The sequence below is a fragment of the Kitasatospora sp. NPDC088351 genome (genome assembly GCF_040685575.1).
In the GTDB taxonomy this organism is placed as follows: Bacteria; Actinomycetota; Actinomycetes; order Streptomycetales; family Streptomycetaceae; genus Kitasatospora.
Genome location: NZ_JBFBIL010000012.1, coordinates 55,595 through 111,886, shown reverse-complemented (window position 1 = coordinate 111,886; position 56,292 = coordinate 55,595). Strand labels below are relative to the sequence as shown.

Annotated in this window: 49 protein-coding genes and 3 tRNA genes (2 of these 52 only partly in view); 26 read left to right on the top strand and 26 right to left on the bottom strand. The window is 73.0% G+C overall.

Going from position 1 to position 56,292, the window contains the following annotated elements; genetic code table 11:
• On the top strand, window positions 1-1,175 hold the 3' portion of the coding sequence (locus tag AB0P06_RS12480; RefSeq protein WP_363607180.1) for an ADP-ribosylglycohydrolase family protein. 85 nt of this gene lie to the left of the window's left edge; the window shows 1,175 of its 1,260 coding nt (coding positions 86-1,260); the start codon falls outside the window, past its left edge; it ends in the stop codon at window positions 1,173-1,175.
• Window positions 1,176-1,178: 3 nt separating this feature from the next.
• On the opposite strand, the gene AB0P06_RS12475 is transcribed toward AB0P06_RS12480, so the two are convergent.
• Window positions 1,179-1,907 carry a GNAT family protein gene (locus AB0P06_RS12475; protein WP_363607178.1) on the bottom strand — a complete coding sequence of 243 codons (729 nt, stop codon included), beginning with the start codon at window positions 1,905-1,907 and terminating at the stop codon, window positions 1,179-1,181.
• Window positions 1,908-2,576: 669 nt separating this feature from the next.
• Between AB0P06_RS12475 and AB0P06_RS12470 the strand changes: the two genes are divergently transcribed.
• Window positions 2,577-3,521, top strand: a complete 945-nt coding sequence (locus AB0P06_RS12470) for a PAC2 family protein (protein ID WP_363607177.1) — start codon at window positions 2,577-2,579, stop codon at window positions 3,519-3,521.
• A gap of 179 nt (window positions 3,522-3,700) precedes the next feature.
• Window positions 3,701-4,696: an SGNH/GDSL hydrolase family protein gene (locus AB0P06_RS12465; RefSeq protein WP_363607175.1), complete on the top strand. Its 996-nt coding sequence runs from the start codon at window positions 3,701-3,703 to the stop codon at window positions 4,694-4,696.
• A gap of 93 nt (window positions 4,697-4,789) precedes the next feature.
• On the opposite strand, the gene AB0P06_RS12460 is transcribed toward AB0P06_RS12465, so the two are convergent.
• Window positions 4,790-5,215 (bottom strand): YjdF family protein, encoded by a 426-nt coding sequence (locus tag AB0P06_RS12460; protein WP_363607174.1) that lies wholly within the window; start codon window positions 5,213-5,215, stop codon window positions 4,790-4,792.
• 327 nt (window positions 5,216-5,542) lie between these two features.
• Between AB0P06_RS12460 and AB0P06_RS12455 the strand changes: the two genes are divergently transcribed.
• From AB0P06_RS12455 to AB0P06_RS12445, 3 genes are all read left to right on the top strand, one after another.
• Window positions 5,543-6,853, top strand: a complete 1,311-nt coding sequence (locus AB0P06_RS12455; protein ID WP_363607173.1) for a deoxyguanosinetriphosphate triphosphohydrolase — start codon at window positions 5,543-5,545, stop codon at window positions 6,851-6,853.
• A gap of 41 nt (window positions 6,854-6,894) precedes the next feature.
• Window positions 6,895-8,802: a DNA primase gene (gene dnaG, locus AB0P06_RS12450; RefSeq protein ID WP_363607171.1), complete on the top strand. Its 1,908-nt coding sequence runs from the start codon at window positions 6,895-6,897 to the stop codon at window positions 8,800-8,802.
• 200 nt (window positions 8,803-9,002) lie between these two features.
• Complete coding sequence (locus AB0P06_RS12445) at window positions 9,003-10,097, top strand: RNA polymerase sigma factor (protein WP_363607249.1); 1,095 nt, start codon at window positions 9,003-9,005, stop codon at window positions 10,095-10,097.
• On the opposite strand, the gene AB0P06_RS12440 is transcribed toward AB0P06_RS12445, so the two are convergent.
• The 4 genes from AB0P06_RS12440 to AB0P06_RS12425 form a co-directional block, all read right to left on the bottom strand.
• A complete protein-coding gene (locus AB0P06_RS12440) occupies window positions 10,094-10,273 on the bottom strand; it encodes a hypothetical protein (protein ID WP_363607169.1) in 180 nt (59 codons plus the stop codon). The genes AB0P06_RS12445 and AB0P06_RS12440 overlap by 4 nt on opposite strands.
• 66 nt (window positions 10,274-10,339) lie before the next feature.
• Complete coding sequence (locus AB0P06_RS12435) at window positions 10,340-11,743, bottom strand: glutamate decarboxylase (RefSeq protein WP_363607168.1); 1,404 nt, start codon at window positions 11,741-11,743, stop codon at window positions 10,340-10,342.
• 85 nt (window positions 11,744-11,828) lie between these two features.
• Window positions 11,829-13,259, bottom strand: a complete 1,431-nt coding sequence (locus AB0P06_RS12430) for an FGGY family carbohydrate kinase (RefSeq protein ID WP_363607166.1) — start codon at window positions 13,257-13,259, stop codon at window positions 11,829-11,831.
• A 118-nt stretch (window positions 13,260-13,377) separates the two neighbouring features.
• Window positions 13,378-13,671: a hypothetical protein gene (locus AB0P06_RS12425; protein ID WP_363607165.1), complete on the bottom strand. Its 294-nt coding sequence runs from the start codon at window positions 13,669-13,671 to the stop codon at window positions 13,378-13,380.
• 246 nt (window positions 13,672-13,917) lie between these two features.
• Between AB0P06_RS12425 and AB0P06_RS12420 the strand changes: the two genes are divergently transcribed.
• Together AB0P06_RS12420 and AB0P06_RS12415 are read left to right on the top strand one after the other, a co-directional pair.
• Window positions 13,918-13,990: transfer RNA gene (locus tag AB0P06_RS12420), tRNA-Asn, on the top strand.
• A gap of 61 nt (window positions 13,991-14,051) precedes the next feature.
• Window positions 14,052-14,124, top strand: a tRNA-Asn gene (locus tag AB0P06_RS12415).
• 123 nt (window positions 14,125-14,247) lie between these two features.
• Here AB0P06_RS12415 and AB0P06_RS12410 read toward each other — a convergent pair.
• Window positions 14,248-14,994, bottom strand: coding sequence for a trypsin-like peptidase domain-containing protein (locus AB0P06_RS12410; RefSeq protein WP_363607163.1), 747 nt, complete (start codon window positions 14,992-14,994; stop codon window positions 14,248-14,250).
• A gap of 117 nt (window positions 14,995-15,111) precedes the next feature.
• Window positions 15,112-15,957, bottom strand: coding sequence for a hypothetical protein (locus AB0P06_RS12405; protein ID WP_363607162.1), 846 nt, complete (start codon window positions 15,955-15,957; stop codon window positions 15,112-15,114).
• A 189-nt stretch (window positions 15,958-16,146) separates the two neighbouring features.
• On the opposite strand from AB0P06_RS12405, the gene AB0P06_RS12400 reads away from it, so the two are divergent.
• Window positions 16,147-16,220: transfer RNA gene (locus AB0P06_RS12400), tRNA-Ile, on the top strand.
• A 231-nt stretch (window positions 16,221-16,451) separates the two neighbouring features.
• Window positions 16,452-17,366, top strand: a complete 915-nt coding sequence (locus AB0P06_RS12395; protein WP_363607161.1) for a pyridoxal-phosphate dependent enzyme — start codon at window positions 16,452-16,454, stop codon at window positions 17,364-17,366.
• A gap of 43 nt (window positions 17,367-17,409) precedes the next feature.
• On the opposite strand, the gene AB0P06_RS12390 is transcribed toward AB0P06_RS12395, so the two are convergent.
• Both AB0P06_RS12390 and AB0P06_RS12385 read right to left on the bottom strand, forming a co-directional pair.
• Window positions 17,410-18,921, bottom strand: a complete 1,512-nt coding sequence (locus AB0P06_RS12390) for an LCP family protein (RefSeq protein WP_363607160.1) — start codon at window positions 18,919-18,921, stop codon at window positions 17,410-17,412.
• Window positions 18,922-19,091: 170 nt separating this feature from the next.
• Window positions 19,092-19,556: a MarR family transcriptional regulator gene (locus AB0P06_RS12385; RefSeq protein WP_363607159.1), complete on the bottom strand. Its 465-nt coding sequence runs from the start codon at window positions 19,554-19,556 to the stop codon at window positions 19,092-19,094.
• Between the two features lie 127 nt (window positions 19,557-19,683).
• Between AB0P06_RS12385 and AB0P06_RS12380 the strand changes: the two genes are divergently transcribed.
• Both AB0P06_RS12380 and AB0P06_RS12375 read left to right on the top strand, forming a co-directional pair.
• Window positions 19,684-20,709 (top strand): NADP-dependent oxidoreductase, encoded by a 1,026-nt coding sequence (locus tag AB0P06_RS12380; RefSeq protein WP_363607158.1) that lies wholly within the window; start codon window positions 19,684-19,686, stop codon window positions 20,707-20,709.
• A gap of 348 nt (window positions 20,710-21,057) precedes the next feature.
• Window positions 21,058-21,552: a DUF3145 domain-containing protein gene (locus tag AB0P06_RS12375; RefSeq protein ID WP_363607157.1), complete on the top strand. Its 495-nt coding sequence runs from the start codon at window positions 21,058-21,060 to the stop codon at window positions 21,550-21,552.
• Between the two features lie 132 nt (window positions 21,553-21,684).
• Here AB0P06_RS12375 and fabF read toward each other — a convergent pair whose 3' ends face one another.
• The 5 genes from fabF to AB0P06_RS12350 form a co-directional block, all read right to left on the bottom strand.
• The gene (gene fabF, locus AB0P06_RS12370) at window positions 21,685-22,950 is read right to left on the bottom strand and encodes a beta-ketoacyl-ACP synthase II (protein WP_363607156.1); all 1,266 of its coding nucleotides are present in this window, start codon (window positions 22,948-22,950) and stop codon (window positions 21,685-21,687) included.
• 158 nt (window positions 22,951-23,108) lie between these two features.
• Window positions 23,109-23,357, bottom strand: a complete 249-nt coding sequence (locus AB0P06_RS12365) for an acyl carrier protein (RefSeq protein ID WP_363607155.1) — start codon at window positions 23,355-23,357, stop codon at window positions 23,109-23,111.
• A gap of 81 nt (window positions 23,358-23,438) precedes the next feature.
• Window positions 23,439-24,473 (bottom strand): beta-ketoacyl-ACP synthase III, encoded by a 1,035-nt coding sequence (locus AB0P06_RS12360; protein ID WP_363607154.1) that lies wholly within the window; start codon window positions 24,471-24,473, stop codon window positions 23,439-23,441.
• Window positions 24,470-25,420, bottom strand: coding sequence for an ACP S-malonyltransferase (locus AB0P06_RS12355; protein WP_363607152.1), 951 nt, complete (start codon window positions 25,418-25,420; stop codon window positions 24,470-24,472). The genes AB0P06_RS12360 and AB0P06_RS12355 overlap by 4 nt, the downstream gene beginning before the upstream one ends.
• Before the next feature lie 90 nt (window positions 25,421-25,510).
• Window positions 25,511-26,707 carry a helix-turn-helix domain-containing protein gene (locus tag AB0P06_RS12350; protein WP_363607248.1) on the bottom strand — a complete coding sequence of 399 codons (1,197 nt, stop codon included), beginning with the start codon at window positions 26,705-26,707 and terminating at the stop codon, window positions 25,511-25,513.
• A 207-nt stretch (window positions 26,708-26,914) separates the two neighbouring features.
• Here AB0P06_RS12350 and AB0P06_RS12345 point away from each other — a divergent pair, with 207 nt between their 5' ends.
• The gene (locus AB0P06_RS12345; RefSeq protein ID WP_363607150.1) at window positions 26,915-27,691 is read left to right on the top strand and encodes a pirin family protein; all 777 of its coding nucleotides are present in this window, start codon (window positions 26,915-26,917) and stop codon (window positions 27,689-27,691) included.
• A gap of 47 nt (window positions 27,692-27,738) precedes the next feature.
• On the opposite strand, the gene AB0P06_RS12340 is transcribed toward AB0P06_RS12345, so the two are convergent.
• On the bottom strand, window positions 27,739-28,572 hold the full coding sequence (locus tag AB0P06_RS12340; protein ID WP_363607148.1) for a serine hydrolase domain-containing protein: 834 nt from the start codon (window positions 28,570-28,572) through the stop codon (window positions 27,739-27,741).
• 108 nt (window positions 28,573-28,680) lie between these two features.
• Between AB0P06_RS12340 and AB0P06_RS12335 the strand changes: the two genes are divergently transcribed.
• The 3 genes from AB0P06_RS12335 to AB0P06_RS12325 all read left to right on the top strand — a co-directional run bounded on the left by AB0P06_RS12335 (window position 28,681) and on the right by AB0P06_RS12325 (window position 31,373).
• The gene (locus AB0P06_RS12335) at window positions 28,681-29,172 is read left to right on the top strand and encodes a MerR family transcriptional regulator (RefSeq protein ID WP_363607146.1); all 492 of its coding nucleotides are present in this window, start codon (window positions 28,681-28,683) and stop codon (window positions 29,170-29,172) included.
• Window positions 29,169-30,182, top strand: coding sequence for an aldo/keto reductase (locus AB0P06_RS12330; RefSeq protein WP_363607144.1), 1,014 nt, complete (start codon window positions 29,169-29,171; stop codon window positions 30,180-30,182). The genes AB0P06_RS12335 and AB0P06_RS12330 overlap by 4 nt, the downstream gene beginning before the upstream one ends.
• A 120-nt stretch (window positions 30,183-30,302) precedes the next feature.
• A complete protein-coding gene (locus AB0P06_RS12325) occupies window positions 30,303-31,373 on the top strand; it encodes a WYL domain-containing protein (RefSeq protein ID WP_363607142.1) in 1,071 nt (356 codons plus the stop codon).
• Here the strand turns inward: AB0P06_RS12325 and AB0P06_RS12320 are convergent.
• From AB0P06_RS12320 to AB0P06_RS12290, 7 genes are all read right to left on the bottom strand, one after another.
• The gene (locus AB0P06_RS12320) at window positions 31,337-32,548 is read right to left on the bottom strand and encodes an alpha/beta hydrolase (protein WP_363607140.1); all 1,212 of its coding nucleotides are present in this window, start codon (window positions 32,546-32,548) and stop codon (window positions 31,337-31,339) included. The two genes, AB0P06_RS12325 and AB0P06_RS12320, sit on opposite strands and share 37 nt — an antisense overlap.
• Before the next feature lie 160 nt (window positions 32,549-32,708).
• Window positions 32,709-33,056, bottom strand: a complete 348-nt coding sequence (locus AB0P06_RS12315) for an MmcQ/YjbR family DNA-binding protein (protein WP_363607138.1) — start codon at window positions 33,054-33,056, stop codon at window positions 32,709-32,711.
• Between the two features lie 79 nt (window positions 33,057-33,135).
• Window positions 33,136-34,365, bottom strand: coding sequence for an acyltransferase (locus AB0P06_RS12310; protein ID WP_363607136.1), 1,230 nt, complete (start codon window positions 34,363-34,365; stop codon window positions 33,136-33,138).
• Between the two features lie 89 nt (window positions 34,366-34,454).
• Window positions 34,455-35,597: an alpha/beta hydrolase gene (locus tag AB0P06_RS12305; protein WP_363607134.1), complete on the bottom strand. Its 1,143-nt coding sequence runs from the start codon at window positions 35,595-35,597 to the stop codon at window positions 34,455-34,457.
• A 124-nt stretch (window positions 35,598-35,721) separates the two neighbouring features.
• Window positions 35,722-36,396, bottom strand: a complete 675-nt coding sequence (locus tag AB0P06_RS12300) for a response regulator transcription factor (protein WP_363607132.1) — start codon at window positions 36,394-36,396, stop codon at window positions 35,722-35,724.
• The gene (locus tag AB0P06_RS12295; protein WP_363607130.1) at window positions 36,393-37,694 is read right to left on the bottom strand and encodes a sensor histidine kinase; all 1,302 of its coding nucleotides are present in this window, start codon (window positions 37,692-37,694) and stop codon (window positions 36,393-36,395) included. Before AB0P06_RS12295 ends, AB0P06_RS12300 begins: the two co-directional genes overlap by 4 nt.
• Window positions 37,695-37,820: 126 nt before the next feature.
• A complete protein-coding gene (locus AB0P06_RS12290) occupies window positions 37,821-38,594 on the bottom strand; it encodes a TetR family transcriptional regulator (RefSeq protein ID WP_363607128.1) in 774 nt (257 codons plus the stop codon).
• A 217-nt stretch (window positions 38,595-38,811) separates the two neighbouring features.
• Here AB0P06_RS12290 and AB0P06_RS12285 point away from each other — a divergent pair, with 217 nt between their 5' ends.
• A complete protein-coding gene (locus AB0P06_RS12285) occupies window positions 38,812-40,416 on the top strand; it encodes an MFS transporter (protein ID WP_363607126.1) in 1,605 nt (534 codons plus the stop codon).
• A gap of 142 nt (window positions 40,417-40,558) precedes the next feature.
• Here the strand turns inward: AB0P06_RS12285 and aceE are convergent, their stop codons facing one another.
• Window positions 40,559-43,309, bottom strand: coding sequence for a pyruvate dehydrogenase (acetyl-transferring), homodimeric type (gene aceE, locus AB0P06_RS12280; protein ID WP_363607124.1), 2,751 nt, complete (start codon window positions 43,307-43,309; stop codon window positions 40,559-40,561).
• A 516-nt stretch (window positions 43,310-43,825) separates the two neighbouring features.
• Here aceE and AB0P06_RS12275 point away from each other — a divergent pair.
• The 5 genes from AB0P06_RS12275 to AB0P06_RS12255 all read left to right on the top strand — a co-directional run bounded on the left by AB0P06_RS12275 (window position 43,826) and on the right by AB0P06_RS12255 (window position 47,863).
• A complete protein-coding gene (locus AB0P06_RS12275; RefSeq protein WP_363607122.1) occupies window positions 43,826-44,260 on the top strand; it encodes a DUF3052 domain-containing protein in 435 nt (144 codons plus the stop codon).
• 326 nt (window positions 44,261-44,586) lie between these two features.
• Window positions 44,587-45,045: a peroxiredoxin gene (locus AB0P06_RS12270; RefSeq protein ID WP_363607120.1), complete on the top strand. Its 459-nt coding sequence runs from the start codon at window positions 44,587-44,589 to the stop codon at window positions 45,043-45,045.
• Between the two features lie 196 nt (window positions 45,046-45,241).
• Complete coding sequence (locus AB0P06_RS12265; RefSeq protein ID WP_363607118.1) at window positions 45,242-45,817, top strand: TerD family protein; 576 nt, start codon at window positions 45,242-45,244, stop codon at window positions 45,815-45,817.
• 208 nt (window positions 45,818-46,025) lie between these two features.
• Window positions 46,026-46,601, top strand: coding sequence for a TerD family protein (locus AB0P06_RS12260; protein ID WP_363607116.1), 576 nt, complete (start codon window positions 46,026-46,028; stop codon window positions 46,599-46,601).
• A 152-nt stretch (window positions 46,602-46,753) separates the two neighbouring features.
• Window positions 46,754-47,863, top strand: a complete 1,110-nt coding sequence (locus tag AB0P06_RS12255; RefSeq protein ID WP_363607114.1) for a DUF475 domain-containing protein — start codon at window positions 46,754-46,756, stop codon at window positions 47,861-47,863.
• Window positions 47,864-48,039: 176 nt separating this feature from the next.
• Here the strand turns inward: AB0P06_RS12255 and AB0P06_RS12250 are convergent, their stop codons facing one another.
• A complete protein-coding gene (locus tag AB0P06_RS12250; protein ID WP_363607113.1) occupies window positions 48,040-49,164 on the bottom strand; it encodes a DUF2637 domain-containing protein in 1,125 nt (374 codons plus the stop codon).
• 359 nt (window positions 49,165-49,523) lie between these two features.
• Between AB0P06_RS12250 and AB0P06_RS12245 the strand changes: the two genes are divergently transcribed.
• A complete protein-coding gene (locus AB0P06_RS12245) occupies window positions 49,524-50,264 on the top strand; it encodes a Tellurium resistance (protein ID WP_363607111.1) in 741 nt (246 codons plus the stop codon).
• Window positions 50,265-50,317: 53 nt separating this feature from the next.
• Here the strand turns inward: AB0P06_RS12245 and AB0P06_RS12240 are convergent, their stop codons facing one another.
• Entirely contained in the window at window positions 50,318-51,433 is a 1,116-nt protein-coding gene (locus AB0P06_RS12240) for a TerD family protein (protein ID WP_363607110.1), read from the bottom strand.
• Window positions 51,434-51,796: 363 nt separating this feature from the next.
• Between AB0P06_RS12240 and AB0P06_RS12235 the strand changes: the two genes are divergently transcribed.
• The 3 genes from AB0P06_RS12235 to AB0P06_RS12225 all read left to right on the top strand — a co-directional run.
• Window positions 51,797-53,113, top strand: coding sequence for an HpcH/HpaI aldolase/citrate lyase family protein (locus AB0P06_RS12235; RefSeq protein WP_363607109.1), 1,317 nt, complete (start codon window positions 51,797-51,799; stop codon window positions 53,111-53,113).
• A 130-nt stretch (window positions 53,114-53,243) separates the two neighbouring features.
• Window positions 53,244-55,754 carry a phosphoribosyltransferase gene (locus AB0P06_RS12230; protein WP_363607108.1) on the top strand — a complete coding sequence of 837 codons (2,511 nt, stop codon included), beginning with the start codon at window positions 53,244-53,246 and terminating at the stop codon, window positions 55,752-55,754.
• Window positions 55,755-55,759: 5 nt separating this feature from the next.
• Window positions 55,760-56,292 carry the 5' portion of an HAD family hydrolase gene (locus AB0P06_RS12225; RefSeq protein WP_363607106.1) on the top strand. It continues 313 nt past the right edge of the window, so the window shows 533 of its 846 coding nt (coding positions 1-533); it begins with the start codon at window positions 55,760-55,762; its stop codon lies beyond the right edge, outside the window.

Here is a 56,292-nt window from a genome sequence, read left to right as displayed (position 1 = left end):
TCTTCGTACCCGCCACCGCCGCGGCCCACTTCGCCGCCCGCACCGCCCCGCCCGGCCCCTGGCCGTGGACCGACGACACCGAGATGGCCTGCTCGGTGTCGGCGGCGCAGATCGAGCGCGGGCACATCGACACCTTCGACCTCACCCACGCCTTCGCCCGCCGCCACGACTTCGACCGCGGCTACGGCCCGGCCGCCAACCGCCTGCTCCGGCTGGTCCGGGAGGGCGGTGACGCCCGGCGACTGGCCGCCGAACTCTTCGACGGCCAGGGTTCGTACGGCAACGGCGCCGCGATGCGGGTCGCCCCGCTGGGCGCCGCCCACGCCGCCGACCCGGCCGCCGCGGTGCGGCCCGCCGCCGACACCGCCGTGATCACCCACACCCATCCGCAGGCCGTGGACGGCGCGATCGCGGTCGCCGTGGCCGCCGCCTGGGCGGTGCGGGCGCGGACCGAGCCCATGACGCCGGAGGGCTTCCTGACGGCCGTCGTCCGGCTCACCCCGCGGGGGGCCGTCCGGGACGGCCTGACCGAGGCGGTCGGGCTGCTGGCCGAGCCGGACCTCACGGTGGCCGCCCGGCTGCTCGGCAACGGCAGCCGGGTGAGCGCCGCCGACACCGTCCCGTACGCCCTCTGGTGCGCGGCCCGCCGGCTCGGCGACTACCCGGCGGCGGTCTGGGAGGCGGTGGGCGCGGGCGGGGACATGGACACCGTGGCCGCCATCACGGGCGGCGTGGTCGCCGCGCACACCGGCACCGCCGGCATCCCCGAGGCCTGGCTGGCGGCCCGGGAACCGCTGCCGGCCTGGGCCTCCCCGGCGCCGGGCGCCGTCTCCGGCGGCCCGGACGACACCGGGGCGGGGATGCGGCTCCCGCGCCCGCACCCCGTGCCGGAGGTGGTCTGGACGGACGAGCAGTGGGAGCGCATCCGGCAGGGCGGGCCGGTGGGCGCGCCGGACCACCGCTGGCACGTCCACACCCGGGAGGGCGTCGTCCGGCTCCGCCACCCCCGCGGCCACACCGTGTGGGAGGTGACGGTCGCCCCCGGCCGCGACGGCTGGCGGCCGGTCTCCGCGCTGGTGGAGGCCGGTCCGGACTGGTACGAGCCAGGCCCGGACGGCCAGGACCCCGACGGCCTCACCCGCGTCCTGCGGGCCGCCGCCACCGGCGAACGGTAGCCCTCAGGCGGTGATCAGGTGCCCGGTGCCGCCGCCGTGTCTAAGGCACTCCTGGTTGATCGCCGGATCCGGGGCGCTCGGGGAGGTGGCGGCGGCGATCCGCAGCTCGATGATGTCCCGGACGGCGGGCCACTCCGAGTCGAGGATCGAGTAGAACGCGGTCGACCGCACCACACCGTCCAGGCCGCGCGAGTGCGCCCGGCGGACGCCCTCGGACGTCGCGCCGAGGCGTTCGATCGCGGCGCGCGAGCGCAGGTTGCGGGCGTCGGCGCGCATCGAGATCCGCTGCACGCCCCACTCCTCGAAGGCGTACCGCAGCATCAGCAGCTTGGCCTCGGTGTTGATGCCGGTGCCCTGGGCGCGCGGCGAGAGCCAGGTGTTGCCGATCTCGGCGGCGTCCGGCACGGCCGTGGCCGGATCGCCGAACGGGACACCGGGGACCGGCGGCCAGACGACCGGGCCCTGCCAGTAGTCGAGTTCCAGGAACCGGGTGGAGCCGACCACCCGGCCGTCCGCGGCGTTGACCGTCGCGAACGGCAGCGACCGGCCCGCGGCCTGGTCGGCGAGCGCCCGCGCGATGTAGTCGCGGGCCGCTTCCAGACCGTGCGGGACGGGGGTGAAGGCGTAGGTCGTACGGTCCTCGGCGCCGGCCTGGGCGATGGCCTCGGCGTGATGCGCGGCGAGGGGCTCCAGCCGCACGGTGCGGCCGGTGAGGATGACAGGTACGGGCACGGAACCTTGGCCCTTCGGCGGTCGGAGGGCGCCTCCCGCACCGGGGTCGCGGCGCGGGTTGCGTGGACGGTCGCCCCGGCCCCGGAGTCCGTCCGCCGGTACCCGTGCAGGCCGGAGACCGGCGGAGCGGGGCGGGGGCGGCGGCCCGGAGGCGGGCAGCGCGGTGCCGGAACGGACACGGGTCGACGGACCGGTCCGGCGGGGATGAGCGAGGGGACAGTGTGCGTCCGCGAAATGGCCGAGGAGGAAACGAGTGCGCGAAGGGAAGCGGGCGGCCAGGTGAAGGCAAGATGCGTCGTGGGTGGCTGGCCGAGCACCGGGCCGGGACGTGATCGACGGCGTTACGGACGACGTGACGACGACGCGACGATGCGAGGCAGCGAGAGGACGATACCCGCCAGAAGGCGGTGCGTCACTTCGCGGTACACGAATGGGCGCGCGGGTCTGCCGGGCCCGCGCCGGAGAGGCGCTTTCAACGCCTGTGACCAGGGGATTCTCCACCAGGTGCGATCATGGTCGAGGCGGCCTTCCGGCGGGGCGCCGAGCGGTCGACGGAGGTGCCGCGCCGCGATGCCCGGCGGTCACGGGAATTCCGGCGGGGCCCGGCACGCTGCAGTCCAGGAGAAGCCGGTACGGGTGTGACGAGTAGAGGACGGGGTTGGGTGCGCGGTGCGTGATCCCCAGGCGCTGTACGAGCTGGATCAGCAGGGCGTGGCGGCCGTGGCCGACGCGATCACCGCGTTGGGCGACACCGGCGCCGGCCTGGTGCTGCTCCACCACTTCGAGGGCTTCATGGACGCCGGCGAGGCCGGCGGCCAGGTGGTGGCCCATCTGCTGGAGCAGGGATCGCCGCAGGTGGTCGCCCGCTTCGACCACGACCGTCTGGTGGACTACCGGGCCCGTCGCCCCGCGATGGTCTTCGACCGCGAGCACTGGTCCTCCTACGACCCGCCGGAGATTCTGCTCCAGCTCGTCCACGACGCGGCCGGCTCGCCGTTCCTGCTGCTCAGCGGGCCCGAGCCGGACGTCGAATGGGAGCGCTTCACCGCCGCCGTGCGCGAGCTGGTCGAGCGCTTCGAGGTCCGGCTGACGCTGGACTTCCACGGCATCCCGATGGGCGTGCCGCACACCCGCCCGGTGGGGCTGACGCCGCACGGCAACCGGCTGGACCTCGCGGCGGGCTACCCGCAGTGGTTCGAGCAGGCCCAGGTGCCCGGCAGCGCGCAGGCCCTGCTGGAGTACCGGCTCGCCGAGGCCGGGCACGACGTCCTGGGCTTCGCCGTGCACGTGCCGCACTACGTGGCGCGCTCGGAGTACCCGGCGGCCGCGGTGCTGGTCCTGGAGGCGGTGCAGTCGGCCACCGGCCTGGTGCTGCCGGGTACCCGGCTGCGCGAGCGGGTCGGTGAGGTCTACGCCGACATCGAGGAGCAGCTGGCCGGCGGGGACGGCGAGCTGCGCTCGGCGATCCGCGGCATGGAGGGCCAGTACGACGCCGTGGCGGGCGCGGAGAGCCGGGAGAGTCTGCTGGCCGAGCCCGCCGACCTCCCCTCGGCGGACGAGCTGGGCCGGCGCTTCGAGCAGTTCCTGGCCGAGCACGAGCGCGGGCCCGAGTAGGCCTTGAGCCCGGGCAGGTCGTGCGACGGCCGGAGGAATTCCCGTCCGGGCGGGAGCCATCCGGCGCCGTCGTTCGTTGGCCCTGAGGTGCCCGGGGGACGGGCCGCCGCACAGAGAGCGACGCCGGCTCCTACCCCCGGGGGGACTTCATGCCAACGCCCAGGAACATGCCCGCGAGCATGCCCACCAGCACGTACCGGACCGCGGCCGGCGCCCTGTCGGCCGTCCTGGCCGCGCTGGTGCTGGCCGGCTGCGCGGGCGGCGGATCGGACGGCGGCCCGGCCGCCGCGCCGGACGGTGCCCGCCCGGCGCGGGCCGGCGCGCCCCCGACACCCACCCCGACGCCCACCGGTCCGTACGTGGCGCTCGGCGACTCGTACACCGCGGGCCTGAAGGTCTCCCCGCAGGTGGGGGAGCCGAAGGGCTGCGCCCGCTCGGCGGCCAACTACCCGTCCCTGGTGGCGAAGGCGCTCGGGTTGGCGGACGGGCAGTTCCGGGACGTCAGTTGCAGCGGCGCCCGTACCGGTGACCTCACCGGCACCCAGCACACCGACAGCGGCTCGAACGCGCCGCAGCTGGACGCGCTCTCCCCGGCCACCCGGCTGGTCACGGTCGGGATCGGCGGCAACGACGCCGGGTTCATGGAGGTCGTCACCCAGTGCGCCAAGGAGAACCTGGTGGACGCGGTGAAGGGCCTGGTCGGCACCGACCGCGTCGGCGCGCCGTGCCGGGAGCACTACGCCTCCGCCGGCGGCGCCGCCGACCAGGTGCAGCGCAAGGTGGACACGGCCGGTGAACGGCTGGCCCAGGTCCTCCAGGAGATCAAGCGCCGCTCCCCGCAGGCCAGGGTGTACGTGGTCGGGTACCCGGCGCTGCTCCCGGCCGACCCGGCGAGCTGCGTACCGGTGCTCGGCAAGGCCGTCGCCGCCGCCGACCTGGCCTTCCTGACCGAGAAGCAGCAGCAGCTGAACGCGATGCTGAAGAGCCGGGCGGCCGGCGCCGGGGCGGTCTTCGTGGACGCGGCCGCCCCCTCGGCGGGCCACGACATGTGCGCGGGCGAGGCCACCCGCTGGGTGGAGCCGCCGTTCCCGGCGCCCGGTCTGGCCGCGATCCACCCCAACGCCAAGGGCGAGGAGGGTATCGCCGCCGCCGTGCTGAAGGCCGTCCGCGGCTGAGGCGCCGCGGCCCGTCACGTCCCGGCGCCCCGACCAGGGCCGCCCCGACCGGAGCCGCCCCGACCAGGGCCGCCGCGGCTCCGGGCCGCCCGGTCACCGCCCGCGGTGCCGCTCCCTGGCCCGGTGCCGGGCCGCCGCCCGCCGCTCCTCGGCCTCCTCGGCGGCCCGGCGCTTGGCCGCCGCCCGGTTGAGGTGCCCGGCATCCTGGTGGGCCCGCGCCAGCGCCTCCTCGGCGGCGGTGCTCAGCGGGCGGGCCGCCTGCTCCTTCGCGGCCTGCCGGGCGAGCCGCTTGGGGCTCACCCGGGGCTGCCGCGCCCGCCGTTCGACGGCCACCTCGGGCGCCGCCAGCGCGGCGTCCAGCAGCCGGCCGAAGTCCTGGCGGACGAACGCCAGCAGCTCCGCGTTGCCGGGCTCGCCCCCGAAGACATGACGGGCCGCGCGGACTCCGCCGGAGCCCGCGATCTCCAGCACCCCGACCCAGAACGGGTCGTCGAAGAACACGCTGAACGTGCTCGGCATGGTGCGTCCTCCCATGGTCGTGCCGTGTCCCGCGCGCGACCGCGCGACGGGAGGAACACGCCGGACACCCTGGGAGGGGAGATTACTGACCGCCGGCCGGTCCGACGGCGCCCGGACTACCGACCGGGGCTGTGTTTTCGCGCGTTCCCGCCGCCGATCGTACGAGCGGCCGTGGTACTCGCTCCAGCCGTTTTCCCGCGCGCCCCGGGCCCGTTCGGCCGGGCGTGCCCGGCACGTTCGCGTCCGCGAGCGTTCACCCCCCGGCCCGCGCCCCTTCACGCGCGGCACACTTCCGGTGTCGGGGCCGCGGCGTACCGTGTGGGGCATATGGACGACACCGCGTACCGCCTCACCGCCGCCCCGATCCCGTACGACCACGCCGCCGAGGCCCGTTGGGTGCCCGAACCGGACAAGCGCCCCGGCCGGACGGCGTTCCAGCGCGACCGCGCCCGGGTGCTCCACTCCGCGGCCCTGCGCCGGCTGGCCGGTACCACCCAGGTCGTCGCCCCGATGCGCAGTGACTTCCCCCGCACCCGGCTGACCCACTCGCTCGAATGCGCCCAGGTCGGGCGGGAGTTGGGCGCGGCCCTCGGCTGCGACCCGGACCTCGTGGAGACGGCCTGCCTGGCCCACGACATCGGCCACCCGCCGTTCGGCCACACCGGCGAGGAGGCGCTCGACCAGGCCGCCGAGGCCTGCGGCGGCTTCGAGGGCAACGCGCAGTCGCTGCGCATCCTCACCCGCCTCGAACCCAAGCGCTTCGCCCCGCAGGACGAACAGCCCGCCCGGCTCGCGCCCTGGCCCGGCCGCAGCGTCGGCCTCAACCTCACCCGCGCCGCGCTGGACGCCGCCACCAAGTACCCGTGGACCCGTGGCGCCCACCCCACCGACCCGGCCTCGCCGAAGTACGGGGTCTACGCCGACGACCTGCCGGTCTTCCGCTGGATGCGGGCCGGCTCCCCGGCCGGTCGCAAGTGCTTCGAGGCCACCGTCATGGACTGGGCCGACGACGTCGCCTACTCCACCCACGACGTCGAGGACGGCCTCCAGGCCGGCCACATCGACCCGGCCGTGCTGCGCGCCCCGGGCGAGCGGGCCGAGCTGTTCAAGGTGGCCGAGCGCTACGCCCGGGACGCCGGGCCCGAGGAGCTGTCCGCCGCCCTCGACCGGTTGCTCGCCCAGGAGTGGTGGCCGAACGCGTACGACGGCTCGGCCCGCGCCCGCGCCGGTCTGAAGGACCTCACCAGCCAGCTGATCGGCCGCTTCTGCCTCGCCGCCGAGCAGGCCACCCGCGCCCGCTACGGCCCCGGCCGGCTCAGCCGGTACGCGGCCGAGCTGGTGGTGCCGCGCGAGGTCCGGCTGGAGTGCGCGGTGCTCAAGGCGGTCGCCGTCCGGTTCGTGATGCAGCGCGACGAGCAGGCCCGGCTCCGGGCCCGCCAGCGGATCGTGATCGCCGAGCTGGCCGAGGTGCTGATCCGGCGCGCCCCCGAGGGACTGGATCCGGTGTTCGGCGCCCTCTACCGCGAGGCCGAGGACGACCGCGCCGCCCTCCGCGCCGTGATCGACCAGATCGCCACCCTCACCGACGCCTCCGCGCTGGCCCTGCACTCCCGCCTGGTCGACGGCGTCCGGGCGTGAGAGCCGTCGGGAACCGGCCGGGGTGGACGTAGACTTCCGGAGTGGCCGGGCGGATCAGGGACGAAGACGTACAGGCGGTGCGCAGCGCACTGCCGATCGACGTGGTGGTCGGCGACTACGTACAGCTGACCAACGGTGGCGGCGGCGAGTACAAGGGCGTCTGCCCCTTCCACGACGAGAAGTCCGCCTCCTTCTACGTCAACCCCGCCAAGGGCGTCTTCCACTGCTTCGGCTGCCAGGAGAACGGCGACACGATCGCCTTCCTGATGAAGATCGAGCACTTCACCTTCGCCGAGGCCGTCGAGCGGATGGCCGCCCAGGCGAACATCACGCTCCGCTACGAGGAGGGCGGCTACAGCCCCCGCCACCAGCAGGGCGAGCGCACCCGGCTGGTCGAGGCGCACAAGGTGGCCTCCGCCTTCTACCAGGAGCAGCTGGCCTCGCCGGAGGCGGAGATCGGCCGCCGCTTCCTCGCCGAACGCGGCTTCGACGAACAGGCCGCGCAGACCTTCGGCGTCGGCTACGCCCCGGCCGGCTGGGAGAACCTGGTGCGCTACCTGCGCGGCAAGGGCTTCAGCGACAAGGAGATCCTGCTCGGCGGCCTGGCCTCGCAGGGCCAGCGCGGCGGCCTGATCGACCGCTTCCGGGGCCGGCTGGTCTGGCCGATCCGCGACATCGCGGGTGAGACGGTCGGCTTCGGCGCCCGCCGTCTGCGCGAGGACGACAACGGGCCGAAGTACCTCAACACCCCCGAGACGCCGATCTACAAGAAGTCCCACGTGCTGTACGGGATCGACCTGGCGAAGAAGGAGATCGCCAAGTCGGGCCGGGCGGTGGTGGTCGAGGGCTACACCGATGTGATGGCCTGTCATCTCGCGGGCGTCACCACGGCGGTGGCCACCTGCGGCACCGCCTTCGCCGAGGACCACATCAAGATCATCCGCCGGCTGCTGATGGACACCTCGCAGTACCGCGGCGAGACGGTGTTCACCTTCGACGGCGACGCGGCCGGCCAGAAGGCGGCCCTGCGGGCCTTCGAGGACGACCAGAAGTTCGCCGCCAAGACCTCCATCGCGGTCAGCCCCGGTGGCATGGACCCGTGCGACCTGCGCCTGGCCAAGGGCGACGACGCGGTCCGCGAACTCATCGACAACCCGGTCCCGCTGTTCGAGTTCGCGCTGCGCTCGGCCGTCGCCCGGCACCGGGTGGAGACCCCCGAGGGCCGTTCGGCGGCGCTGGAGGAGGCCGCGCCGATCGTGGCCAAGATCAAGGACCGTTCGATCCAGCACGAGTACGCCGTCCGGCTGGCCGGCATGCTCGGCATCCTGGACGAGCCGTTCGTGATCCGCCGCGTCTCCCAGCTGGCCCGCTGGGACCGCGAGCGCCAGCAGAACCCGCGCGGCAACGGCCGGCCCCGCCGCCCCGAACCCGCGCAGCCCGTCCGCCCCGCCCGTCCGGTGTTCCGGCTCAACCCGCGCGACCCGGCCCAGTTCGTCGAGCGCGAGCTGCTCAAGCTGGCCCTCCAGCACCCGGACCTGGTCAGCCCGGCCTTCGACCACTACGCCGAGGACGAGTTCCCCACCCCGCCGTACACCGCCGTGCGCCGCGCCGTCGCCCAGGCCGGCGGCGCCGCGTACGGGGCCACCCTGGCCGACTTCACCAGTGTGGTGCGCGAGGCGGCCCCGGACGACCAGGTGCGCTCGCTGGTCACCGAGCTGACCGTGGAACCGGTGCGGTCGCGCCGCAAGGTGGACGCGGTCTACGCGGGGGAGTTCCTGGTCAAGCTGCGGATGCTGGCCGTGGACCGGCGGGTGGACGAGGTTCGCGCCCACCTCCAGCGGCTCGGTACCCGGGCCGCCGCCGAGGAGCTGCACGCGGTGCAGAGCGAGCTGTGGCAGCTCCAGCAGTACGGGCAGCAGCTCCGGAGCCGGGGCGCCGCGGCGCTGTAGGGCCGGGCGCCGCGGGCCGGGCCCGCCGCAGAAAGTCCGCGCACGAGTCTCGGCCACGGAGCGTGGCGTACCGCACACTGGAGGGCGTCCCACCTTCGTACAGCGCGGGTCCGCCAGAGTCGCGCCCGCCCCGGGGGGTGCCCGTGGAGCAAGGCCTTGCCGCCGCCGGACCGACCACCGCCGGACCGGCCACCGACCCGATCGCCCCCCACGACGACCACGGCCGGGCCGGGGCACCGCCTCCGGCCGGAGCCCGGGTGCCCGCGCAGGGCCACCCCGAGGACCCGGACCCGCCGGTGGACGCGGACCCCGGGCCCGTCCGCGGTCGTGACCTCGGCCCCGATCCCGACCGCGAGCCCGGCCGCACGCCCGCCGAGGCGACCGGCCCCGCGGCGGACCTGCTCCGCCAGTACCTGCGCGAGATCGGCCGGATCCGCCTGCTCAACGCCGAGGAGGAGGTGGAACTGGCCCGCCGGATCGAGGCCGGCCTGTTCGCCGAGGAGCGGCTGAACCGCGAGCCGCCGCCCCCCGAGCCGCTGGCCGCCGAGCTGGACACCCTGGTGCTGGCCGGACGGATCGCCAAACGCCGGCTGATCGAGGCCAATCTGCGGCTGGTGGTCTCGGTCGCCAAACGCCACGTCGGCCGCGGGCTGACCCTGCTGGACCTGGTCCAGGAGGGCAATCTGGGGCTGATCCGGGCGGTGGAGAAGTTCGACTACGCCCGGGGCTACAAGTTCTCCACCTATGCCACCTGGTGGATCCGCCAGGCGATGAGCCGGGCGCTGGCCGACCAGGCCCGGACGATCCGGGTCCCGGTGCACGTGGTCGAGCTGATCAACCGGGTGGTCCGGGTACAGCGCTCCCTGCTCCAGGAACGCGGGGCCGAGCCCGGCCCGGCCGACATCGCGGCCGTCCTGGAGCTCACCGGGGAGCGGGTGCGCGAGCTGCTCCGGCTGGCCCAGGAACCGATCTCGCTGCACACCCCGGTCGGCGAGGAGGACGATGTCGCGCTCGGCGACCTGATCGAGGACGCCGACGCCGCCTCTCCCGCCGAGTCCGCCACCTTCCTGCTGCTGCGCCAGCACCTGGACGCGGTGCTGGCCACCCTCGGCGAACGGGAGCGCCAGGTCGTCCAGCTCCGCTACGGCCTGGACGACGGCCGCCCCCGCACCCTGGAGGAGATCGGCGCGCTGTTCGGCGTGACGAGGGAACGGATCCGGCAGATCGAGTCCAAGACCCTGGTCAAGCTCCGCGACCACGCCTTCGCCGAACAGCTACGGGGCTACCTCGATTAGGACTGCCCGGCGGCGGTCACGGCGGCGCTCGGCTGCTCAGTGGCTACGGCGGCCGGCGGCGAGGCCGGGCCGATCGGGATCGGGGCGGAGGCGACCATGTGCGCCAGGTCGGAGACGGCCATCGTGCAGCCGTTGCCGGCCGGCTGGTGGCCGCAGACCTGGAAGGTGGCGACCACGTCCGCCCCGGAATCCCCCGGAGCCGTGAGGCGCCGTCAGAAGCCCCGCCGGGCACCGTCACCGGCTCAGTGGTGGAAGCCCGTCCTCGGTGGCACACCGAGCTCCCGGAGCGGGCCGGGCTGGCGCCGCAGCTCCGGCAGCAGCCGGCCGAGGTCGGCGAGCAGCAGGTCGGCCAGGTCCCTGGAGAAGCCGTTGCGGCAGACCACCCGCAGCACCGAGAGGTCCTGCAGGTTCTCCGGGAAGGTGTACGCGGGCACCTGCCAGCCGCGTTCACGCAGCCGCCGGGAGACGTCGAAGACGTCGAAGGGCACGTCCTCGGTGGTGGTGAAGGCGAAGACCGGCAGCTGGTCGCCGCGGGTCAGCAGCCGGAAGCCGCCGAGCGCCTCGATCCGCCCGGCCAGGTAGACCGCGACCTCGCGGCAGGCGCCCTGGACGGCCCGGAAGCCGTCCCGGCCGAGCCGCAGGAAGACGTAGTACTGCGCGACCACCTCGGCGCCGGGGCGGGAGAAGTTCAGGGCGAAGGTCGGCATCTCGCCGCCCAGGTAGTTGACCCGGAAGACCAGTTCCTCGGGCAGCGCCTCCTTGTCGCGCCACAGGGCCCAGCCGACGCCCGGGTAGACCAGGCCGTACTTGTGGCCGGAGGTGTTGATCGAGGCGACCCGGGGCAGCCGGAAGTCCCAGACCAGCTCGGGGTCGAGGAAGGGCGCGACCATGCCGCCGGAGGCGCCGTCCACGTGCACCGGGACGTCCAGACCGGTGCGCTGCTGGAGCTCGTCCAGGGCCGCGCAGATCTCCGCCACCGGCTCGTAGGAGCCGTCGAAGGTGGAGCCGAGCACGCCCACCACGCCGATGGTGTTCTCGTCGCAGAGCGCCACCGCCTGCTCGGGGCCGAGGTGGTAGCGCTCGCCCTCCATCGGCGCGAGGCGCGGCTCCACCTCCCAGAAGTTGCAGAACTTCTCCCAGCAGACCTGCACATTGACGCCCATGACCAGGTTGGGCCGGGCGCCGGCCGCGTAGCGCTCGGGGTTGCGGCGCATCCAGCGGCGCTTGAGGGCGAGGCCGGCCAGCATGCAGGCCTCGCTGGAGCCGGTGGTGGAGCAGCCGACCGTGCCGTCCGGGTCGGGGGCGTGCCAGAGGTCGGCGAGGATCGCCACGCAGCGCCGCTCCAGTTCGGCGGTCTGCGGGTACTCGTCCTTGTCGATCATGTTCTTGTCCAGGCACTCGGTCATCAGCCGGATGGCCTGGACCTCCATCGACGTGGTGACGAAGGTCGCCAGGTTGAGCCTGGCGTTGCCGTCGAGCAGCAGCTCGTCGTGGATCAGCTGGTAGGCCGTGTCGGCCGGCACCGGCCCGTCGCCCAGCCGGTGCAGCGGCGGTGCCAGCTCCATCGGGCCCAGCGGGTCGGCCGTGCCGACGAACGGACTGACGGTCAGCCGACGGTCGTCGCCGGCTCCCTTGTGCAGCGCCATGAGGTCGTGCCGCCCTTCACTGCGATGGCCGCGTGGCCTCCCACGCTGCCATCGGCCGGCGGGTGACGCATCTTCACCGGCCCGGCTACGCGGTCTCCGGGTGGATCTGCTCGCGGGCGGCCCGGTACTGCTGGCGCACCGCCGAGCCGACCGGGAGGTCCTGCTCGGGGTCGGGCGTGACGGTGACGGCCTCCGGCAGCTCCCAGCGCGGCGGCTGGGAGGTGCCCGCGAGCGCCCAGGCGGCCTGCCGGGCCGCGCCGCGGGCCGCGTGGGCCCCCGGCGGCGGGACCACGACGGGGATGCCGAACAGCATCGGAGCGATCCGGCGGACGGCCGGCAGCCGCCCGGCCGCGCCGAGCAGGAAGACCCGCTTCACCGCCACGCCCTGGGCGCGCAGCACGTCCAGCGCGTCCGCGATGTTGCAGAGCATGCCCTCGACGGCGGCCCGGGCCAGGTGCTGCGGGGTCATCGACTCGGTCCGCAGCCCGGTGAGCGTGCCGGCCGCGTGCGGCAGGGCGGGCGTCCGCTCGCCGTCCAGGTAGGGCAGCAGCACCACCCCGTACGCGCCGGGGGAGGACTGCAGGGCCAGCTCGCTCAGGCCCGCCAGGTCCTGGCCGAGCAGGGCGGCGGTGGAGCGGAGCACCTGGGCGGCGTTCAGGGTGGCGACCATCGGCAGGTGGCGGCCGGTGGCGTCGGCGAAGGACGAGACCAGCCCGGTGGCGTCCACCACGGCCTGCTCGTGCACCGCGAAGATCGTCCCGGAGCTGCCGAGCGAGACCACGGCGTCGCCCGGCCCGAGGCCGAGGCCGAGCGCGGCGGCCATGTTGTCCCCGGTGCCGGCCGAGATCAGCAGGCCCTCGGGGGTGTGCCCGGCGGGCTCGGCGGGGCCGAGCACATCGGGCAGCCGCAGCTCGTGACCGAGTGCCAGCTCCACCAGGTCCTGCCGGTACTCGCCGGTGATCGGAGACCAGTAGCCGGTGCCGGAGGCGTCTCCCCGGTCGGTGGTGCGCCGCTTGGGGTGGCCGAGCAGCTGCCAGACCAGCCAGTCGTGCGGCAGCAGCACCTCGGCCACCCGGCGGGCCGCGGCGGGCTCGAACTCCGCCAGCCAGCGCAGCTTGGCGATGGTGTACATGGGGCCGGGGACGGCGCCGATGGCGGCGGTCCACGCGGCCGGGCCGCCGAGCGCGTCCAGCAGGGCGGCCGCGGCGCCGCTGGAGCGCGGGTCGTTCCAGAGGATCGCGGGCCGCACCAGCACGCCGCCGGCGTCCAGGCCGATCATGCCGTGCTGCTGCGCGCTGACGCCGATCGCCCGGACGCCCTCCAGCAGGCCGCCGGCGGCCGCGTCGCCCAGCGAGTGCAGCCAGATCTGCGGGTCGGCCTCGCCGGGCCGGACGTCGGGGCCCTCCGGCACGGGGTGCGGCGCCTTGCCGGACCGCAGCACCGCGCCGGTCTCGGTGTCGCACGCGACGATCCGGGTGCGACTGGTCGAGCTGTCTATCCCCGCGACGATGGCCATGTCGAGATCATGCCTCAGCCCGGGCCCGGACGCGGTCGGCGCGGGCAAGTTTTGTCCGTCCGGTACCTCCGGCGTGGGGCCCGGGAGGGCCGGCCGTCACCAGGCCGTCACCGTCCCGTCACGGACGGAAGGTACCCCAGCTGTCGTCCTCGACCCGGGGGCGGTTGAAGTACGGCACCCGGTCGGCGACGGACTGCGGCAGCCGGTCGCCCACCTTGCCCGCGACGGCACCGGCCGCCTTCCCGGCCACCGCGCCGGCCTGGTGCTTCGCCTTGTCGGCCGCGCTCTGCACCTTGGGGTTCTGGGCGACCTGCCGGGTCACCTTGGCGATCTGCTCGTAGCGCTGGCGCCCGGCCCGCGAGCCCAGGACGTAGCCCGCTGCGAGCCCGACGATCAACGACAGCTTCCACATGATCGGATTCCACCCTCTCCTGGCGGCCTCTGCCGCATTGCCCTACCCGTCCGCCGGGGCGGCGAACCGTCCGCGCCCCCAGCATCCCCCGGGGTCCTTGTGGGGCGCGCGCGGGGCGCGCCGGGCAGGGGCCCGCCGGGGAGGCCGGGGAAAGCGATTGGCGGACCACCCCCCCGAGTGCGCTAATGTATGTCCCGCAGCGAGCGCCGAGGAACCCGGGAAGCCGGGCCCGAAGCGGAAGCTCGATCCCCCATAGCTCAATTGGCAGAGCAGCCGACTGTTAATCGGCAGGTTATTGGTTCGAGTCCAATTGGGGGAGCTCAGGTGGCAGGCCTCCGGGTCGGCCGTCCTGGCCGTGGTACGGCAGTGGTGTACCGCGATCCCGCATAGCTCAATTGGCAGAGCAGCCGGCTGTTAACCGGCAGGTTTTTGGTTCGAGTCCAAATGCGGGAGCTGCATCGGGTCCGCCCGGTGACTGCTCAGAGCGAAGGCCCCTCGGACGACCGGGGGGCCTTCGTGTTGCCCCGCCCCCCTGCCTCCTGTGTTTCACCTGCGGCCCCCGGCGGCCCGGCCGGTTCAGGCGGTGGCCTGCCGGTACAGCTCGGCGACCCGGTTGTCGAAGGCGATGCTGTACGAGGTGCCGGGGCTGTCGCCGCCCTCCTGGTAGCCGCCGATCACCCCGATCACCGCGCCCGCCGTGGTGACCCACGGGCTGCCGCTGGTGCCGTCCGTGTAGCCGCGGCAGTCGAACCGCTCCTGGGTCGGGCTCTGCGAACTGGTCAGGGCCGAGCAGGTGATCGGCTCGTCGCCGGTGTTGGGGTAGCCCGTCACCGAGACCGTGAGCCCGAAGCCCTGTCCGGTGCCCAGCGGATTGCCGCCGACCGTGTCCTCGATCTCCCGGCCGTCCACCGGCCGCACGGTGACGAACGCCACGTCGTACTCCGGGTCGTCGCCCTCGGCCCAGCGCGGATCGACGGTGACCGAGGCGACCGGCCAACTCCCATGGGGCGAGTACCCGTTGCGGTAGCCGGGAGTGAACACCAGGCCGTCCAGCAGGCCGATCCGGCGGCTCTGCACGCAGTGCGCGGCGGTCACCAGCAGATTGCGCCTCGGGCTGGTCACCACACTCGCGGTGCAGGCCCGGGGCCCCTGCGCGGTGCGGACCGAGAGGGTGCCGATCCGGTCGCCCGCCGGGGTCTGCGGCGCCACCTCGGCGGTTCGCGACTCCTCGCTCCCGCCGCAGGCGGTACCGGTGGCGAGCAGCAGGGCCGCCAGCGCGACCGTCCGTGCCGCGAGCACGGGCCGTACCGGGCGGGAGGCCATCGGGGTTCCGTCCTGTCCTCGGGGCGGGCACTGCGGGTCGTGCGTACCGCCGTTCGTGAGGAAGATCTACCAGTCCGCGCCCGGCGGCGCCACTGCCGACCCGTCCGGCCCCGGCGGCTATCCCGTGGCGCGGTCGTACAGGGCCTGGACGCGGTCCCCGAAGTAGCTGCTGTACGAGGTGTCCGGGCTGTCGCCGCCCTCCTGGTAGCCACCGATCACCCCGACCACGGTGCCGGTTCTGGTGGCCGGGTCGAAGTCGGTCACCCAGGGGCTGCCGCTGGTGCCGCCGGTGTAGTCGGGGCAGTCGATCCGCAGTTGGGTGGGGCTCTGCTCGACGGTGGTGTTGGCACAGGTGATCGGCACATCGCTGGTGCCGGGGTAGCCGGTGACCCGCACCGGCAGCCGGTGGCCGCGGTTGACGCCCAGCTTGTTCGCGCCGAGCACCTGCTGCACCTGCTGCCCGTTCTGTGACTGGACGACGGCGAAGGCGACGTCCACGTCCGGGTCGGCACCGTTCTTCCAGGCCTGGTCGACGGTGACGGCGAGCAGCGGCCAGACGCCGCTCGGGGTCCCGCCGTCCCGGTAGCCGGGCACGAACACCAGGTCGCCGCGCTGGCCGAGCCGGGGGTCCCAGACGCAGTGCGCGGCGGTGACGATCAGGTTGAGTCCGGCGCTGTCGACCACGCTGGCGGTGCAGAAGTGGTCGCCTTCGGCGTTGCGGGTGAAGACGGCGCCGACCAGCCCGTTGAGCACGGTGGGCTTGGCGGTGCGGGTGACACCGGTCTGCCGGCCGAGCGCGGCCCGCAGCCGCTGCCTGCTCCATCCGTGGGTGTCGGCGGACGCCGAGGGCGGGTGCGAACTCACCGTCGGTGTGCCGCCGCCGGGCCCCGCCGGGGTGGTGCAGCCCGCCGCGGCCAGCACCGTCACCACGACGCCCGCCGCCACCACCTCACGTACCGTCATCCGCCCAGGCTCCCCGCCTCGTGGTGCCCTCATCAACCGGTTGCTCCGCCCGGGGAGGCGCGAATCCGTGCGTGCCGATGTGCGCCCCCGGCGCGCACCAGGGGTGACCGACCGGCTATGCTGCCCGGGACGGCCATTCGGGGCTGTCTGCTGCTGCCGCGACCGGACCACTGGCGTGCACGGCGAACCGGGGCGGTAGCTCAGCCGGTTAGAGCAGGGGACTCATAATCCCTTGGTCGTGGGTTCGAGTCCCACCCGCCCCACTATCAGATGTAACAGATCATCTGACAAATGGTGTGGCTGACCTGCAGAAACATGCCACTCTCTGGATCTGACTGTAGAGCAGGACGGCTCGTTCCGGGGCCCGCCACGCCGAGATTCACCCGGATGGGAACGCCATGGGAACGGGCGGGGGCAGGAACGCCGACGCCCCGGCGGGGAACTCCTTTCGCAGCGCCGCCCGCCGTTCGCGCGCCCTTCCGTATCCTGGCCCGATGCTCGAACCCGCGCTGCTGCCGACCCCGCTGGTGGACTGTACCGACGGGGCGCTGGCGCGGGCCGGGGTGGAGCTGCGGCTCAAGCGGGACGACCTGCTGCACCCCACGGTGCCGGGCAACAAGTGGCGCAAGCTCGGGCCGAACCTGGCGGCGGCGGTCGAGCAGGGGCACACCCGGCTGCTGACCTTCGGCGGGGCCTACTCCACCCATCTGCGCGCGGTCGCGGTGGCCGCGGCGGCGCTGGGCCTGGAGAGCGTCGGACTGGTCCGGGGCGAGGAACTGGCCGGGGCGCCGCGCAACTGGTCGCTGCGGGCGGCCGAGGCGGCCGGCATGGAGCTGTCCTTCCTCTCCCGGGCCGTGTACCGGGAGACGGCGGGCCGCTGCGGGACGGACCCGGCGGTCGAGGCGGAGCTGCGGCGGCGGTGGGGCCCCTGCCTGGTGCTGCCGGAGGGCGGCTCGAACCCGCTGGCCGCGATCGGTGCGGCGGCCGTCCCCGCCGAGCTGCCCGGTCTCGGCGCGCGGGACGTGGTTTGCTGCCCGGTGGGGACCGGTGGCACCCTCGCCGGGATCGCGGCCGGCCTGCCGGCGGGCGCCCGGGCGCTGGGAGTGGCGGTGCTGCGCGGTGGCGCCGGCTATCTGGAGGGCGAGGTCGCCCGGCTGCACCGGGCCGCGTACGGACGCGAGTTCGGCAACTGGTGGATCGACCACGGCCACCACGGCGGCGGCTACGGCCGGGTGCCGGCCGCGCTGGAGGCCTTCGCCGACGGCTTCGAGCGGCGCCACGGCATCGCCCTGGAACGCCGCTACGTCGCCAAGCTCCTGGCCGCCCTGTACGACCTCGCCGCCGCCGGCGCCTTCCCGGCGGGTACCCGGCTGACCGCCGTGATCACCGGCCTGCCGGACCCGCGGTAGCCGCGCCCGGTCCCGCCCGGGCTCCCGCGCCGGTCCCGCGGCCTCAGCCGAAGGTCAGGTCGGCGCAGGGGTCGGTGTCGGCGCTGCGCGAGTTCTCGGCGATGCCGCTGGGGACACCGCCCGGCGTATCGCCCGGTGCGGAGGCGGCGGGAGTCGCGCCACCCGGGGCACCGTCGGGGGCACCGGCGGCGGCCGTCGGGTGGTAGTCGCGGCCCAGGGTCACGGTGATCCCCCCGGAGCCCGGCTCCTCGACCAGCCGCGCCTGCGGGAAGAGCGGCGTCAGCTGCTCGGCGGCGGCCTTCAGCGCGGGGTCGTACGCGATCTCGGTGTTCAGCCGGCCGCCCTTGGGGGCGTCCAGGGTGACGTTCTGGAAGCCCTTGGCGCGGATCGCCTCGGCGCCCTTCCCGGCCAGCCCGGGAGTGCCGACACCGTTGACCACCAGGACCGGTACGGCCGCCTGCTCGGGCGCCAGCGGGGTGGGCGTGGCGGTGGCCGCGGCGGAGGCGGACGGGGACGCGGTCGGGGAGCCGTTCACCTGGCCGGTGCTCTGCCCGTCCAGCGTGCGGTCCTCGCGCAGCAGCCGCCAGAGCGTGTCCACATCTGGGTGGACCAGGGCGACCCGGTTGCCGGCGAAGCGCCAGGGGGTGGTGACGAAGGTGATGTCGGCGAGCTTGATGTTCTGCAGCGACTGGGCGAAGTCCACCAGCTTCATCGCGGTGCCCAGGCTCTCGTCCACGGTGAGCGAGCGGGTGGCCGCGTCGGCCAGCGGGAGCAGGGTCGGCAGGGAGAAGCCGAGGCCCTGGATCTTCTTGATCATCGAGGAGAGGAAGGCCTGCTGGCGCTTCATCCGCCCGATGTCGGAGTTGTCGCCGAAGCCGTACCGGGCCCGCAGGTAGTCCACCGCGGGCTGCCCGGAGATCTTCTGCATGCCCTTCTTGAGCTTGATGTTGTGCGAGTTCACGTCGTTGGGGACGCAGACGTCCACGCCGTTGATCGCCTCGGTCATCGCGGCGACGCCCTTGAAGTCGACCACGATGGTGTGGTCGATCCGCAGGCCGGTCAGCGCCTCGACGGTGTTCTGCGTACAGGCCGGGTTCCCCTGGGGGAACTCGCCTATGGTGAACGCCGAGTTGAACATCTGGTTCGTCTTCGGCTCCGTCCACCTGCCGCTCTGCAGCTTGCAGGACGGGATGGTCACCAGGGTGTCCCGGGGTATGGAGACGCCGACGGCGTGCTTGTGGTCGGCGTATATGTGCAGCAGGATCGCGGTGTCGGAGTGGCCGACGCCCTCCTCGCCGCCGCCGAGGTCGGCGTTGCCGTCGTCCCGGGTGTCCGAGCCGAGCAGCAGGATGTTGACCGGCACCGAGGCGCCCGGTGTGACCGGGACGGGGGCCGGCGGCCGCTCGGTGGCGACGCCGCCCGCGTCGAAGGTGGTGATGTTGGTGTCCAGCCGGTGGTAGAACCAGGCACCGGCGCCCGCCACGGACAGCACCAGTACGGCCGCGAGGCCCACGGCGGTCCGTACGATGCGCCGCCTTCGCGGGCTGCTGCTCATCGTTTCCGGCCCCCGTCTTCCGTCTTCTCGTCTCGGCTTCCCGCGCCGCCTGCCGCCCTCCGGGCAGACCGGTGCCAAAGTCTCGAACATTAGACGTTTCGGCGAAGTGTTCGGTTACATCCGACAGGCGGCCAATTCGGCCGGATCCGCCGTAGGGGCTGTGATGCTTCTCACGCCCCCGGGCCGGAGGCCCCCGCGAGCATCCGGCGGAGCAGGTCGCGCAGGACGGTCCGCTCGTCCGCACCGAGGGCGGCGAGCGGTTCGCGGGCGAAGTTCAGCGACTCGCGCAGTTCCTCGGAGGCGGCCGCGCCGGTGTCGGTGGCGGCGACCAGCTTGACCCGGCGGTCCTGCCGGTCGGCCTCCCGGGTCACGAAGCCGCGCGACTCCAGGCGGTCGACGATGCCGGTGATGTTGGACGGCTCGCAGCTGAGCGTCTGCGCGATGTGGCGCATCGGCATCGGACCGCGCCGCAGCAGGGCGAGGACCTTGGCCTGCGCGCCGGTGAGCGAGCGGGCGGCGGCGGCCTCCTCGTACTCGCGGTGGAAGAGCGCGACCAGATTGGCCATCAGGTCGACGACCTCACGGGTGATCTCGTCGGGCTGCGGCATGGCGGTCCCGGCCTGCTGGGTGTCCATGGGGGACAGTCTACCGGAACAGTTGACAACATGAACCTTTCATGTCCATCGTTACTTCAGTCGCTCAACCTTTCAGGTCGAGCGGTAATCGCCCGGGGATCACCCGGAACCTCAAGGAGCACACCTGATGGCAGAGCAGGCAGCGCCCGCCACCGCCCGTGAATGGCACCTCACCGCCCGCCCGGAGGGCTGGCCGGTCCCGACGGACTTCGCGCTGGTCGAGGTGCCGGTCCGGGCCCCCGGCCCGGGCGAGATCCTGGTCCGTAACGCCTATCTCTCGGTCGACCCCTACATGCGCGGCCGGATGTCGTCGCGCAAGTCGTACGCGGAACCGTACGAACTGGACAAGCCGATGCTGGGTGGCGCGGTCGGCCGGGTCGTCGCCTCGCGGGCGGAGGGTTTCGCCGAGGGTGACCATGTCCTGCACTCTTTCGGCTGGCGCGAGTACGCGACGTTCGAGGCCAGGGCGTCGGTCAAGGTGGACCCGAACGCCGCGCCGCTCTCCACCTACCTGGGTGTGCTGGGCATGCCGGGTCTGACCGCCTACGCGGGTCTGACGCGGATTGCGGAGATCAAGGCCGGCGACGCGGTGTTCGTGTCCGGCGCCGCCGGCGCCGTGGGTGGCATCGTCGGCCAGATCGCCAGGCTGAAGGGTGCGGCGCGGGTGATCGGCTCCGCCGGCTCGGACGAGAAGGTCAAGCTCCTCGTGGAGGAGTACGGATTCGATGCCGCGTTCAACTACAAGAACGGTCCGGTCGCCGAGCAGCTTCAGGCGGCGGCTCCCGACGGCATCGACGTGTACTTCGACAATGTGGGCGGCGAGCACCTCGAAGCGGCGATCGACTCGATCAACCTGCACGGGCGCATCGCGGTGTGCGGCATGATCTCGCAGTACAACGCCACTGAGCCGACCCCGGCCCCCCGCAACCTCGCGCAGATCATCGCCAAGCGCTTCCGCATGGAGGGGCTGCTCGTGGGTGACCACTACGACCTTCAGCCGAAGTTCGTCGAGGAGGTCTCCGCGTGGGTGCGTTCGGGTGAGCTGAAGTACCGCGAGACGGTGACCCAGGGCATCGACAGTGCGGTCGACGCCTTCCTCGACCTGCTGCGCGGCGCCAACACCGGCAAGATGCTGGTCCGCCTGGACGGCTGACGCCGGATCACGACCGCGACCGCCCCGCCGCCCACCCGGGCGCGGGGCGGTTTGCGCACCGGGCGCGGAGAGCCGGGCCGCACTACCGCATTCCGGTCGGATCCGAAAGTGCGTCATCCATCGTGCAGGGCGGCGCGGTACGGTGGTCCCGCCTGGCGATGGGGCCGTTCGGGGGAGAGATCCGACCGGGGGGTGGACCTCGTTGAGGATTCGACTAGCATTGAGCGAAAGCCTGTCCGTTTTGCTCAAATTAGTGGCTTAATGTCGGCTAGCGTGGGTAACTGTGGATCAACTGCAGGCACGAGGCAGCTGGGGAAGGCGACCCTCGTCCACAGCCTGGAGGTCCCGGTGACGACACGTGGAGTCCTGTACATCCACTCCGCGCCCCGCGCGCTGTGCCCGCACGTCGAGTGGGCCGTAGCGGGGGTGCTTGGTGTGCGGGTGAGCCTGGACTGGATCCGCCAGCCGGCCTCGCCCGGACACTGGCGTGCCGAACTCTCCTGGAAGGGGGAGCCCGGCACGGCCTCGAAGCTCGCCTCCGCGCTGCGCGGCTGGCAGCTGATGCGGTACGAGGTGACCAGCGAGCCCTGCGCCACGGCGGAGGGCGAGCGGTACAGCAGCACGCCCACGCTCGGCATCTTCCACGCCGTCACGGGCATTCACGGCGACATCCTGATCCCCGAGGACAGGCTCCGCGCCGTACTGCTCCGCGCCCGCAGCGAGGGCGCCGACCTGGAGGCCGAGATCTCCCGGCTGCTCGGCAAGCCCTGGGACGACGAGTTGGAGCCCTTCCGGTACGCCGGCGAGGGCGCCCCGGTGCGCTGGCTGCACCAGGTGGTCTGAGCGACCGGTCCGCTCGGGCCCGAGCGGACCGGCGGACGCGAAAGGGGTCCGGCGCTCGCGATGAGCGCCGGACCCCTTCGTGTGGGCCGGGCCGGACCTCCGTCACGGAAGGCCGGGCCCGCCCCGAGGGCCTCAGACGGTGCGGAAGGCCAGCACCACGTTGTGGCCGCCGAAGCCGAACGAGTTGTTCAGCGCCGCGATCCGCCCCTCGGGCAGCCGGCGGGCCTCGTCGCGCACGATGTCCGCGTCCACGTCGTCGTCCAGCTCCTCGACGTTGATGGTCGGCGGGGCGATCCGGTTGTACAGGGCCAGCACGGTGGCGACGGTCTCGATACCGCCGGCGCCGCCCAGCAGGTGACCGGTCATCGACTTGGTGGCCGAGACGGCGATGTGGTCGAGGTGCTCGCCGAGCTCCTTGCGCAGCGCCTTCAGCTCGGCCGTGTCACCCTGCGGGGTCGAGGTGGCGTGCGCGTTCACGTGCACGATCTCGGCCTTGTCCAGCTGGTTGCGGTCGAACAGGTCGGCGAGCGCGCGGGCCACGCCGGCACCGGTGGGCTCGGGCTGGGCGATGTGGTGGGCGTCCGAGGACAGGCCCTGGCCCACGGCCTCGCAGTAGATCCGGGCGCCGCGTGCCTCGGCGTGCTCGATCGACTCCAGCACGACCACGCCCGCGCCCTCGCCGAGCACGAAGCCGTCCCGGCCCTTGTCGTACGGGCGGGAGGCGCGCTGCGGCTCGTCGTTGTTCTTGGACATCGCCATCATGTTGGCGAACGCGGCGATCGGCAGCGGGTGGATCGCGGCCTCGGTACCGCCGGCCACCACGACGTCGGCGCGGCCGGAACGGATCATCTCGATCGCGTAGCCGATCGCCTCGGCGCCGGAGGCACAGGCGGAGACGGGGGTGTGCACACCCGCGCGGGCGCCGACCTCCAGACCGACGTTGGCCGCCGGGGAGTTGGGCATCAGCATCGGGACGGTGTGCGGGGAGACCTTGCGGGAGCCCTTCTCCTTCAGCACGTCGTACTGGTCGAGCAGGGTGGTGACGCCGCCGATGCCGGAGGCGATCACGGCGCCCAGACGCTCGGGGGTGAGCTTGGAGGAGTCGTCGGTGGCCGGGGTCTCGTAGCCGGCGTCGGCCCACGCCTCACGGGCGGCGATCAGCGCGAACTGCGCCGAGCGGTCCAGCCGGCGGGCCAGCGGACGGGGCAGGATCTCGCCCGGTTCGACGGCGGTGCGCGCGGCGATCCGGACGGGCAGGTCGGCAGCCCACTCCTCGGTCAGAACCGCCACTCCGGAACGCCCGGCGACCAGGTTCTCCCAGGTGGTGGCGGCGTCGCCGCCCAGCGGCGTGAAGGCGCCGATACCCGTGACTACCACGGTACGGTTTTCAGCGGTCACTGGATCTTCTTCTCTCACGTTTGTGCGGCGTTCGGCGGCGCGCCGGGGGGTGGGACCCGGCCGGGGCGCCCAACAGGGCGTCCCGGCCGGAGAGTCGGCCGGCTCAGGGAGCCGGCCGACGGTCAGACGTCGTCGAGTGAATCGAACGCGTCGATCGCTCAGGCGTCGGCGTTGGTGAGGATGTAGTCCACCGCGTCGCCGACGGTCTTCAGGTTCTTGACCTCGTCGTCCGGGATCTTCACGTCGAAGCGCTCCTCGGCGGCCACGACGACCTCGACCATGGACAGCGAGTCGACGTCCAGGTCATCGGTGAAGGACTTGTCGAGCTCGACGTCCTCGGTCGGGATGCCGGCGATCTCGTTGACGATCTCAGCGAGACCTTCCAGGACCTCGTCCTTGGTAGCCATACTGGCTGCTCCTCTTCGGTGTTGAATGCGGCCGCCCGGCGGACGGACGCAGGCTTGCGGGATAAGTGGGGCGAAACGCGCCTAGGGGAGCGTAACGACTGCCGCGGCGTAGACCAGACCCGCCCCGAACCCGATGATCAGTGCGAGGTCGCCGCTGGAGGCTTCGCCGCTCTCCAGCATGCGCTCCATCGCCAGCGGGATGGAGGCCGCGGAGGTGTTGCCGGTCTCGGTGATGTCGCGGGCGACCGGCACCGTGTCGGGCAGCTTCAGCGCCTTGATCATGGCGTCCGTGATGCGCATGTTGGCCTGGTGCGGAATGAACGCGCCGAGCTGGTCGGCGGTGATCCCGGCGGCGTCCAGCGCCTGCTGGGCCACCTTGGCCATCTCCCAGACCGCCCAGCGGAAGACCGTCTGACCCTCCATCCGCAGGGCCGGCCACTTGGTCTCCGGGCCCGCGCCGTTGACGGCGTCCTCCTTGGCGAAGGCGGTGTCCCAGGCCTGGGTCTGCGTGATGACGTCCTTCTGGGAGCCGTCCGAGCCCCAGATGACCTTGCCGATGCCGGGAGTGTCGGACGGGCCGACGACCGCCGCGCCCGCGCCGTCACCGAAGATGAACGCGGTCGAGCGGTCCGACTGGTCGGTCAGGTCGCTGAGCCGCTCGACGCCGATCACCAGGACGTACTCGGCGCTGCCGCCGCGGATCATGCCGTCGGCCAGGCTCAGGCCGTAGCCGAAGCCGGCGCAGGCGGCCGAGATGTCGAAGGCCGGGGCGGTGCCGCAGCCGAGCCGCTCGGCGATCTCGGTGGCGATCGCGGGGGTCTGCTTGAGGTGCGAGACCGTCGCGACGATCACGCCGCCGATCTGGTCCGGGGTGAGTCCGGCCTGGGCGATCGCCTTGCCGGAGGCCTGCACCGACATCTCGGCGACGCTCTCGTCCGGACCGGCCCAGCGGCGCTCGGCGATCCCGCTCCGGGTGCGGATCCACTCGTCCGAGGAGTCGATCCAGTTCAGCACCTCGGCGTTCGGGATCACCCGGACCGGGCGGTAGCCGCCGACACCGAGGATGCGCGAGTACTGCGCGCCGATGGCCGGGCGGATCTGAGGGGCGCTTCTCATGCCTCGTTCTCCTGGTCCTGACCGCCGTGCTCCGCGACCAGCTCACGGGCCTTGTCGAGGTCGGCGGGCGTCTTCAGGGCAAGCGTCGCCACACCCTTGAGGTTGCGCTTGACCAGTCCGGTGAGGGTGCCCGCCGGGGCGAGCTCGATGACGGCGGTCGCGCCCAGCTCCCGCAGGGTCTCCATGCACAGGTCCCAGCGGACCGGGTTGGAGACCTGCGACACCAGGCGGTCCAGCACGTCGGTACCGGACGACACGACCGCGCCGTCCCGGTTGGAGAGGTAGGTGACCTTCGGGTCGGCGACCGACAGGGTCGGGGCCAGCTTCGCCAGGCGCTCGACGCCCGGCGCCATGTGCTCGGTGTGGAACGCGCCGGCGACCTTGAGCGCGATCAGCCGGGCACCGGCCGGCGGGTCGGCCTTCAGGGCCTCCAGCTGGGCCAGCGTGCCGGCGGCGACGATCTGGCCGCCGCCGTTGTTGTTGGCCGGGGTCAGGCCGTGCTCGGCGAGCTTGGCCGCGACGGCCTCCGGCTCGCCGCCGAGGACGGCGATCATGCCGGTCTCGGTGGCCGCGGCGGCCTCGGCCATCGCCAGGCTGCGCTCACGGACGAAGGTGAGCGCGTCGTGCGCGGTGAGCACCCCGGCACCGGCGGCGGCGGTGATCTCACCGACGCTGTGGCCGGCCACGGCGCCGACCAGCGTCCGGGCGCTGTCCTCGTCCGGGAACAGTGCGCGGGCGGTCACCAGGCCGGCCGCGACCAGCAGCGGCTGGGCGACGGCGGTGTCCTTGATTTCCTCGGCGGACGCCTCGGTTCCGGCGTGCACCAGGTCGAGCCCGGCGACCTCCGACCAGCCGCGCAGGCGGTCGGCGACACCGTCGACCTCCAGCCAGGGGCTGAGGAAACCGGGGGACTGGGCACCCTGTCCAGGGGCGACGATTACGAGCACGGTTCAACCCTCTCTCGCCAGGCGCCCGGGGGCGGGTAGGCGACGGTAACGAAGAAAAGCATCCGGGATTGTCAGTTCCCTACATCGCGGTCAATTGTGCTCTCCGGCCGCGGCGAGTCGTCCCAGCGCCAGTGCGATGCGCAGCGTGAACGCCGAACGTACGTCGGAGGGAGCGTAGCCCGTGACGTCTGTCACACGTCGCAGCCGGTAGCGCACCGTGTTGGGATGGACGAAGAGCATCCGGGCGGCACCCTCCAAAGAGGAGGCCTGCTCCAGGTAGACACTCAGGGTCTCCAGGAGTGCCGAGCCCGCCTCGTCCAGCGGTGTGTAGATCTCCTCCACCAGCTGGCGGCGGGCCGCCTGGTCTCCGGCGAGCGCGCGTTCGGGCAGCAGGTCGTCGGCCAGCACCGGGCGCGGGGCGTCCGGCCAGGCGGCGCAGGCCCGCAGGCCGGCGGCGGCGGCGTGGGCCGAGCGGGTCGCCGACAGCAGGTCGGGCACGGTCGGGCCGACCACCACCGGGCCCGCCGCGAACTGGCCGATCAGCGCCCTGGCCGCGTGCACCGGCTCCTTGTCGCCGCCGACCACCACCACCAGGCGCTTGCCCAGCACCCCGGTCAGCACATGCAGCTTGGCGTACCGGGCGGCCCGGCGGATCGCCTCGACCACCAGCTCGCTGTCCCCGTCCGGGGCGCTGCCCATCACCACCCGGACCTGGCTCGGCTGGCCCCAGCCGAGCGCGGCGGCCCGGGAGAGGACTCCCTCGTCGGCGTCACCGGAGAGCAGCGAGTTGACGACCAGTGCCTCCAGCCGGGCGTCCCAGGCGCCGCGTGCCTCGGCCGCCTGGGCGTAGACCTGGGCGGTGGCGAAGGCGATCTCCCGGGCGTACACCAGGACGGACTCGCGCATGTCCGCCTCGTCACCGGGGGCGGCCACCTCCTCGATGGCCTCCTCCATCACCTCGATCGTGGTGCGGATCAGCTCCACGGTCTGGCGCAGCGTGATCGCCCTCGTCAACTCGCGCGGTGCGGTGCCGAAGACGTCGGTGGAGATGGCCTGCGGGGCGTCGGGGTGGCGGTACCACTCGGTGAAGGCGGCGATCCCGGCCTGGGCGACCAGGCCGATCCAGGAGCGGTGCTCCGGCGGCATCCGCCGGTACCAGCCGAGCTGGTCGTCCATCCGCGCGATCGCGGCCGTGGCCAGCTTGCCCGAGGATTTCTCCAGCCGCTTCAGCGTCGCGACCCGGCGCTCGGCGCGCTCGGCGGCGAGTCTGCGTTCCTGTACGGTCAGGCGCGGCGCCGCCCGGCCGGGCCGGTCCCGGCCGGCCCCGGACGTCGGGCTCTTCCCGTTCTTGTCGGGCTTGGCGTTCGGATCGCTCTTGGAGTTCGCGGAAGCGGCTGGCACAAGGACAAGACTGCCTCACCGGAGTGGCTGCTCGTGCACGCCCCCCGCCGGAGGGCCACGGTGGCGGCCGTCACACCCGCTACCGTGGAGGCCGTGACCGACGCCCCCGCCCGCCCCCGCGCCGACCTGCGCCGCACCGCCGAGCGCCACCTCTCGATCCCGGCCGAGGGCATCGAGACCAGACACGCGTTCTCCTTCTCGGGCCACTACGACCCGAAGAACACCCACTTCGGCGCGCTGCTGGCCTGCAACGAGGAACTGCTCGCCCCCGGCGCGGGTTTCGACGAGCACAAGCACCGGGACACCGAGATCCTCACCTGGGTGCTGGAGGGCGCGCTCGCCCACCGGGACTCCCGCGGTCACAGCGGGGTGGTCCGCCCCGGCATGATCCAGCACCTGAGCGCGGGCTCCGGTGTCACCCACACCGAACGCAACGTCGGCGGCGCCCGGGGGCCGGTCCGCTTCATCCAGATGTGGCTCCAGCCGGACGTCTTCGACGCGCCCCCGGTGTACGGGCTGCGCCGGGTGGAACCGGCGGACGGCGGGTTGACGCTGCTCGCCTCCGGCCTCGAACGGGACGCCGGGACGGACGCCCTGCCGCTGCGCCGTTCCGACGCCGCGCTCTGGCTGGCCACCGCGGGGCCCTGGCAGCCGCTGCCCGAACTCCCGGCCGCCGCATGGCGGTACGCCCATCTGACGGCCGGTTCGCTCGGCTACCGCACCGTGCCGGGCCCGCAGGGCGGCGGCCGGTCGATGGTGCCCGGCGACAGCGTCCGGATCACCGGCGGCGCCTTCGCGGACCCGACGGCCGGGGAGACCGGCGCCGAGCTGCTGCTCTGGGAGATGCACTCGCCGGTCTCGTACGGCTGAGCGGGGCCCGCGGTGGGCGGCCGGTGCGGCGCGCCCACCGGGCTTGCTCAGCCGCGCAGTTCGGCCAGGACGGCGTCGCTGAGGAGCGGCCAGGACTCGGCGGCCCACGGGCCGAAGTCCCGGTCGGTGAGCGCGACGCAGGCCACGCCCGCCTCGGGGTCGGTCCAGAGGAAGGTGCCGGACTGGCCGAAGTGGCCGAAGGTGGCGGGCGAGTTGGCGGTGCCCGTCCAGTGTGGCGCCTTGCCGTCCCGGATCTCGAAGCCGAGGCCCCAGTCGTTCGGGCGGCGGTGGCCGAAGCCGGGCAGGACACCGCTGGTGCCCGGGAAGGCGACCTCGCGGGTGGCCGTGCGTACGGTGGACGGGTCCAGCAGCTTGGGCGCCTGCAACTCGGCCGCGAACAGCGCGAGATCGCCCACGGTGGAGAGACCGCCGGCTCCGGCGGGGGACTTGTGCGCGGTGTTGATCAGCGTCGAGCGCATGCCGAGCGGCTCGAACACCGCCTCGGCGGCGTACCGGCCGAACTCGATGCCGGACGCCTGGGTCAGGGTCTGTGCCAGCACGTCGAAGCCGGCGTTGGAGTAGAGCCGGCGGTTGCCCGGCTCGGCCATCACCCGCTGTTCGTCGAAGGCCAGCCCCGAGGTGTGCGCCAGCAGGTGGCGGACGGTCGAACCCGCGGGCCCGGCCGGGTCGTCCAGCTCGAAGACGCCCTCCTCGACCGCGACCAGGACGGCGTACGAGGTGAGCAGCTTGGTCACCGACGCCAGCGGGAACAGGTGCTGCTGCGGGCCGTGTCCGGCGAGCACCGCGCCGTCCGCGCCCCGTACCACCGCCGCCGCGGCGTTGGGCACCGGCCAGTTCTCGATCATCCGCAAGCTCTCCATGGGCCCGACTCTAACCGGGTGGTCCGAGCACCCGCGTGGGAGGCTTGCTTGGAGTGCACTCCAACTCGCTAGCGTCGTAGACACCGCTCACCACTGGGGGTTCCGATCATGGCAACGCTCGCGCCGATCGAGGTCGACCCGCGCACCTGTTCCGACGTGTTCAACCAGCCGGTCGGCGACCCGGACCGCACCCCGCGGCACAGCATCAGCGAGGTCGCGGCGGCCAGCGGACTGACCGCCCACACCCTGCGCTGGTACGAGCGGATCGGTCTGCTCGACCCGGTCGACCGCTCCGCCTCCGGCCAGCGCCGCTACTGCGACGCCGACCTGCACCGGCTGGCCTTCCTGGGCCGGCTGCGGCTGACCGGAATGACGGTGGCCGACATGCTCCGGTACGTCGAACTGGCCCGCCAGGGCGAGCGGACCTTCGAGGGACGGCGCGACCTGCTGGTCGCCCACCGCGAGGAGGTCCGGCAGCGCATCGCCGACCTGCACGCGACCCTCGCCGTGCTCGACTACAAGATCGATCTCTATGCCGGGAAGATCGCCGACCGCGGCGAACCGGCCCGCCGCCAGCAGAGGAAGAAGCAGAGCGCATGACTCTCCCCACCCTCCCCACCACCCAGCTGGGCACCGACGGTCCGTCTGTGGGCGTCCAGGGCCTCGGCTGCATGGGCATGAGCGAGTTCTACGGCCCGACCGACACCGCGGAGGCGCTCGCCACCCTGGACGCCGCCCTGGAGGCGGGCGTCACCCTCTTCGACACCGCCGACGCCTACGGCTTCGGCCGGAACGAGGAGTTGATCGGTCCGTTCGTCCGCGCCAACCGCGACCGGGTGGTGGTCGCCACCAAGTTCGCCATCGAGCGCAAGGAGGACGACCCGGCCCACCGGGGCATCCGCAACGACCCGGCGTACATCCGGGCCGCCGCGGACGCCTCGCTGCGCAGGCTCGGCGTGGACGTGATCGACCTCTACTACATGCACCGCCGCGACCCGGACGTGCCGCTCACCGAGTCGGTGGGCGCGATGGCCGAGCTGGTCCGGGCGGGCAAGGTGCGTCACCTCGGCCTCTCCGAGGTGACCGGCGCCGAACTGCGCGAGGCGTACGCGGTGCACCCGATCGCGGCCCTGCAGTCGGAGTGGTCGGTCTTCGCCCGGGACGTCGAGCGCTCGGCGGTGCCGGCCGCGGCCGAGCTGGGCGTCGCCTTCGTGCCGTACTCGCCGCTCGGCCGGGGCTTCCTGACCGGTTCGTTCGCCGCCGCCGAGGAACTGGCGGCGGACGACGTGCGCCGCACCCAGCCCCGGTACAGCGGGGCGAACGCGGCCGCCAACACCGCGCTGCTGGAGCCGATCCGGGAGATCGCGGCGGCGCGCGGGATCACCGCCGCCCAGGTGGCGCTCGCCTGGGTGCACCAGCGCGCCGAGGTGCACGGCCTGGCCGTGGTGCCGATCCCCGGCACCCGCAAGCGCAGCCGGCTCGCCGAGAACACCGCCGCGGCGACGCTGCGGCTCACCGCGGAGGAACTGGCCGCGCTGGAGCCGGTCGCGGCGAAGGTGGCCGGCGACCGCTACCCGAACATGGCCTTCACCTCGGTCGGCCGCGAGTAGCCGCGCGCCCGGTGCGGGCGCCGGCGGTCCGGTGCGGGGGCCGGCCGGTCCGGCCCCCGCACCGGCAATCTCCCGGTAAAAGCTGACAACCGGCGTCAGGGTTTCTGGGATCCTCGTGCCATGAAGGCCGACCGCCTGCTCTCCATCCTGCTGCTGCTCCAGACCCGCGGCCGGGTGCCCGCCACCGAACTGGCCGAGCGCCTGGAGGTGTCGGTCCGCACCATCTACCGCGACGTCGAGGCGCTCTCGGCGGCCGGCGTCCCCGTCTACACCGAACGCGGTCGGCACGGCGGGATCAACCTGCTGCCCGGCTACCGCACCGACGTCAGCGGGCTCACCGCCGACGAGGCCCGCGCCCTGTTCGTGCTCTCCGCCCAGGGCGCGCACAGCGACCTCGGGCTGGACGGCGCGCTCGGCTCGGCGCTGCGCAAGGTGATGGCCGCGCTGCCGGCCCCGCACCGCCCGGCCGCCGAGCGGATCAGCGAGCGCGTCCTGGTGGACCCGGCCCGCTGGCTCCAGGCGGGCGTGCCCGCCGGACCGGACCTCGGCGAGCTGCAGTACGCCGTCTTCGCCGACCGCCGGCTGCGGCTGCGCTACCGGCACAGCGGCACCTCGGGGCCCGCCGAGTACACCGTCGACCCGTACGGCCTGGTGAGCAAGGCGGCCGTCTGGTACCTGGTGGCCGATCTGCGCGGTGAGCCCCGGCTGTTCCGGGCCGACCGGGTGCTGGCCGCCGAGACCGCCGAGGAGCCGGTGCGCCGCCGTCCCGGTCTCGGTCTGGGCGAGGTCTGGGCGGTGCTGCGCGAGCAGGTCGAACGGCTGCCCAAGGAGGTGTCGGTCAAGGTCCGGGTGCGGCGCGCCCGGCTGGACATGTTCATCCGCCTCCACGGGACCAGGCTCACCGCGCCGCCGCCCGAGTGGGGTACCGGGCCCGCCGACGAGTGGGTCGAGCTCGCCCTGGGCTTCCAGTCGCTGCCGGCCGTCCGCTCGCTGCTCTCCTTCGGCGGGGACGCCGAGGTGCTCTCACCGCCCGCCGCCCGGCGGGAGATGGCCAGGGTCGCCGCCGAGGCCGCCCGGCTCTACCCGGACCGCGGGGCGGCCCCCGGCCGGGGCAGGGCGTCCGACCGGCCGCAGTCCGCCAGGGAGCGGAGGGTTCAGGCCCCGGCCGTCGGGCGGACCACCTCGTCGTAGTGGCCGAGCGAGATGGCCGCGAAGTTGTGCAGGCTGTCGGTGCCCTCGGTGAAGTAGCCGTTGTGGCCGGAGGCCCGGGCGGAGGAGATCTCCTCGGCGCCGAAGCCGGCCGAGGTCGGGTCGGCGCCGTGGCCGAGCCCGCCGACCTCCAGGTACGGCACGTTGCCGATCCAGTCGCTGCCGTTGCGGGTGGCCCAGACGTGCACGCCGGCGCCCAGTTCGGAGGTGGTCTGCACTCCCATGCCGGGGCTGCCGAACACCACCAGGTCGGTGACCCCGGAGGTGTCGGACGGCGAGGCGGCCGCCCGCGGGATGTCGGGGGCGGCGTTGCCGCAGACCACCGAGCCGTAGGAGTGGCAGAGCAGCGACGGCGGGGCGTCCGGCCGGGTGGTCTCCTTCAGCCCGGCGAGCAGCCGTTCCAGCCGGGGCGCGGCGACGTCGGCGAGCCGCGAGGTGACGGCGTCCGGACCGAGTCCGGAGGGGGTGACGTAGCCGGTCCAGGCGATCACCGCGGTCCGGGTGCGGGGCGACTGCCGCCGCTCCTCGGCGTACAGCGCGCGGGCCATCCCGGCGGGGGAGCGCAGCGGTTCGGCGGTCTGGTCGAAGTGGCCGAGGTCGGCGTCCGAGCCGGGGACCAGGACGGAGATCCGGTCGGCGTCCGCGAGATCGCCCCAGACCTCGGTGACCAGGCCGCGGCCGCGCGGGTCGAAGGCGAGGACCTGGCGGTCGGGGGCCAGCAGGTGCTCGATGTCGTTGGCGCGGGAGACGGCCAGCGCGCGCAGGTCGGAGTCGAGCTTCCGGTTGTTGGCGCGGTCCCGGGCGTGGTCCCGCTCGGCGGCGAGGGCGATCCGGTTGGCGCGGTAGCGCAGCTCCACCGGGGCGCCGTCGAAGTTGCCGACGACCAGCGGGTAGTCCTGGATCAGCCGGTCCAGTTCGGTGGGGGCGAGCGACGTGAAGAACTCGGCGGCGGCGGCCGGGGTGGTGGTGGCCGGGTCGGGCAGACCGCGGCCGAAGGAGTGGTCCTCGACCCAGGCGGCGCTGCCGGCCGGAGGCGTGGAGATCGCCAACTGCTCGGTGGACGCGGCGGCCTGGGCCGCCGCCGCACCGGCGTCGGCGAGCACGGCGCAACCCGCGAAGGCGCCGATCAGTACACGCTTCCACCGCCGACGGCGCATCGCGTCAACTCCCTAGGGGCCCGTCACCGTTCCGCGGGCGGGGGCCCGGAGGGTGCTACGACTGCCAACTTCCCTTCGCAAGCCTAGGGCGCCCGGAGGAGTGATGGACCCGCCCTAAACTGTGTTTAGCATCACATGAACCGCCGGTGTCCGGGCGGCGTCACCGGGCCGCCTCCGCGTCGAACTCCTTGACGAGCCGCTTCGGTGCGGTGCGCCGCCAGGCGTCGGTCAGCAGGTCGCGCAGCTCGTCCGGGTCGACCAGGTCGAGCCGGACGCCCACCCAGCCGTGCCGCCCGACGTACTGGGGGAAGGAGAACACCTCGGGCTCGGCGGCGAGCAGCTCGGCCTGGTCCTCCCGGGAGGCCTTCACGCTGACCGTCCCGCCGTCCGGCGAGCCCATCGCGAAGATCTTCGAGTGGACCCGCAGCGTCTCGATCTCCCAGGTCGGCTCCTGGACGGCCTGCGGCAGGGCCAGCGCCATCGCGCGGAACTCATCGAACGTCACCATGGCGGCAGGGTAGGGCAGCGGACCGACACCGCGCCCCGGAACGCACGGCGTTCCGGGGCGGCGGCCGCTCCGGCGCTGGTCAGACCAGACCCAGCGCGTACGCGGCGAAGAGCGCCGCCGCGGCCCCGGCCACGGCCTTCCAGGCGCGGGAGAACGCCGTCCAGGGCCCGTCGAACCGGCGGGTGAACCACCCGATCGTCACCAGGACGGCGCCGAACAGCGGGAGCAGCGCCAGCCGGGCGGCCACCCAGCCCAGAGTCGACGGTGCGGTGGTCAGCCCCGGCACCGCGCCCAGGGCCGCCGCACCGGGCACCGCGACGGCGAGCATCGCGCTCTGGTGCCAGCAGAAGATCGTCATCGCCGAGAGGTTGACGGCCACCACCGGCAGCCAGAGCAGCGGCCGGCGACCCAGCAGCCGGCCGAGCCGCTCGCGCAGCAGGACCGCCGCGCCGCACTGCACCGCCGCCAGCGCCAGGACCAGCAGGGACGGCGGGTGCGAGTTGGTCCGCTCGGCGCCGGGCACGCCGACCATGCTGGCCGGGTAGTGGAAGACCAGCAGCAGTACGGCGAACAGCGCACCGCCGCCGAGCAGCAGCAGCCGCGCGGCCGGGCGGCGCAGCCGGCCCTGCGCCCAGAGCACGCCCAGCTGGTAGCCGAAGAGCCAGCCCGGCAGCACGTTCACCAGCTCCACCCAGGACGGCACCGCGTCCGCCCAGGGCCCGTACCGCCCCAGGTCGACCAGGGCGACGACGGCCACCAGCGCGCCCGCCGACCAGCCGCGCAGCCGGCGCCCGGCCGCCACACAGAGCGGGGTGAGCGCGGTCAGCCCCAGGTAGACGCCGATGTACCAGAGCGGCTGCACCACCAGCACCGAGCCGGTCCGGACGGTGTCGCCCGGCGCTCCGAGCCGCTCCAGCAGCGGGATCAGCAGTGCCCAGACGGCCGTCACCCCGAGCACCGGGCGCAGCAGCCGCACCGCCCGGCCGCGCAGCCAGCCCGGGTACGTCACGCCCTTGGCGCGGGCCCGCTCCAGCGAGTGGACCGAGGAGTGGCCGCCGACCAGGAAGAACACACCGAGCATCTGGAGCACCCAGCTGAGCGGGGCGAAGAAGCCGAGCGAGCCGAGCGGGCTGGCGTTGTGCAGCGCGCCGTCGGGGGAGAGGGTGAAGCCGCCGAGCATCCAGTGGCCGACCGGGACGGCGAGCAGGGCGAGGGCGCGCAGCCCGTCCAGGGCGCGGTCGCGGGTCTCGGGGGTGCGGGCGTCGACCTGGTGGGCGGCGCGGCGCAGGGCGGTGAGCGGGTGGGCCATGGCGGTGCTCCTCACGGTGGCACGGGCGGGACGGGCGGGACGGGCGGGACGGGCGGGACGGGCGGGACGGGCGGGACGGGCGCGGGTGGTCAGCGGCCGAGGGCGATGTCGGCGAAGGCCGCGAGGGAGGCGGTGCCGGGCGCGAAGTACCCGGTGTGGCCGTGCGAGCCGGTGGCGGGCAGCGGGCGGGCGCCGAAGGCGGGGCCGGTCGGGTCGGCGCCGTGGCCGAGGCCCAGGACGGAGACGAACGGCACGTTGCCGATCCAGTCGGAGCCGTTGCGGGCGGTGGCCCAGAGCGGGACCTCCGGGTCGAGACCGGCGGCCGAGCCGACGCCCATCCCGGGCGAGCCGAGCACCACCACCCCCGAGGACTGCGCGGGCCCCGGCCGGGCCAGCCCGCAGACCACCGAGCCGTAGCTGTGGCAGAACACCGTGGCGGGCGCGTCGGGCCCGGTGGTGACGGCGAGTCCGTCGAGCAGCCGGGCCAGCCGCTTCGCCCCGGCGTGGGCCAGCTTCTCGGTGGCGGCGTCCGGGCCCACGCCGACCGGGGTGGTGTAGCCGGCCCAGGCGATCACGGCGGTCCGCCGGCCGGTCGCGTCGTGGAGCGCGCGGGCCATCCCGGCCGGGGTGCCGTACGGGTCGGTGGCGCGGTCGAAGCTCAGCAGGTCGATGTCGGAGCCGGGCACGACGACGGCCGTCCGGCGGGCGGTGGCCAGGTCGCCGTAGACCTCGGCGACCTGGCCGCGGCCGCGCGGGTCGAAGGCGAGGATCTGCCGGCCGCCGTCGAGCAGGGTGCGGTAGCGCTCGGCGCGGGCGCGGGCGGCGGCGTGGTCCTGCGGGGTGCGCGCCGGGTCGGTGGCGCGGGCCAGTTCGCGGCCACGCTCCTCGGTCAGGGCCAGCGCGTTGGCCCGGTAGCGCAGTTGGACGGGAGCGCCGTCCAGGTTGCCGACCACCAGCGGGTGGCGGACGGCCAGCGCGTCCCGCCGGGCCGGCGTGAGGCCGGCGAAGAAGGCGGCCACCTCGGCGGGCGTGGCGGTGGCCGGGTCGGGCAGGCGGATCCCGAGGGTGGTGTCCGCCACCCAGGCGGTGCTGCCCGGTGGCGGTCCGGTGAGGGCGTGCTGGGTGTCGGCGGCCCAGCCGCCCGAGCCCAGTACGGCGGCCAGGGCCACCGCGGCGGCGGTGAGCGCCCGGCGCAGACGTGTGGACCTGTTCTGGGGGCGCTGCTGCCGCATGTCCCTTGTCTCCCTTGTCCGTTCGGTCTCGACGGAGAGGAAGGTAGGAATGCGGCGGCCCCGCGGGCGTCACACCGCGGGGCCAACTCCCGGGTACTACCCGGGTATCACGAGGGGGGAAGTGCTACTGACCAGGTGTCACCAGGCCGGACTCGTAGGCGAGCACCACGGCCTGGGCGCGGTCGCGCAGGTCGAGCTTGGCGAGGATGCGGCCGATGTGGGTCTTGACGGTCTGTTCGGCGAGCACCAGCCGGGCGGCTATCTCCTGGTTGGAGAGGCCGCGCGCGATCAGCTCCAGCACCTCGGTCTCGCGCGGGGTCAGGCCGTTGAGCCGCAGCTTGGGGTCGCGGCGCCTGGCGGGCCTGGTCCGGGCGAAGTCCTCGATCAGCCGGCGGGTCACCGACGGGGCGAGCAGCGCCTCGCCGGCCGCGACCACCCGGACGGCGGCGATCAGGTCGGCCGGGGGCGCGTCCTTGAGCAGGAAGCCGCTGGCCCCGGCGCGCAAGGCCTCGTACACGTAGTCGTCCACGTCGAAGGTGGTCAGCATCAGCACCTTGGGGCGGTGCGCGCCGGGCACGGCCGGGTCGAGCAGCCGCCGGGCCGCCTCCAGGCCGTCCATGACGGGCATCCGGACGTCCATCAGGACCACGTCCGGATGGGTGCGGCCGGTGACCTCCAGGGCCTGCGCGCCGTCCGCCGCGTCGCCCACCACATCGATGTCGCTCTGGGCGTTGAGCAGGGCGGCGAAGCCGGCCCGCACCATCGCCTGGTCGTCGACGATGATCACGCGGATGGTCATGCGGATGTCTCCAGGGGGGTGTCGAACGGCAGGACGGCGGCCACCTTGAAGCCGCCGTCGGGCAGCGGGCCGGTGTCCAGCCTGCCATCCAGCAGGCGGACGCGTTCCCGCATGCCGACCAGACCGTGGCCGGTGCCCTCGGCCGAGGCCTCCAGGGACTCGACGCGCTCGGGCGGGGCGCCGTTCACCACGGTGACCAGCAGCGCGGGGCCGTCCACGGCCAGCGAGACCCAGACCCGCGCGCCGGGGGCGTGCCGGACGACGTTGGCCAGCGCCTCCTGGACGATCCGGTACACGGAGAGTCCGACGGCCTGCGGCAGGGCGTCGTCGAGTTCGGGCGCCACGGACAGTTCGGCCGGCACCCCGGCCCGGGCGACCGTCTCGACCAGCTGGGCCAGCTGCCCCACCCCGGGCTGCGGCACCTTCTCGGTGGTGGACTCCTCGCTGCGCAGCACACCCAGCAGCCGCCGCATCTCGGCCAGCGACTCACGGGCGGTGCCGGCGATGGCGGTGAACTCCTCGGCGGCGTCGTCCGGGACTCCGGTGATCCGGTAGGGGGCGCTGGCGGCCTGGACGGCGATCACCGACATGTGGTGGGCGACCACGTCGTGCAGCTCGCGGGCGATCCGGGCGCGCTCCTCCAGCAGGGTGCGCCGCTCGCGTTCGGCCTCGCTGATGTGCTCCTGCTCGGTGAGCAGCCGCTGGGCCTCGGCCCGCTCCCGCAGGGCTCCGCCGAGCAGCAGGACCGCGCCGGTCAGGACCACCGCGAGCATGCTGTTGTCGCTGCCGACCTCGGCCGTGGCGCCGGCCAGGGAGAGCGCGAGACTGGCGGCGGCGGTGGCCAGCCAGACGGAGAGCAGGGTGCGGCGCGGCTCGCGGAGGGCGAGCGGGAGCATCAGCAGCAGATAGCCGACCATGCTGGTGGCCGGCCAGGGCCAGGCGGAGGAGGTCCCCCGCCCGGTGGTCAGGATCAGCAGGGACGTCAGCAGGTTGGTGCCGCCGATGACCCACCAGGCGGCCAGCGGGCGGCTCGGCGTCAGCAGCAGCGGTGCCGTCTGCGCGATGGCGAGGCCCGCGGCGAGCCCGGTCGCGAGCTTGTAGTCGTGCGCGAGGACGTTGATCGAGTTGGGCAGCAGGGAGGTGAAGGCGGCCAGTGCGAGGACGTAGGGGAGGTAACGGACCCACCGGCTGGAGGCGTTGGCCAGCATCGGGGTGCGGTCGGCGGACGGTCGGGCGAGCGGCGCGAGCAGGGCCCGCAGCGGGTCGCTCCGGGCCGGTCCGGGGGGCGGGTCGATCATCCCGCCAGGGTAGGCGGGCCGGGCGCCGCCGTCGTCCGACCGGGGGCCGGGATCCCGGGTAGTACCCCGGTATGACCCGGTGCCCCGGGTGCGACCGGACGGCGGCCCGCCCTGGTCCGCCGGTCCTCAGTGCCGCCAGTCGCCGGCCAGGGCGGGGCCGAGCTGGTCGAAATGACGCTCGATCAGAGTGATCATGGCCTCCGGGCCGCACTTCTCCTGGTCGTCGCACCAGGACAGGTGGGCGGAGCGCAGCACGCTGCCGAAGACGGCGGCCAGTACGGTCGGACGCAGGTCCTCGGCCGGATCCAGCCCTTCGCGTTCGGCGATCACCGTGACCACGATCCGCTCCTGCTGCGTGATCCGGCGCAGGTGCGCGGCGAGCAGGGTGGGGGTCTCCTCGATCAGCCGCACCAGCTCCAGCGCGCTGGTGATCGAGCCCGGTCCGCCGAGGTCGCCGGAGCCCAGGTCGCGCCAGGACTGGACGATCGCGGCGCGCAGGGCCTGGAGCGGGTTCTCCTCGGCCGGGCGGCGGCGCAGGCACTCGATGAAGTAGTCCTCGGCGTCGGCCATCACGGCGAGCGCGACCTCGTCCTTGTTGGCGAAGTACCGGAAGAAGGTGCGCTGCGAGACGTCGACGACGGCGGCGATCTCGTCCACGGTCGTCCCGGCGAAGCCCTGGGTGAGGAAGAGCCCGTGGGCGGCGTGCACCAGGGCGTCCCGGGTGCGTTGCTTCTTGCGCTCGCGCAGCCCGGGCGGTCGGCCGGAGGCGCGGTCGGCCGGGTGGTCCGGTGTGCGGTCGGGCGTGTGGTCGGCGGCCGGATCGGGTGTCGCGCCGGGGGCCGTGCCGTCGGCGGTTCTGCCGTCCGGGGCGGTGGCGGGGGGCGAGGTCTGAGCGGCCATGGCGGGGGCCTTCCGGGCGGTGGTGCGGGAGGGGTGTGATCACAACCTTAGCGCTCTGACAAATGTCAGCTGAAGTCAGAAGTCACCATTTGCCGAATGTCAGTGGCTGACATAATCTGCCGGAAGTGGCGTCCGTCGGGCCGGGTGACTCGTGGGGACGGGTGGGCCGGGGCGCCACGACCACGTTTGTTCTCTGCCATGCCCCGGAGGGCCCCAGATGAGCCAGTCCGCCGTCAAGAACGCCCAGCCGGGCGTGGAGCCGCCACACCGGCCCCCGTCCGGGAACCGGCTGAAGGGACACCCCTGGCTGACCCTGCTGACCGTCGCCGTCGGCGTCATGATGGTGGCCCTCGACGGCACGATCGTCGCGATCGCCAACCCGGTCATCCAGGCCGACCTGAAGGCCGCGCCCTCCGAGATCCAGTGGGTGACCAGCGGTTATCTGCTGGCGCTGGCGGTCTTCCTGATCACCGCGGGGAAGATCGGTGACCGGTTCGGCCACAAGAACACCTTCCTGGTCGGCGCGGTCGGCTTCGCCGCCACCTCGGCCGCGATCGGCTTCGCCACCAACATCCAGACGGTGATCGCCTGCCGGGTGCTCCAGGGCCTGTTCGGCGCGCTGCTCCAGCCGGCCGCGCTCGGCCTGCTGCGCGGGGCCTTCCCGGCCGAGAAGCTCAACATGGCGATCGGCATCTGGGGCGGGGTGATCGGAGCCTCCACCGCGGCCGGCCCGATCGTCGGCGGTCTGCTGGTCGAGCACGTCAACTGGGAGTCGGTGTTCTTCATCAACATCCCGGTCGGCCTGATCGCGCTGGCCCTCGGCGTCTGGATCCTCCAGGACGTGCGGGCCGAGAAGGCCGCCAAGTCCTTCGACCTGCCCGGCATCGCGCTGCTCTCGGTGGCGATGTTCGCCCTGGTCTTCGGCATCATCAAGGCGCCCGAGTGGGGCTGGGGCAACGCCTCCACGCTGCTGCTCCTGGGCGGCGCGGTGGTCCTGATGGTGGCTTTCGCGCTCTGGCAGCGGGTGGCCCGCGAGCCGCTGATCCCGCTCGGCCTGTTCCGCTCGGTGCCGCTGTCGGCGGGCACCCTGCTGATGGTGCTGATGGCGTTCGCCTTCTTCGGCGCGATCTTCTTCGTGACCTTCTACCTGCAGAACGTCCACGGGATGTCGCCGGTCTCGGCCGGCGTCCACCTGCTGCCGATGACCGCCATGATGATCGTCGGATCACCGGTGGCCGGCCTGGCCATCGGCAAGCTCGGCCCGCGGATCCCGATCGTGGCCGGCATGCTGGTCACCACCACCGCCATGTTCGGGATGTCCACCCTGGACGCGGGCTCCGGCACCGGCGTGATGTCGCTCTGGTTCGTGCTGATGGGCCTGGGCATCAGCCCGGTCATGGTCGGTGCCACCGAGGTGATCGTCGGCAACGCCCCGCTGGAGCTGTCCGGCGTGGCCGGCGGCCTCCAGCAGGCCGCGATGCAGGTCGGCGGCAGCCTGGGCACCGCCGTGCTGGGCGCGCTGATGGCCGCCAGGGTCACCGACGTGCTGCCCGGCAACTGGGCCAGGGCCGGCCTGCCGCCGGTCGAGCCCGCGCAGACCGAGGGCCTCAACCAGGCCGCCCAGCTCGGCATCGCCCCGCCCGCCCCGGCCGGCACCCCGCAGCAGGCGGTGGACGCGATGGCCGGCGCGGTGCACGACTCCTTCGTCAGCGGGATGTCGCTCGCCTTCGCGGTGGCCTCCGTGGTGGCCTTCGCCGCCGCCCTGCTCGGCCTGCTCACCCGCCGCGGCACCACCGACGCGGGCCCGGCCGTCCACATCTGACCGGCCCCGCGCGACGGCGGCCCCGGACTCCGCGGAGTCCGGGGCCGCCGTGCGTCCGAACCGAAGACCGTTCGAGTGCCGCACATGCCGAAGGGCCGGACCTCCGTCGAGGAGGTCCGGCCCTTCGGTGTCCGACTGCGGATCAGGCGTCGCCGCCGGCGGCGCCCGGGTCGGCCGCCGCCACGTCCAGCAGCTGGTAGCGGTCGATCGCGTCCTTCAGGGCGCTGCGGTCGACCTTGCCCTGCTTGGCGAGCTCGGTGAGCACGCTCAGGACGACCGACTGCGCGTCGATGTGGAAGAAGCGACGGGCCGCGCCACGGGTGTCGGCGAAGCCGAAGCCGTCGGCGCCCAGCGACTGGTACTGGCCCGGCACCCAGCGGGAGATCTGGTCCGGCACCGCGCGCATCCAGTCGGAGACGGCGACGAACGGGCCCTCGGCGCCCTGGAGCTTCTGCGTCACGTAGGGGACGCGCTGCGTCTCCTCCGGGTGCAGCAGGTTGAACTCCTCGGCCTCCACCGCGTCGCGGCGCAGCTCGTTCCAGGAGGTCGCGGACCAGACGTCGGCCTTGACGTTCCACTCCTCGGCGAGGATGCGCTGGGCCTCCAGGGCCCACGGCACCGCCACACCGGAGGCGAGGATCTGCGCCGGGATCTGGCCGGCGGTGGCCGGCGCGTACCGGTGCAGACCCTTGAGGATGCCCTCGACGTCGACGTTCTCCGGCTCGGCCGGCATCTTGATCGGCTCGTTGTAGACGGTCATGTAGTAGAACACGTCTTCGCCGTGCGGGTGCTGCTCGCTGGAGCCGTACATCCGCCGCAGACCGTCCTGGACGATGTGCGCGATCTCGAAGCCGTACGCGGGGTCGTACGCGACGACGCCCGGGTTGGTCGAGGCCAGCAGGTGCGAGTGGCCGTCGGCGTGCTGCAGGCCCTCACCGGTCAGCGTGGTGCGGCCGGCGGTGGCGCCGATCACGAAGCCGCGGGCCAGCTGGTCGGCCATCTGCCAGAACTGGTCGCCGGTGCGCTGGAACCCGAACATCGAGTAGAAGACGTACACCGGGATCAGCGGCTCGCCGTGGGTGGCGTAGGACGAGCCGGCGGCGATCAGCGAGGCGGTGCAGCCGGCCTCGGAGATGCCGTCGTGCAGCATCTGGCCGGTCGGCGACTCCTTGTACGCCAGCAGCAGATCGCGGTCGACCGACTCGTAGGTCTGGCCGAGCGGGTTGTAGATCTTCGCCGACGGGAACAGCGAGTCCATGCCGAAGGTGCGGTACTCGTCGGGCGCGATCGGCACGAAGCGGTTGCCGATGCCCTTGTCCCGCATCAGGTCCTTGAGCACCCGGACGAACGCCATGGTGGTGGCGATGGTCTGGTTGCCGGAACCCTTCTTGACCGCCTTGTACGCGTCGTCGCCCGGCAGCTCCAGCTGGCGCGGCCGCACCTTGCGGGTCGGCACGTAGCCGCCCAGCTCCCTGCGGCGGTCGTGCATGTACTGGATCTCCTCCGAGTCACGGCCCGGGTGGTAGTAGGGCGGGTAGCCCTCCTCCAGCTGCTTGTCCGTGATCGGGATGTGCAGGCGGTCGCGGAAGCGCTTCAGGTCCTCGACCGTGAGCTTCTTCATCTGGTGCGTCGCGTTGCGGCCCTCGAAGTTGGGGCCCAGCGTCCAGCCCTTGACGGTCTGGGCGAGGATGACCGTCGGCTGGCCCTTGTGCTCGCGGGCCGCCTTGAACGCCGCGTACACCTTGGCGTGGTCGTGGCCGCCGCGACCCAGGTGCTGGATCTGCTGGTCGGTCATGTTCTCGACCATCTTGCGCAGGCGCAGGTCGCTGCCGAAGAAGTTCTCGCGGATGTACGCGCCGGTCTCGGTGGCGTAGGTCTGGAACTGGCCGTCCACCGTGGTGTTGAGCTTGTTCACCAGGACGCCGTCGCGGTCCTGCGCGAGCAGCGGGTCCCAGCTGCGGTCCCAGACGAGCTTGATCACGTTCCAGCCGGCGCCCCGGAACTGGGACTCCAGCTCCTGGATGATCTTGCCGTTGCCGCGGACCGGGCCGTCCAGGCGCTGCAGGTTGCAGTTGACCACGAAGGTCAGGTTGTCCAGACCCTCGCGGGCCGCCAGCGACAGCTGGCCCAGCGACTCCGGCTCGTCCATCTCGCCGTCGCCGAGGAAGGCGTACACGTGCGAGTCGGAGGTGTCCTTGATGCCGCGGTGCTCCAGGTAGCGGTTCATCCGGGCCTGGTAGATCGCGCCGAGCGGGCCGAGGCCCATCGAGACGGTCGGGAACTCCCAGAAGTCCGGCATCAGCCGCGGGTGCGGGTAGCTGGACAGGCCGTACGGAGCCTTCGACTTCTCCTGGCGGAACGCGTCGAGCTGCTGCTCGCTCAGCCGGTCCAGCAGGAAGGCGCGGGCGTAGATGCCGGGGGAGGCGTGACCCTGGAAGAAGATCTGGTCGCCGGACTCGCCCTCGGCGTCCTTGCCGCGGAAGAAGTAGTTGAAGCCCACGTCGTACAGCGACGCGGAGGAGGCGAAGGTGGCGATGTGGCCGCCCACGCCGATGCCCGGGCGCTGGGCCCGGGAGACCATGACGGCCGCATTCCAGCGGGTCGCGTTGAGGACCTTGCGCTCGATCTCCTCGTTGCCGGGGAAGAACGGCTCGTCCTTGGTGGCGATGGTGTTGACGTAGTCCGTGCTGCGCATCTCGGGCACGGCGACACGCTTCTCGCGGGCGCGCTCGATCAGGCGGAGCATCAGGTAGCGGGCACGCTCGCGCCCCCGCTCGTCGATGGCCGCGTCAAGCGACTCCAGCCATTCCGCGGTCTCCTCGGGATCGAAGTCCGGGACCTGACTCGGAAGGCCGCCAATGATGATCGGGTTGCGATCGGATCCGGAAGCCACGCTGTTCCTTCACTGTCGGTCGAAACTGAGGTGTGTCGCGCCGCCTCCATCGTGCTACCGCGCTCGGAGATCCGTCATCTCTACCGATCGGTAACCGTTCCGCCTGGTGGGCGGTACGGTCTGGCGGTGTGCGGCTCAGGCGCTGTCGCCTGCGCCGCGCACCACCGGGTGTTACGAACAGAGGTGGTCCGACCTGGTTGCCCGACCGTCCGATGGCGGGCGGTCGGGGTGAGGGCCAACAGGAGACTCTACGCCCGCGTACGCGCGGACCCGAATGCCGTTCGTATCTCGGGCACGCGTACGCCCTGTGGGCCGGGACCACCCGAAGCATCCTTGTCCTACGCAGAGAAGGGCAAATCGGTGTGATTCCCGACACGTCGACCGGCGTGTTTCGGTGCGACACGTCAACCTTTGGAGGGGATCGGGGGTCGGGTACTTGCGCGAACCGCCGCGCCCGTGTGGACTACGGCCACAGCCTCGGCATGGACGCCGGGCCGAATACTGGAGGTTATTCCCGTGAGCGCGACCGCGGACCCCGCGGACAAGTCCAACCCGGCGCACCGTCTCGGCTTCGAAGAAGGCCAGATCATCCAGGAGCTGGGGTACGACGAAGACACTGACCAGGACCTCCGCGAAGGCATCGAGGAGATCACCGGGACGGATCTCGTCGACGAGGACTACGACGACGTCGCCGACGCCGTCCTGCTGTGGCACCGCGACGACGACGGGGATCTCACCGACTCCCTCGTCGACGCCCTGGAATACCTTGCGGAGGGCGGCCTGATCTGGCTGCTGACGCCCAAGACCGGCCGGGACGGCCACATCGAGGCCTCGGACATCGCGGACGCGGCCAAGACCGCCGGTCTCTCGCAGACCAGCTCGATCGCGATCGCCAAGGACTGGGCGGCCACCCGCCTGGCCACCAAGGCCGCGAAGTCGGGCAAGCGCTGACCGCCCCCGGCGTCGCCGAACGCACCTGAGCACGGCCCGGCCGGGCCTCGCCGGAACTTCCTCCGGTGAGGCCCGGCCGCGTCCGTTTCCCGGCCGGGGGCGCCGGCGGGGGGTGTGCTCGGGGCCGTCACGGTCGCGCCGTCGGCCGGGGTCGGGGCCGCGGTCGCCGGGGTGCCGGTGCGCCCGGGTGTGCGTTCGCCGAGGGCGAAAGCGGCTGGGTGCGGGGCCGGTGCCCTCACTCGTCCGGCGGAATCGGTCCGGGCGGATGGGAGGATGTGGCTCGCCGCGCCCGCCGCGCGGCACTGTCGCGTCAGAAAGGTCCCACCATGGCCATCGAGGTCGGCACCCAGGCTCCGGACTTCGAGCTGAAGAACCAGCACGGCGAGCTGGTCAAGCTCTCCGACTTCCGGGGCGAGAAGAACGTCGTCCTGGTCTTCTACCCGTTCTCCTTCACCGGCGTCTGCACCGGCGAGGTCTGCGCGATCCAGAACGAGCTGCCGCGGCTGCAGAACGACGACGTGCAGGTGCTCGGCGTCTCCAACGACTCGCCGTTCACCCAGCGCGTCTTCGCCGAGCAGCAGGGCCTGGAGTACCCGCTGCTGTCGGACTTCTGGCCGCACGGCGAGGTCTCCCGGGCGTACGGCGTCTTCGACGAGGAGAAGGGCTGCGCGGTGCGCGGCACCTTCGTGATCGACAAGGCCGGCGTGGTCCGCTGGAGCGTCGTCAACGACCTGCCGGACGCCCGCGACGAGCAGGAGTACCTGAAGGTCCTCGGCGCGCTCTGAGACCCCCTGGACGCCCTGCGGGCCCGGTCCGGCCGAGATTCGAACAGCCACGCCGGGCCCGTTCCCCGTCCGGTACGGGAACCCGGCACTACGATCGGTCCGTTGGCTGGTCAGAGGCCCGGCGGCAACCGCCGGCCGGCGCCTTGAACCGCACCACGGGGGCACCGCGACGTGCCTCCCGAATCTTGGAGGACAAGTGGGTGTCAGCCTGAGCAAGGGCGGCAATGTCTCGCTCACCAAGGAGGCTCCCGGCCTGAGCGCCGTGGTCGTCGGCCTTGGCTGGGACGTCCGCACCACCACCGGTACGGACTTCGACCTGGACGCCAGTGCCCTGCTCTGCAACGACCAGGGCAGGGTCGACAAGGACGGAAACTTCGTCTTCTTCAACAACCTGAAGAGCCCCGAGGGCTCGGTCGAGCACACCGGTGACAACCTCACCGGTGAGGGCGAGGGCGACGACGAGGCCATCAAGGTCAACCTGGCGACCGTCCCGGCGGACGTACAGAAGATCGTCTTCCCGGTCTCGATCTACGACGCGGAGAACCGGACCCAGAACTTCGGCCAGGTCCGCAACGCGTTCATCCGCGTGGTGAACCAGGCCGACAACAAGGAGCTGGCCCGGTACGACCTCTCCGAGGACGCCTCGACCGAGACCGCGATGGTCTTCGGCGAGCTGTACCGCAACGGCGCCGAGTGGAAGTTCCGCGCCATCGGCCAGGGCTACGCCTCCGGTCTGCGCGGCATCGCCCAGGACTTCGGCGTCAACGTCTGAGTCGGGCGCGGGCCCTTCGTGGCCTGACGGAGCACCACCGGCCGGGGCGGCCGCGGACGCGAGGCGTCGGCGGCCGCCCCGGCTTCGTGCTGCCCCGACGCACTGGAAGGATGGGAGTTCAGGAAGTTCAGCCGGCCAAAAGCGGCCGGACGGGGCCGCGGGGGAATACACCTGAGATGCGCCCCGGAGGCAAGGAGGAAGGACAGACATGAGTGTCACGCTCGCCAAGGGCGGCAATGTCTCGCTCACCAAGGCCGCACCGAACCTGACGCAGGTGCAGATCGGTCTGGGCTGGGACGCCCGCTCGACCACGGGTGCGCCGTTCGACCTCGACGCGAGCGCCCTGCTCTGCTCGGGCGGACGGGTGCTCGGCGACGAGTACTTCGTCTTCTACAACAACCTCAAGAGCCCCGAGGGCTCGGTCGAGCACACCGGTGACAACCTCACCGGTGAGGGCGAGGGCGACGACGAGGTCGTTCTGGTCAACCTGGAGCTGGTTCCGGTCCAGGTGGACAAGGTGGTCTTCGCGGTGTCGATCTACGACGCCGAGTCCCGGCTGCAGAACTTCGGCCAGGTGCGCAACGCGTACATCCGGGTGGTCAACTCGGTGGACCAGCAGGAGATCGCCCGTTACGACCTGACCGAGGACGCGTCCAGCGAGACCGCGATGATCTTCGGCGAGCTGTACCGCTACGCGGGGGAGTGGAAGTTCCGCGCGGTGGGCCAGGGGTACGCCTCCGGCCTGCGTGGCATTGCCCTCGATTTCGGCGTAAACGTACAGTAAAGGTCGGAAAATCGCATTCGACGAGCCCGTTCAACGATTAAAAGAACAGAGGGCAGTGCGGGGGTGACCTGACCGGGCCCGGCCCGGTCAGGGCGTCTCAGGACGACGCCGCACCCGTGGCACGCCCTGAGCCCGAAAGGTAATCAAATCCCGTGTTCCTCCGCACATTCGGCTGGTCATTCGCGATCACCGTCATCGGCCTGATCGCAGCCGGCCTGCTCTGGGGGGCAGAAGGATTCGGCATCGTGCTGATCCTCTCCATCCTGGAGATCTCCCTGTCGTTCGACAACGCGGTGGTCAACGCCACGGTGTTGAAGCGGATGAACCCGTACTGGCAGAAGATCTTCCTCACCGTCGGCGTGCTGATCGCCGTCTTCGGTATGCGGCTGGTCTTCCCGCTGCTGGTGGTCGGCCTCACCGCGCACCTCAACCCCGCGACGGTCGTCGACCTCGCGCTCAACTCGGACAAGACGTTCAACGGCTCCACGTACGGCCAGTACCTGGAGGCGGCCAACCCGGCCATCGCGGCCTTCGGTGGCGTCTTCCTGCTGATGATCTTCCTCGACTTCATCTTCGAGGAGAAGGACTACAACTGGCTGGCCTGGATCGAGCGCCCGCTGGAGAAGGTCGGCAAGCTGGAGGCCTTCTCGTCGGTCGTCGCGCTGGTCGCGCTCCTGCTGGCGGCCAACTTCTTCGCCGAGGAGCACGCCGAGACGGTGCTGCTCGCCGGCATCCTGGGCCTGGTCACCTACCTCGTCGTGAACGGCCTGTCCTCGATCTTCGAGTCGGGCCTGGAGGAAGAGGAGGAGAAGGAGGCGGAGGCCGAGAAGTCCGGGAAGTCCATCATCCAGGTGGGCGGCAAGGCCGCGTTCTTCCTCTTCCTCTACCTGGAGGTCCTGGACGCCTCGTTCTCCTTCGACGGTGTGGTCGGCGCGTTCGCCATCTCCAGTGACATCTTCATGATCACGCTTGGCCTCGGTATCGGCGCCATGTACATCCGTTCGCTGACCGTCTTCCTGGTCCGCAAGGGCACCCTGGACGACTACGTCTACCTGGAGCACGGCGCGCACTACGCGATCGGCGCGCTCTCGGCGATCCTGCTGGTCGGCATCAAGTACCACATCCCGGAGATCGTCACCGGCCTGATCGGTGTCGCCTTCATCGGTCTGGCGCTCGGCTCGTCGGTCCTGCGCAACCGCCGCGAGGCCGCCGAGGGCGGAGACGGTGGCGAGGAGCGGGAACTGGTGAGCGCCGGCAAGTAGCGGCCCTTCCGCCTTCCCCGGCAAGCACAACGGCCGCCCCCACATCCCCGGGGGCGGCCGTTGCGCGTTCTCGCGTCTGCGGAGTACGCGGAGTACTCGGTGGTTGAGCAGGGCGGGTCCGGGCCCGGCTCAGGCTCGCTGCGGGCTCGGGCCCGGACCAGACCCGGTGCCGGCGCTCAGCCGAGCTGCTGCTCGATGGCGCGCAGCTTGCGCTCCAGGGAGTCCAGCTTGGGCATCGACAGGGTGTCGTCGTCGGCCGTCAGGTCGATGGTCGAGCTGCGGTAGGACGAGGAGGAACCGGTGTAGGAGGAGTCGGCGGAGCCGGCCGAGGACGAACCGACGGCGGCGCGGGGCCGGCGGCCGGCGTCCAGGGCGCTCATGGACGCGGGCTCCAGCGACGAGGCGCCGGTCTGGGAGGTGCTGTCGGCGTCAGCGGCTAGGGCAGGCTCCGTAGCGCTCGGGCCGTCTCCGGCAGCGGTGAGCGCGGGCACCTGACGGCCGCCACGGGCCCGGGCGAGCATGCCGCCCTGGCGCGAGATGGCCTTGAGCTCGGCGCGCTCGCGCCGGTCGGCGCTCCGGGCGCGCAGCTTGGCGTCCATCTTCGCCTGGCGCTCCTCGCGGACCTCCTCGACCGCCTCGTCCAGGCTGCGGACGTTCTCCAGCAGCATCAGCGACCAGGCGGCGTAGGTCTCGCGGGGAGCCCGCATCCAGCGGACGATGCGGATCTGCGGCAGCGGGCGCGGGACGAGGCCCTGCTCGCGGAGGGCGGCCTTACGGGTCTGCTTCAGCGCCCGGTCGAACAGGATCGCGGCCGAGATCGACATACCGGAGAAGAACTCCGGGGCGCCGTCGTGCGACATGCCACGCGGGGCGTGCACCCAGTTGAACCAGGCCGAGGCGATCGCGAACACCCAGACCAGCAGGCGCGAGCCGAGGGCCGCGTCACCGTGGCTGGCCTCGCGCACGGCGAGCACCGAGCAGAACATCGCGGCGCCGTCCAGACCGAACGGGACGAGGTACTCCCAGCCGTTGGAGAGGCCCAGGTTCTCCTTGCCGAAGCCCACCAGACCGTGGAACGACAGTGCGGCCGCGACGCCGGCGCAGCAGAACAGCAGGACGTAGGAGGAGATCCCGTAGATCATCTCCTTGCGGCGGCGGCGGTCCTCGCTGCGCTCCCAGGAGTCACCCGACTCCTCGGCCTTGGTGTTCTTGAAGCGCAGGGTCGCCACCAGGATGGCGGTGAACAGCAGGGCTGCGCCGCCGACGACGGTCCAGACCAGCTGTATGGAGGTCAGGTTCATTGCGGGTCGGGCCTCGGGTTTCCGCAGGGGACAGGTCACAGTGCGACACAGGCGGTCAGGTTCGTGAAGAGGAACCGCGCCTGACGGTGCGTCGTCGCCGTCGGGCGAGCCCGCCGCGCCGGGGCGGGAGCGGACGGGACACCTGTGCGGCTAGACGATATCGCGTCCGAAGGGGCGGCATGTTACGGGAGGGGGGCTTGGCCCCGCCAATCGACCCGCCGGTGGCTCGAGATGGCCGCCCCGACGGCATCCCGGGAACGTGGATGGGTAGGGGAGTCGGGGTACCCGGCGGCCGGGCTGATGCCCGATCATGGAGCGGCGGACCGTCAGATCGACTGGCGGACCTTGGGAGGACGGGAATGGCCTCGATCTGGGAGTACCTGCGCGGGGAGCGGAACACTTTCGACCCGGGCGGGCAGCACAAGATCACGCTCACCAAGTCGACCCCGCACCACGCGATCACCGGGGCCGCCGCCACTACCGGCTACCTGTACGTCAATCTGCACTGGACCACGCGGATAGCGGCTTCGGGGCCGAGCGCCAGGGACATGGTCAAGCGCTGGTTCAGCCCGCGCATCCTCAGCCCGATGGAGCCGGACTCCCAGGCGGGCGGGCAGGTCAACGTCGACCTCGACCTGGCCTGCATGTACGAACTGGCCGACGGCAGCCGGGGAGTGGTGCAGCCGCTCGGTGGCTTCTTCGGGGACCTGCAGCACCCGCCGTACATCAAGCTCAGCGGCGACGACCAGTACGGGGCGCCGTCCGGCGAGACGATGTACGTCAACCTGGAGAAGAAGGACCAGTTCAAGCGGCTGCTCATCTTCGTCTACATCTACGACGGCACGCCCGCCTTCGAACAGGCCAACGCGGTCGTGACGATCGTGCCGCAGACCGGGCCGCGGATCGAGATCAAGCTGGAGGAGCGAGCGGCGGCCGCGCGGTCCTGTGCGGTGGTGCTGATCGAGAACGTCGGGGACAACCAGCTGACGGTGCGTCGCGAGGTGCGTTACGTGAACGGCTTCCAGGCGGACATCGACCGGCTGTACGGCTTCGGGATGCAGTGGCAGCGCGGCTACAAGGGCGGGGCGGGAGCGGAGTAGCGGCGGGCGGGAACGGGAGCCCCTGTCCGGCCGGACAGGGGTTTCGACAGACCCTAACGGGGCTGGAACTGCGGGCCCTGCGGCGGCAGCGCGAACTCCTCCCCGGCGGCCGGGGGCCGGGCGGGCGAGGGCTGCTGCGGTGGCTGGTGCTGGGGCGGCTGGGGCTGTGCGGTGCTGTTCGGCGGGTAGCCGTAGCCGTCGGCCTGCTGCTGCGGTGGGTAGCCGTAGCCGGGCGAGGAATGCTGCTGGGAGGTCTGCGGGGGCTGCTGGGGGTACCCGTAGCCGCCGCGCTGGTGCTGCGGCTGCTGCTGGGGCGACTGCTGGGGGTAGCCGTACCCGGGCTGTTGCGTCGGGGGCGCCGGAGGGACGGGCGGGGTGCTCGGCGGCACGGTGGGCGGCGCCAGCGGCGGTGGGGGAGGGGGGACCGGTGCGGCGGTGACCGGTGCGACGGTGGGCGGCTGCGGCACCGGCGGCGTCAGGGTGTAGGTGCCGGGCTCGGCCCGCGAGGCCGGGTGCGGGTCCGGCAGGACACCGCGCGGGTCCGGGGCCGGGTCGGTGGTGGTGCGGGCGGTGGCGGCGTGCGCGGTCGGGTCGGCGGCCGTGCCCTGGGCGTCGCCCGCCTCGTCGTCGACGGTGATGCCGAAGTCGGTGGCCAGCCCGATCAGCCCGGAGGCGTAGCCCTGGCCGACCGCCCGGAACTTCCAGGCCCCGGCCCTGCGGTAGAGCTCGCCCGCGACCAGCGCGGTGACATCGTCGGCCTCGGGCATCGGGAACTCGGCGAGCGCGGGCGCGCCCTCGCCGGTGGCGGCGTCGAAGAGCAGCACGCGCAGCCCCGCCACCGCGCGGAACGAGCCGCCCTCGGAGGAGCCGGCCAGCACCACCCGGTCCACCTCGGCCGGCAGCTTGCCGAGCTCGACCTCCACGGTGTCGGTGATCTCGGCGCCCCCGCCGGTCTGCTGCTTCGGCAGGTGGCGCACCAGGCCGGAGGGGTGGCGCGGCTGGTTGTAGAAGACGAAGTCGGCATCGGAACGGACCCTGCCGTCGGGGCCCAGCAGCAGCGCGGACGCGTCCACGTCCGGTGCGCCGGACGTGGCGCTCCAGCGCAGCACGGCGCGGACCGCGGCCACCGGCAGTGCGATGTTGGCGCCCTTGGCCATCACGTGCGTCATAGCCGACCATCCTGCCTGTTCGCCACCCCTTCGGACAACGTGACCGAAGGAGGCGGAATGGTAGGGGACTTTGCCAACGCTTGCGCTTTGTGAAGTGGAGGGTAACCTTCCGAGAATTCGATGTTTCGGAACCGTATTCGACCGGAAGCCGTCCGTACGATGGGCGGCGGGAAGCCCCCCGGGGGGTTCGGCGGGGGGTAATCAGCAGCGCGTGCCCGGGAACCACCGCGCCCGGTGGGCCGGTTAACCATGGTGTTGCCCCGCACCCGGAACGGGGCCCGACGGCCCGCACTCCGACCCCCGCACCCGAACACCTCGCTCCCCCGCCCGGACCGGCGGTCGCACACCCCTGAGGAGAGCACCATGCGCCATTTCGGCCACCTCGCCGACGACGTACGCGGCCGGCTCTTCCTCGAACAGCCCCGGTCCTTCTCCGCAGGGAGCGGGGCGGCCGTGCTCGCCACCGCCCTCGGCGCGACCCTCTACAGCCCCGCCACCAGGCCCACGCTGCGCTCCGACATCCGCAGGCAGGCCGCCCGGGGCGTGGTCTCGATGGTGCTCTGCCTGGAGGACGCGATCGCCGACCACGAGGTGACCGCCGCCGAGGCCAATCTGGTCGCGCAGCTCGGCGAGCTCCTCGGAGAGGTGTCCGGAGAGGCCTCCGGAAAGGCGTCCGGGGAACTCCCCGGAGGGGGCTCGGGGGAGCTCTCGGGCGGGTTCTCCGAAAAGGGTGCGGGCGGGGGCGAGGGGGCGGTTTTCGGGGGAGATTCCGGGGAGGTCTCCACGGATTGCACACATGACCTCCCGTTGCTCTTCATCAGAGTTCGCACGGCCTCCCAGATCACCGACCTCGCCGATCGACTCGGCCCGGCCGTCGGGCTGCTCACCGGGTTCGTCCTGCCGAAGTTCACCGAGGAGAGCGGCGGCGACTTCCTGGAGGCGCTGACCGCCGCCGAGACCGCCACCGGCCGGCGGCTGTTCGCCATGCCCGTCCTGGAGTCACCCGAGCTGGCCCACCTGGAGACCCGCCGCGAGCAGCTGTTCGGCATCGCCCGCCTGCTCGACAAGTACCGCGAGCGCGTCCTCGCCGTCCGCCTCGGCGTCACCGACCTGTGCTCCGCGTACGGGCTGCGCCGCTCGCCGGACCTCACCGCGTACGACGTCTCGCTGGTCGCGGCGGTGATCGGGGACGTGGTGAACGTGCTCGGCCGGGCCGACGGCACCGGGTTCACCGTCACCGGGCCGGTCTGGGAGTACTTCCCGGTCCAGGAGCGGATGTTCAAGCCGCAGCTGCGCCGCACCCCGTTCGCCGAGGCCGAGCCCTCCGGGGAGGCCGTGCGCCAGCGGATCATCGAGCACGACCTGGACGGGCTGATCCGCGAGATCGAACTCGACCGGGCCAACGGCCTGCTGGGCAAGACCTGCATCCACCCCAGCCACGTCCCCGCCGTGCACGCGCTCTCGGTGGTCACGCACGAGGAGTACTGCGACGCGCGGGACATCCTCGACCAGGAGCGCGGCGGGGGCGGGGTGCTGCGCTCGGCGTACACCAACAAGATGAACGAGGCCAAGCCGCACCGGGCCTGGGCGGAGCGGGTGTTGCTGCGGGCCGAGGTGTTCGGGGTGGCCCGGGAGGACGTCAGCTTCGCCGAACTGCTCTCGGCCTGCCTCTGTGGCTGAGGCCGTGGCCAGGTCGGGGGCATCTGGCCGGGCCCGTGGCCCGGCTGAGGCCGGGCGCTGATCGGCGGCGGGGGCCGGCCGGTATCCAAGGACAATCGCACCACCGAAAGCACCGAAAGCAGGGCCAGTAGTGACAGCACAGCACGTGTGGACCGGACGTTGGGTCGCCGACCGGGTCGGCGTCGGCCTGACCGGCTCCGACCGGCTCCCCGAACTGGTCGGCCTGGCCCTGCGGGAGAACAGGAAACGCGCCCACCTGCTGGTCTCCACCGTGCTCGGCAAGCACGTCCCGCAGCGGCCCTCCGTGGTCCACGGCGCCGGCCTGGACCTCGGCCGCCGGGTGCGCGAACTGCTGGGCGGGGAGACGGCCGCGCGCGCCGTCGTCCTCGGCTACGCCGAGACCGCCACCGGCCTCGGCCACAGTGTCGCCGACGGCCTGGACGCCCCGTACCTGCACTCCACCCGTCGCCCGGTGGCGGGCGTGGAGCCGGTCGGCGGCTTCGAGGAGGAGCACTCGCACGCCACCTCCCACCTGCTGCTGCCCGCAGACCCCCGGCTGCTCGCCGGGAACGGCCCGCTGGTCCTCGTCGACGACGAGTTCTCGACCGGCAACACCGTGCTCAACACCATCCGCGAACTGCACGCCCGCCACCCGCGCGAGCACTACGTCGTCGTCGCGCTGGTCGACCTGCGCGGCGAGGCCGACCAGCGGCGGCTCGCCGAAACCGCCGCCGAACTCGGCACCCGGATCGACCTGGTGGCCGCCGCCGGCGGAGGCGTCGACCTGCCCGCCGACATCCTGACGCGCGCCGAGCGGCTGATCGCCGAGGTCGGTCCGGCCCCCGCGCCGCCCCCGGCCACGCCCGCCCCGCTCGTCCGGATCGCCCTCGACTGGCCCGCCGGTCTGCCGGACGGCGGCCGGCACGGCTTCACCACCGCGCACCGCGCCCACCTGGACGCCGTGCTGCCGAGGCTGGCCGGGCAGCTGGCCGACGGGCTCGACGGGTTCGACGGGCTCGACAATGGCCGGGAGAACGGCCGGGTGCTCGTGCTCGGCTTCGAGGAGCTGATGTACGCCCCGCTGCGACTGGCCGGCGCGCTCGCGGACCGGCTCGGTGAGGAGCGGGTCCGCTACTCCACCACCACCCGCTCGCCCGTCCTCGCGGTGGACGACCCCGGCTACGCCATCCGCACCCGGCTGGCCTTCCCGGCCCACGACGACCCGCGCGACGACTCCCCGCGCGAGCGCTTCGCCTACAACGTCGCCCCCGGCGCCGACCCCGCCCGCCGGTTCGACGCGATCGTGCTGGTGGTGGACGACGTCGCCGACACGCCCGCCCTGTACGAGGGCGAGCGGGCGCTGCTGACCCAGCTGCGGCAGGTCACCGACCGGGTGGTGCTCGCCGTGCTGCCGTCCCACCGGCCGGGCGGTCCCGGGGCCACGGACCCCGGGCCGGTGGGCCGGGCCGTCGACCCGGCGCTGCCGCGTCCGCTGTACGGCCCCGCGTTCTCGTCCTACCGCCCCGACGAGGTGGCCTGGCTGCTCAAGGACCTCTCCGACGTCCCGCTGGAGGCCCCCACCGAGGAGCGCGAGGAGGCCGTGCAGAACGGCGGCGCGCACTACGCCGAGTCACTGCCGGTCGAGTACCAGCCCAGCCCCGAGTACCAGGAGCTGTTCCACCAGGCCCTGCGGGTCTCCGCCCGGCGGATCGCGCTCGCCGTCGGCACCGTCGCCGAGACCCTGCTGCGCGAGCGCGGCCGCGGCCTGGTACTCGCCTCGCTGGCCCGGGCCGGCACGCCCGTCGGCATCCTGATCCGCCGCTGGTACGCCTTCGCGCACGGTCTGGACACCCCGCACTACGCCGTCTCGATCATTCGCGGCCGGGGCATCGACCCCGTCGCCGTGCGCTACCTGGACGCCCACCACCACGCCCCCGACGTGGTGTTCCTCGACGGCTGGACCGGCAAGGGCGCGATCACCCGCGAACTCGCCGACGCCCTCGCCGGCACCGCGTTCAACCCCGGCCTGGCCGTCCTCGCCGACCCCGGCCGCTGCGTGCGCACCTACGGCACCCGGGACGACTTCCTCATCCCCTCCGCCTGCCTCAACTCGACCGTCTCCGGCCTGGTTTCGCGCACCGTGCTGCGCGGTGACCTCATCGGCCCCGACGACTTCCACGGAGCCAAGCACTACACCGAGCTGGCCGGCGGCGACGTCTCCGGGGCCTTCCTCGACACCGTCGCCGACCACTTCGCCGACGTCCGGGCGGAGGCCGTCGCGGCCGCGGACCTCCTGGTCGCCGAGGGCCGCCTCGGCACGGGGGACCGCGACCCCGACTGGGCCGGCTGGGCCGCCGTCGAGCGGATCAGCGCCGAGTACGGCATCGACAACGTCAACCTGGTCAAGCCGGGCGTCGGCGAGACCACCCGGGTCATGCTGCGCCGTGTCCCCTGGCGGGTCCTGGCCCGCCGCGGCAGCGGAGCCGACCTGGACCACGTCCGCCTGCTCGCCGCGCAGCGCGGCGTCCCGGTGGAGGAGGTCGACGATCTGCCGTACTCCTGCGTCGGCCTCATCCACCCCCGTTACAGTCGTGGAGCGACCGGTGCCGCCGGCACAGCCGTTCTGGTGAAGGAGTCCTGAGCCCGATGAGCCGTTTCCTGGTCGCCAGCGACCTCGACCGCACCCTGATCTACTCCAACCGCGCCCTCGCCCTGGACGTGCCCGACCGGCTCGCCCCGCGACTGCTCTCGGTGGAGGTGCACGACGGCAAGGCGCTCTCGTTCATGACCGAGCAGGCCGCCGAGCTGCTGGCCGAACTCGCCCGGGAGGCCGTCCTCGTCCCCGCCACCACCCGGACCAGGACGCAGTACGAACGCGTCAACCTGCCCGGCCCGACGCCAGGTTGGGTGCCGGCCTACGCGATCTGCAGCAACGGCGGCCAGCTGATCGTCGACGGCGTACCGGACGAGGACTGGCGCGCCGAGGTGGCCGGCCGGCTGGCCACCGCGTCGGTGCCGCTCGCCGAGGTCGTCGAGCACCTGGCGCTCTGCGCGGACCCGGAGTGGACGCACAAGCGCCGGGTCGCCGACGAGCTCTTCGCCTACCTGGTCGTCGAGCGCGCCGAGCTGCCGGCCGGCTGGCTCGACGAACTCACCGGCTGGTGCGCCGAACGCGGCTG

Coding starts and splice junctions, on each gene's coding strand:
- AB0P06_RS12465 (WP_363607175.1), top strand. CDS start 3,701: ATGCCCACCAGCACGTACCGGACCGCGGCCGGCGCCCTGTCGGCCGTC.
- AB0P06_RS12460 (WP_363607174.1), bottom strand. CDS start 5,215: ATGCCGAGCACGTTCAGCGTGTTCTTCGACGACCCGTTCTGGGTCGGG.
- AB0P06_RS12455 (WP_363607173.1), top strand. CDS start 5,543: ATGGACGACACCGCGTACCGCCTCACCGCCGCCCCGATCCCGTACGAC.
- AB0P06_RS12435 (WP_363607168.1), bottom strand. CDS start 11,743: ATGGCGCTGCACAAGGGAGCCGGCGACGACCGTCGGCTGACCGTCAGT.
- AB0P06_RS12430 (WP_363607166.1), bottom strand. CDS start 13,259: ATGGCCATCGTCGCGGGGATAGACAGCTCGACCAGTCGCACCCGGATC.
- AB0P06_RS12425 (WP_363607165.1), bottom strand. CDS start 13,671: ATGTGGAAGCTGTCGTTGATCGTCGGGCTCGCAGCGGGCTACGTCCTG.
- AB0P06_RS12410 (WP_363607163.1), bottom strand. CDS start 14,994: ATGGCCTCCCGCCCGGTACGGCCCGTGCTCGCGGCACGGACGGTCGCG.
- AB0P06_RS12405 (WP_363607162.1), bottom strand. CDS start 15,957: ATGACGGTACGTGAGGTGGTGGCGGCGGGCGTCGTGGTGACGGTGCTG.
- AB0P06_RS12395 (WP_363607161.1), top strand. CDS start 16,452: ATGCTCGAACCCGCGCTGCTGCCGACCCCGCTGGTGGACTGTACCGAC.
- AB0P06_RS12390 (WP_363607160.1), bottom strand. CDS start 18,921: ATGAGCAGCAGCCCGCGAAGGCGGCGCATCGTACGGACCGCCGTGGGC.
- AB0P06_RS12385 (WP_363607159.1), bottom strand. CDS start 19,556: ATGGACACCCAGCAGGCCGGGACCGCCATGCCGCAGCCCGACGAGATC.
- AB0P06_RS12380 (WP_363607158.1), top strand. CDS start 19,684: ATGGCAGAGCAGGCAGCGCCCGCCACCGCCCGTGAATGGCACCTCACC.
- AB0P06_RS12365 (WP_363607155.1), bottom strand. CDS start 23,357: ATGGCTACCAAGGACGAGGTCCTGGAAGGTCTCGCTGAGATCGTCAAC.
- AB0P06_RS12360 (WP_363607154.1), bottom strand. CDS start 24,473: ATGAGAAGCGCCCCTCAGATCCGCCCGGCCATCGGCGCGCAGTACTCG.
- AB0P06_RS12340 (WP_363607148.1), bottom strand. CDS start 28,572: ATGGAGAGCTTGCGGATGATCGAGAACTGGCCGGTGCCCAACGCCGCG.
- AB0P06_RS12335 (WP_363607146.1), top strand. CDS start 28,681: ATGGCAACGCTCGCGCCGATCGAGGTCGACCCGCGCACCTGTTCCGAC.
- AB0P06_RS12330 (WP_363607144.1), top strand. CDS start 29,169: ATGACTCTCCCCACCCTCCCCACCACCCAGCTGGGCACCGACGGTCCG.
- AB0P06_RS12325 (WP_363607142.1), top strand. CDS start 30,303: ATGAAGGCCGACCGCCTGCTCTCCATCCTGCTGCTGCTCCAGACCCGC.
- AB0P06_RS12320 (WP_363607140.1), bottom strand. CDS start 32,548: ATGCGCCGTCGGCGGTGGAAGCGTGTACTGATCGGCGCCTTCGCGGGT.
- AB0P06_RS12315 (WP_363607138.1), bottom strand. CDS start 33,056: ATGGTGACGTTCGATGAGTTCCGCGCGATGGCGCTGGCCCTGCCGCAG.
- AB0P06_RS12310 (WP_363607136.1), bottom strand. CDS start 34,365: ATGGCCCACCCGCTCACCGCCCTGCGCCGCGCCGCCCACCAGGTCGAC.
- AB0P06_RS12305 (WP_363607134.1), bottom strand. CDS start 35,597: ATGCGGCAGCAGCGCCCCCAGAACAGGTCCACACGTCTGCGCCGGGCG.
- AB0P06_RS12300 (WP_363607132.1), bottom strand. CDS start 36,396: ATGACCATCCGCGTGATCATCGTCGACGACCAGGCGATGGTGCGGGCC.
- AB0P06_RS12295 (WP_363607130.1), bottom strand. CDS start 37,694: ATGATCGACCCGCCCCCCGGACCGGCCCGGAGCGACCCGCTGCGGGCC.
- AB0P06_RS12290 (WP_363607128.1), bottom strand. CDS start 38,594: ATGGCCGCTCAGACCTCGCCCCCCGCCACCGCCCCGGACGGCAGAACC.
- AB0P06_RS12285 (WP_363607126.1), top strand. CDS start 38,812: ATGAGCCAGTCCGCCGTCAAGAACGCCCAGCCGGGCGTGGAGCCGCCA.
- AB0P06_RS12270 (WP_363607120.1), top strand. CDS start 44,587: ATGGCCATCGAGGTCGGCACCCAGGCTCCGGACTTCGAGCTGAAGAAC.
- AB0P06_RS12260 (WP_363607116.1), top strand. CDS start 46,026: ATGAGTGTCACGCTCGCCAAGGGCGGCAATGTCTCGCTCACCAAGGCC.
- AB0P06_RS12250 (WP_363607113.1), bottom strand. CDS start 49,164: ATGAACCTGACCTCCATACAGCTGGTCTGGACCGTCGTCGGCGGCGCA.
- AB0P06_RS12245 (WP_363607111.1), top strand. CDS start 49,524: ATGGCCTCGATCTGGGAGTACCTGCGCGGGGAGCGGAACACTTTCGAC.
- AB0P06_RS12240 (WP_363607110.1), bottom strand. CDS start 51,433: ATGACGCACGTGATGGCCAAGGGCGCCAACATCGCACTGCCGGTGGCC.
- AB0P06_RS12235 (WP_363607109.1), top strand. CDS start 51,797: ATGCGCCATTTCGGCCACCTCGCCGACGACGTACGCGGCCGGCTCTTC.